A 57,671-nucleotide genomic window follows, 5' to 3' on the forward strand; every position below is an offset into this window, starting at 1 on the left:
GTGTTTGGCGACGTCCGCAACATGGGCGCCCGCGCCCGCGAAGAGCTGAGCCTGACGTCGCGGCTCCAGTTCATCGCCGGCATCGGCGCGGAGCGGTCGATCCTCGGCGTGACGCAGACCGGCTATGCCTATCCGCTCGGCGCGAACCCTGTGCTGAGCGTGATCCCCGCCGAGCGCCATTTCTGGAACGTCGCACCCGAGGCCTCGCTCGTCTGGCAGGCGATCGACGCGGTCCGCCTGCACGCGCGCGTCGGCACCGGCTATGGCATTCCGCAGGCAGGCGCATTGTTCGTGACCGCGGCGGGGGTGCCGGGCAACAACGTGACGCTGAAGACCCAGCGCAACACCGGGATCGACCTCGGCGCCGAAGTCGCGCTCGGGACCAATCTGAAGGCGGAGGTGACGGGCTATTACGAATGGTTCCGCAATGAACAGGTCAGCCAGTCGGCGGGCGTCAACCTGCTCGCCTATACGACCAACGCGCCGCGCTCGGTGCACCGCGGCGTCGAGCTCGGGCTCAGCTGGACGCCGCTGCCCGCGGTCCTGCCGGGCGCGCGGATCGATGCGAGCTACAGCTATAACGACCACCACTATACCGAATTCGTCGAGCGGCTGACCTCGGGCGCGGCGTCGGCGACGTTCGACCGCGCGGGCAACCGCATCCCCGGGGTCATCCCGACCTTCGTCAACGTGCGGCTCGGCTATGACCAGCCGGGCGGCGCGGTGGCGGGGCTGGGCGGGTTCGTCGAGCTGACCCACCGTGATCGCTATGCGATCGACAATGGCAATCTGCTCAGCGTGGCGGGCTATACGCTCGCCAATCTCAACCTCCATTATGATCCGCCAAAGGGGGAGGGGGTGTGGTCGCGGCTGCGGCTGTTCGCCTCGGTGCAGAACCTGTTCGACACGACCTATGTCGGCTCGGCGTCGGTGATCGCGAACAGCCTGAACGCAGCGACCGGTCAGCAGAATCCGGCGGCCGTGCTGAGCGCCGCAACCGGGTCGATCTATGCCGGTGTCCCGCGCACCGTCTATGCCGGCGTGAAGGCGCGGTTCTGATGCGCGCGACCGCTCCCGCCGCCGCCGCCGCACGCTCAGGCGGACCCGGTCCCGGCCGCGGCTGGCCGGGCTATCCGACGATCTGGCGCTGGCATTTCTATGCCGGGCTCTTCTGTCTTCCGTTCGTGCTGTGGCTCTCCATCACCGGCTCGATCTACCTGTTCCGCCCGCAGATCGAGGCGCTGATCGATCGCCCCTATACGCATCTCCCGCTCGACGGCACGCGCGCATCGGCGGCGCGACAGGCCGAGGCGGCGGTGCGCGCGGTGCCGGGATCGGTGCTCCACCGCTATCAACTGCCCGAGCGTCCCGACGAGGCAGTGCAGGTGATCGTCGGCGCCGGCACCACCGAGACGCGCGTCTATGTCCATCCGAACACATTGGCGATCCTCCACAGCGTCGACGAGGACAGCCGGCTGATGCGGATCATCTTCCGCCTCCACGGCGAATTGCTGATCGGCACGCCCGGCTCCTATCTGGTTGAGCTCGCCGCCTCCTGGGCGATCGTCATGATCCTGTCGGGGCTCGTGCTGTGGTGGCCGCGCGACAGCGGGCTGGCGGGGGTGGTCTATCCACGGCTGCGTGCCGGCGGGCGGCGGTTCTGGCGCGACCTGCACGGCGTCACCGGGCTCTGGGTATCGGTCTTCGCACTCGCATTGCTCATATCGGGGCTGCCCTGGGCCGCGAGCTGGGGGAGTTACCTGAAGGCGATCCGGACGGTCGCCGAGGGGCGGGTGGTCAGGCAGGACTGGTCGGCGGGGCAGGCCGCGGAGCTGCGCGCGCGCGGTGCCGCCGATGCCGGTACCCGCGCGATGGTGGGCGCGCATGCCGAACATGGCGGGATGACGATGGCGCACCCCGCGGTCTCGGACGTGCCGCTCGACCAGCTGATCGCGACCGTCCGCCCGCTCGCGCTGGCGCCGCCGGTCCTGATCGCGCCGCCGACGGGCATGGGCCAGCCCTGGACCGCCAAGTCCGATGCCGCGAACCGGCCGCTGCGCACCGATCTGACGCTCGACGGCGCTACGGGCGCGATCCTGACGCGCAAGGATTTCGCGCACCGCCGGCTGATCGACCGGATCGTCGGTTACGGCGTCGCCGCGCATGAGGGACAGCTGTTCGGTTGGGCGAACCAGCTGCTCGGGCTGCTGACCGCGATCGGGCTGGCGCTGGTGTCGGTCAGCAGCGTCGTGCTGTGGTGGCGGCGTCGGCCCGCCGACACGCTCGGCGCACCGCCCACGCGGCCGCGACCGCGCGTCGCGGCGGGGTTCGTGGCGCTGCTGATCCTGCTGGGTCTCGCACTGCCGCTGTTCGGCGTGTCGATGCTGCTGGTGCTGCTCGTCGAGCGGCTGGTGCTGCGCGACTGGACGTCGGCGCGACGCTGGCTCGGTCTTCGGTGATCCGGCAAGCTCAGCCCGCGGGCACGTTCCGCGACAGCACCGCGCCGACTTCCGCCGCGAACCCCGCTAGCGCCGCGGCGGTCTCGCGCCCGCTCAACTGGCGCGGGCGCGGATCGATCGCGCACAGCGTACCGTAGAACGACCCGTCGGCGAGCGTGATCGGGAAGGAGACATAGCTTTTGAACCCATAGAGCGACGGCGCGGGATGCGTCAGCCAGCGGTCGTTGGTCGAGACGTCGTCGATGACGACGGCCTTGCCCGACTGGCGGATGTCGTCGCAGATCGTCGTCGAGATCCGCAGCTCGTCGCCCGGCGACATGCCGAAATCGATCTGGTCGAGCACCTGGCAGGCGATCCAGCGCGTGTCGGTGACGCGCGCGACCGCGACGAACCCCATGCCGGTCAGCGCCGCGACCTTTTCGAGGATCGCCCGCACGTCGCCATCGTCGCTTTCGAGCATGACGCTCTCGGCCAGTTGATCGTACATCCGCCCCATTCCCCGTTCGGCGCACGATCCCCCCGGAGATCGCGCTGCTTACGCTACGGCAGATGTGGGCGCGGCGTGAGAATGCAAGGGCAGGGGTCAGTCGCCCCGCTCGACCAGATGCGTCAGGAAATTGGTGAGTTCGAGCCGCCGACCCGCCTCCTGCGCGAAATCCTCGCCGACGCCGAGCAGCCAGAGCAGCGACCGGCGGTCGGGATCGTCGTGCAGCGCATCGAGCTGCGCCGCGCGCTGTTCGACATCGTCCTCGCGCTCGGCGAGCCCCGCCTCGATCAGGCTGCCGGCCTGGCGGCGGAGCGCGATCGCGATCTCGCGCGGGGCCAGTTCGGGGTGATATTGCACGCCCCAGAAAATCCCGCCGTCATGCCGGATCTCGGCCGCCTGGATCGCGGTGACCGCGTTGCTCGCGAGCAATGTCGCATCGTCGGGCAGTCGCTCGACCTCGTCGCCGTGGATTGCGGGCGCATCCCAGCTGTCGGTGCGGCCGGCGAGCAGCGGGTGATCGCGACCCGCCTGCGTGCGCGTGATCCGGCGCGCGATCCCGGCCTCCATCGTCCGTGGCATCTTGCGGACCTTGCCCCCCGCCGCGGCGACCGCGAGCTGCAGCCCCGCGCACGAGCCGAAGGACGGCGTCCCCGATGCGAACACCGCGCGCATGAAGGCGAGCTGGCGCTGCACCTCGGGCGAGTCGTCATAGACGTGGAGCGGCGAGCCGGTGACGAACACCGCGTCGAAATCGCCGATCTCGGCCGTCGTAAGCACGCGCGCGTCGTCGTCCGCGGGTGCGACGATCGTGATCTGCGCATCGGGCCTGAGCTGTTCGAGCGTCGCCGCATAGGTCTCGCCCGAGCTCTTTCCCGCATGCTCGCGGCGGGCGTCGCGCTGTTCGGGTGTTTCGCTTTCGGCCACTAGAAACTTCAGCACTATCAGTCCTCTGACCGCAAATGGCCGACAGGATAACGCGCGCGCTGGCGGTTCGCCCAAGACCGTCGGCAGATAATCCGCGCGCTTCCGTAACGACCTTCCGCGCCGGCTCCGTCGCGCAGGGTGCAGTGCAACAAAACCCCATCGCGCGGAGTTGCCAGCCTCATTCCATCCTTCCTGAACCACGGAGACTGTCATGTTCGGACTTACCAAGAAGGTGCGCTACGCCGTCGTCGGCGGCGGGCAGATTTCGCAGCAGGCGTTCATGCCGGGGATCGCGCGGACCAATAATTCGGAAATGACCGCACTGGTCACCGGCGACCCGGTCAAGGCGGACAAGCTGGCCAAGCTCTACAAGCTCAAGGCCTATTCCTATGCGCAATATGGCGAGCTGCTGGCCTCGGGCGAGATCGACGCGGTCTATATCGCGACGCCCAATTTCCTGCACATGCAATATGCCGTCCCCGCGCTCGAGGCGGGCATCCATGTCCTGCTCGAAAAGCCGATGGCGTCGAGCGTCGCGGAGGCCGAGCAGATCATCGCCGCCGAGAAGAAGGGCGGCGCCAAGCTGATGATCGCCTATCGGCTGCACCACGAACCCGGCACGGTCGAGATGATCACGCGCGCCCGGGCGGGCGAATTCGGCGACCTGCGCGCCTTCTCGTCGACCTTCATGCAGAACGTCCGCGAGGAGAATTCGCGTGGGCATAACGGCTATTGGGGCGGGCCCGTCCCCGACATGGGCACCTATCCGCTGAACGCGGTGCGCAACCTGTTCGGGCAGGAGCCGATCGCGGTCCATGCGGTCGGGACGAAGACCCCGGGTCGCGGCTTCAACTTCCACGACACCGTCGCGGTGACGCTGAAGTTCGCCGACGACCGCATCGCGCAGTTCACCGTCAGCTATGCGACCGCCTCGTCCGAGGGGTTCGAGCTGGTCGGCACCAAGGCGAGCATCCACGCCGCGCCCGCCTTCATGTTCGGGCCGACGACCGGCATCACCTATGTCGAGCGCACCGCGGACGGCAAGGAGAAGACGCACGCCTTCGATCCGGTCGAGCAGTTCGGCAACGAGACTCAGTATTTCTCCGACTGCATCCTGAACGACCGTCATCCCGAAGCCGACGGGCAGGAGGGCCTGTACGACATGCGTGTGCTGGCAGCGGTCGAGCGGTCGCTCGAGACGGGCGAGACGGTGACGCTCGAACCCGCGACGCGCACGCGGCATGTGACCGCGGATCAGGCGCTCAAGCTCAAGCCCGCCAAGGAGCCGAGCGAGGACGCGATGATCAGCATCATTCCGCAGTCCGCCTGACCACCGGCCGCGCCGCCCTTCGGGGCGGCGCGCGCCGTCTCAGGCGCCGACCCCGCGTTCATGCGCCCAGACCACCGCGGCGCTGCGCCGGTTGACGCCGATCTTGGCATAAAGCCGCGCGACATGGTTGCGCACCGTGTTGCGTGACAGTTCGAGCCGCTCGGCGATCGCGGCATCGTCGAGATCCTGGCAGATCAGCTCGAGCACCTCGCGCTCGCGCTTGCTGAGATCGAGCAGCGGTGCGTCCGAGGCGGCGCCGGGGCGCGGGTTCCGCAGCGTCGCCAGCTTGTCCATGATCGACCGGCCGAGCCAGTTGGCGTCCTTCATCACCGCCTCGATCGCCTCGACCAGCTCGAGCTCGCCGCGCCGCCGCGTGGTAATATCCTGATAGAGCCAGAGCACGCAGGCATCGCCGTCGATCCGCATGTTTTCGGCGGAGGCGAGACAGTCGAGCGCCTCGCCATTCTTGTGGAGCAGGCGGACGTCCTGTCCGCGGAACCCGCCCTGCGCGCGGATCTCGGTTTCCAGCTGTTCGCGCTGGCCCGCATCGTTCCACAATTGCAAATCGTCGGCGACCCGGCCGATCACCGCGCGATCGTCATAGCCGGTCAGCGTCTTGAACGCCGCGTTCACCTGCAGGATGCGATTGTCGTCGGTCTGGGTCACGACCATCGCCACCGGCGCCATCTCGAAGACCGCGGCGAAATGCCGCTCGCTCGCCTTCAGCGCATGTTCCGCGCGCCGTCGCGGCTCGAGGTCGGCGAAGGTGAACAACAGGCAGTCGCGGTTGCCGACCTCGATCGGCTGCCCCGCCAGGATGACCAGCGTGGTGTCGCCGCCCGCGAGCGGCAGTTCCGCCTCGAGCTGTGGCACGACCTCGCCGCGCGCGACACACGCCTTGACGAACGCCTTGCGCTCGACATCGGCGAGAAAGTCGAAATCGAACAGCGTCTTGCCGATGATCGCGTCGCGGTCATAGCCCGACAGGTCGAGAAACCCCTGATTGACCAGGACGAACCGCTGGTCGGCGATGCGGATGATCAGCGCGGGGGCGGGATTGGCATGGAACATTGCCTCGAACCGGTCCTCCGCGTCGAACCGCTCGGACACGTCGCTGATCACCAGCGCGAGGCAGTCGGGCTCGCCACCATCCTCGTCCATGACGATGTCGCGGACCTGATGGACCCAGCATGGTTCGTCCGCGTCGCGCGGCGTGACCTCGACGATCAGGTCGGGAAAGCTCTCGCCCGCGAGCAGCCGGAGCAGCGGATATTCGCGCCGCGGTACCTTGCGCCCGTCGCGGTAGCGCAGGGCGAACCGCGCGGCATAATCGTCCGCGGTCGCACCCAGCTCGCCGACGCCGCGGACGCCGTGCATCTTGAGCGCAGCGGGGTTGGCGCTCAGGATCACGCCGGTCGGGTCGATCAGGATCACTCCTTCGAGCAATCCGGCCATGAGCTGTTCGAGATGGTGCAGGGTGGGCGCATGCAGCGGCTTGCCGGGGGTACTGGTCATGCCTCCTCAGCGCTGGAGCGCACGACCGGTTCCGTCACGGTCAGACCCGACCTACCAACCGGACTAGTATCCCTGCACCAATGTCGCAAAGCACTATACGCGGCGGAACTGAACGTTCGCCGCACCCGGTCCGTTGAGCAGCCTGTACCAGTATCAACAGGAGCCTCATCATGAACCTCATCATCCTTCTCGTCGTCGGCGGACTCATCGGCTGGGTCGCCAGCATGATCATGCGGACCGACGCACAGCAGGGCGTTTTCCTCAACATCGTCGTCGGCATCGTCGGCGCGTTGCTCGCAGGCTTCCTGATCACGCCGCTCATCGGTGGCGCGTCGATCATGGACGGCGCGCTCAACATCCAGTCGATCCTGATCTCGCTGGTCGGCGCGGTGATCCTGCTCGCGATCGTCAACATGGTGCGCCGCGGTTCGGTGCGCTGATGAGGGGAGGGGCGGCCGCACCACGCGGCCGCCCTTCGTCGCATATTGATCTCGATTATTCGTCACGCCAGCCCAACATTGCGGTGTCTTTGCGCGTAGCCTAGATATCAGCGACTTAGTGTAAAGGGCGAGTAGACGGTCTTGAGCGATACACCCGACCGCGCCGACCCCGGCGCTCGTCCGTTGACGGCCGACGCCGAGCGGATCGCCGCCGAGCTGATCGGGCAGGACCTCGGCACCGACCCGTTCGTCGCGGCGGTGCGGGCGACGCGGATGCCGATGATCATCACCGATCCGCGCCTGCCCGACAATCCGATCGTATTTACCAACGACGCGTTCTGCCGGCTCACCGGCTATCCGCGCGAGGACATACTCGGGCGCAACTGCCGGTTCCTCCAGGGGCCGGAAACCGATCCCGCGACGATCGACCGGATCCGCGACGCGGTCCGCCGGGTCGAATCGATCGAGATCGAGATCCAGAACCACCGCAGGGACGGTGAGACGTTCTGGAACCGGCTGCTGATGGCGCCGGTCTTCGACACGCACGGCGTGCTCGCCTATTTCTTCGCCAGCCAGGTCGACGTGACGCTCGAGCGTGAGCGGCTGAAGGGGCTCGAGAGCAGCAACGCCTCGTTGATGGCGGAACTGACCGACCGGTTGCGGCAGCAGCAGGAGCATGAGCGCGAGCTCGCCTTCACGCTCAAGGCGGCGCGGTTCGGGACCTGGAGCCTGGAGATCGCAACGAAGCGGCTGACCGCATCGGATACCTGCAAGGAGATCTTCGGCCGGCCTACGGACGCGCCGTTTTCCTATGACGACCGGCTGGCCGCGATCCATCCCGACGATCGCGCGCTGAGCGTCGCCGAGGTCCGGCGCTGCGTCGAGGAGGGGACCGATTACGAGGTCGTCTACCGCATCTACCGCCAGGACGGCGAACTGCGGTGGATCGGATCGCGCGGACAGCCCTTTTATTCCGCCACCGGCGAGGCGCTGCGGATCGCGGGCGTGTCGACCGACATCACCGACCAGCGCCGCGGCGAGATGATGCGCGCGGCGCTGGTCGAGCTTGGCGACATGTTCCGCGACACCGACTGCCCCGACGACATCTCCTACCAGGCCGTCCAGATCATCGGCCGGACGATCGACCTCAGCCGCACCGGCTATGGCGAGATCGATCCGGACGCCGAAACCGTGACGGTGCACAGCGACTGGACCGCGCCGGGGGTCGACCAGCTTTCGGGCACGTTCAGGCTGCGCGACTTCGGCACCTATATCGACGACCTCAAGCGCGGCGAGGAGGTCTGTGTGACCGATGCGCGCGCCGACCCGCGGACCTACGCGACCAGCGCCGCGCTCGAGGCGGTGCAGGCCCGCGCGATCATCAACATGCCGATCACCGAAAACGGCCGGATCGTGGCGATGCTGTATCTCGCCAGCGGCTGGGCGCGGCATTGGCGCGCGGACGAGGTCGCGTTCGCGCGCGAGGTCGCGGATCGGACCCGCATCGCTACCGAGCGCCGTCGCACCGAACAGGCGCTCGCCGCCCTTGCTGCCTCGCTCGAGCAGCAGGTCATCGCGCGGACGAGCGAGCTGCAGACCGCCGAGGATGCGCTGCGCCAGTCGCAGAAGATGGAGGCGGTGGGCCAGCTGACCGGTGGTGTCGCGCACGACTTCAACAACCTGCTCACCGTGATCCGGTCGGCGACCGACCTGCTCAAGCGCCCCGACCTCCCGCCCGAACGTCGCGAGCGTTATATCGACGCGATCTCGGACACCGCCGATCGCGCCGCCAAGCTAACCGGGCAGTTGCTCGCTTTCGCACGACGGCAGGCGCTCCAGCCCGAGGTCATCGATGTCGGCCAGAGTCTGGGCAGCATCGCCGACATGCTCGGCACGCTGACCGGATCGCGGATCACGATCGCGATCGACGTGCCCGACACGCCCTGCTTCACCAATGTCGACCCGAGCCAGCTCGACACCGCTTTGGTCAACATGGCGGTCAACGCACGCGATGCGATGGACGGCGCCGGGCGGATCGACATCGCGCTGCGGACCGCCACGATGATCCCCGCGGTGCGCTCGCATCCGGCGGTCGAGGGGCAGTTCGTCGCGATCTCGATGCGCGACACCGGGTCGGGCATCCCGCCCGAAAAGCTCGAGCGGATCTTCGAGCCGTTCTTCACGACCAAGGGGGTCGGGCAGGGCACCGGCCTTGGGCTCAGCCAGGTGTTCGGCTTTGCCAAACAGTCCGATGGCGACATCATCGTCGAGAGCGAAGTCGGCTGCGGCACGGTCTTCACGCTCTATCTGCCGCGCGCGGAGGAGCGCACCGCGAATTTGCCGGGGGCGGTCCCGGAGGGGCTGGCGGACGGCCATGGCACCTGCGTGCTGGTGGTCGAGGACAATAAGGATGTCGGCACGTTCACGACCCAGTCGCTTGCCGAGCTCGGTTATGTGACGGTCTGGGCGGCGGATGCGCAGGAGGCGCTGGCGGTGCTGGGCGAGGACGCGGCGCGCTTCGACATCGTGTTTTCGGATGTCGTGATGCCGGGCATGAACGGCATCGATCTGGCCAAGGCGGTCCGTGCATCGCATCCCGGGCTGCCGGTGGTGCTGACGTCGGGTTACAGCAACGTGCTGGCGCAGGACGGTACCGACGGGTTCGAGCTGCTGCACAAACCCTATTCGGTCGAGGACCTGTCGCGCATCCTGCGCAAGGCGGCAGGATAGCGCGCAGGCAAAAGGCCGACCGGTCGAAACCGGTCGCCCCTTCGGATCAGGTGAGGCTGTGCTTGAGCGCGCTCATCTTGTCATGGCCTTCGCGGACCGAGGCATAGCCCTTGGTGACCGCGTCGAGCGATGCGGGCGACAGCTGGCCGTCCTTCATCGCGTCCTCATACTTGGCCTTGATGTGGTCCTCGCCGCGCTCGACCTCGAGGATGATCGCCTTGTCGTCCTTGCCGGTCAGCGCCTGCTTCAGGTCCATGAAGGTGCGATGCGCTGCGGCGAGCATGCTCGAATCCATCTCGGGCTCGCTGCCGAGTGCGCGGACCTGCGCCTGCAGGTTCGTCGCGACCTGGGCGCGATCGCGTGCGAAGTCGGCGAACATCGTCGCATACTGCGTGCTCTCGGCGTCCTTGGCCGCGTCCTCATAGCCCTTCATGCTGTCGAGGGTCGTCTTGATCAGGCCGTTCAGGACGGACACGTCGGTGTCGTTGCTCATCATTCGTCTCCTTTGGGAATGGCGGCTCAACGATCGTCACGCGATTAAGTCGCACCCGGATTTTGCCGTCTGCGCGGACAAGTATCGAGCATTGCGGCCGAATTCGGCGGTGAAACGGCTTTTGCGCCTGTACGGCTTGATCTATGTGATGGTCTGGCCACGGGGCCGGACCGCCGGTCCGCCACCGACGCGCCCGACAGTCTGGAGTGCCCATGGTCGCCGTTCCGTCCGCCGCATCGCCGCTTTCCGCCACCGACCGACGCGACGGCCCGGTCGAAGCGCTCGCGCGCGCGGAGTCCGCGGCGCAGGTCCGTGAGCAGATCCTGTGCTATCCCGGCGCCGTTCGCATTCCGGCACCCGGGATCGAGCTGTACGTCGTCCGCGATTTCCTGCCACTCGACGTGTGCGCGGCGCTGATCGCACTGATCGATGCGGATCGCGTGCCGTCGCCGGTCGTCGCCGACGATCCGCGTCCCGCCTACCGGACCAGCGAGACCTGTTACCTCTATGCGGGCCCCGACGCGGTGACGGCGGTCGAGACCCGGCTGGACGCGCTGACCGGGCTGGAACCGCGCTTCGGCGAAGCGCTGCAGGGCCAGCGTTATGCGGTCGGGCAGGAGTTCAAGCCGCACCACGACTTCTTCGATACCGGCCAGCTTTACTGGCAGGATCAGGTCGCGGTCGGCGGCCAGCGGACCTGGTCGGCGATGACCTTCCTCAACGAGCCCGTGGCGGGAGGCCGGACCAATTTCCCGACAGCGGACGTGATCATCGCGCCCAAGGCGGGCAATCTGGTGATCTGGAACAACATGGACGACTATGGCGCGCCGAACCCGGGGTCGGTGCATCAGGGCATGCCGGTCGAGCAGGGGGTCAAGTACGTGCTGACCAAATGGTATCGCGAGCGCCCCTGGGGTCAGTGAGGCACGGCGTCCGGCGCTGAGGCGGTCACCGCAAAGACGCTGCGCAGCGGCCGGGTCTCGGGCAGGATATAGACGATCCCGACCGTGCCCGTGAACAACGGCTTGATCACCCCGTCGTAGAATCTCGCGGGGACGTTGACGCAGCCATAGGAGATCCGGTTGTCGTCCGGCGTCGCCGAGGCCAGCCGTCCGGCGCGGTCGTCGATCCGGCGGCCGGCGATGACGCGGTGCAGCGACAGCGCGGCGGCATAGTCGATCCACAGGATGTCCTGCTCGAAATCGGCGCCGATCGACGCCTGGAACCGTCCGGCGGGCGTGGTCCGCTCGGCCGGCGTGATCGTCGCGAGCTTGCGCTGGCCTATCCCCGGCACGCTGTCGTCACCGCGGGCGAGCCCGAGCAGCGCGGGCGCCGTGCCGCGCAGCACACCCGTACCATCGAACGCGAAGACTACCGCGTTCACCTTGTCGATCACGACGAACGGCAACGTCTGGTTGTCGCGCGACTGCATCACCCAGTCGACCGTGTCGCGGGCATCGCTGGAGACCGCGGCAGTTCCGAAGCGCGCCGTCGCAGCTGTGCTGGCCGCGACCGGCCGCGCGCCGGCGGCGGACGCGACCCCGGCCGCCAGGGCGACCGCGACCAGCACGCCGCGCCGCGCTGCTCGCGACCCGAAGCCTGCCATATCAGTGGCGCGCCTGCTTGCGCGGATAGACCGGGACGACGGGCGTCCGCGGCACGGGTTGCGTCAGCTCCCCCAGCGACGATTGCGTCGGCGGCGTCACGGGGACCGGCGTCACGGGAGCCGGGGGGATCGGGAACGGTCCCGGACCCTCCGGCGGCACGCTCACGCCGCCATCGACCACCGTCCCGACCGGCACGTTCGGCCGTCGGACCTGGACCGGTGGCACCTCGAGGAACGGCCGCGTCGCGGTCGGCAGGACGGTGACGATCACCGGCGTCGGTGTCGGTGTCGGCGTCAATATCGGCGTTGGCGATGGCGAGGGTGCTGGCGACGGCGCGGGTGCGGGTGCTGGCGACGGGGCTGGCGCTGGAGCCGGTGCTGGAGCCGGTGCTGGTGCTGGTGCTGGTGCTGGTGCTGGTGCTGGTGCGGGAGCCGGAGCAGGGGCCGGTGCAGGAGCCGGCGCTGGGGATGGAGCTGGAGCTGGAGCTGGAGCTGGAGCCGGAGATGGAGCTGGAGCTGGAGCTGGAGCTGGAGCTGGAGCTGGGGAAGGAGAAGGTGCGGGTGCGGGTGCCGGTGCGGGTGCCGGTGCCGGTGCCGGTGCGGGTGCTGGCGAAGGTGCGGGAGCGGGTGCAGGAGCAGGTGCTGGCGAAGGAGCAGGCGCTGGGGCCGGTGCAGGCGCCGGCGCCGGCGCCGGAGCAGCCGTGATCGTCCCGGTGGTCCGGAAGCCCGCCGTGCAGCACGATCCCGCCAGCGCATATTGGTCCGCATTCGCGCCGGTCAGCGTATAGCCGCTATAGCTGACGCCGATCCCCGCCCCGGCGTCCGCGCTGTCGAACGTCGCGGTTGCGTCCGTCCCCGCGACCAGGGCGACGCCGCTCGGCAGACCTGACGTGTCCGACGCGTTGAACCCGCTCAGCACCGCTGCATTGGTGCCGTCCGCGACCTTCTGCGCGGACGGGAAGACCAGCATCCGCTGCGCGATCGCCGCACCCTCGGTCAGCACGAACTCGCTCGAGAAGTCGGTCGGTGTCGTATAGGAAACCGGGTTGTAGGTGATCGACACCGGCGCTGCGGTCACCGTCGTCGGCGGCGACAGCGCGGAGAACACGATCGTGCCGCCGTTGACGCCCGGCCCGGTGCCGTCCGCGCCTGCGATCAGCGTCAGCCCGACCGGCAGGCCCAGGCTCTGCGCCGGGATCGTCGTGCCGCGCGTCAGCGTGACCGCGGCGTCGATCATCACGTCATGCCCCGCGCACAGCGCGATGTTGCCGTCGGTCGTCGTGATCGCATGATAGACGTTCACGTTGCGCCCGGCGTTGAGCAGGATGCTGCCATTGACCGTCGTCAGGTCGGCGTTGACGTTCACGTCGCGGCCGCAGCAGGCGACGATATTGCCGTTGGTCGCGCTGATCGGCGCGTTGATGACGACGTCGCGAAACGCGTTCAACCTCAGCGTCGTCGGCACGCCCGACGCGGTCCACGCGACCGCGTCGTTGACGAAGATGTCGCCATTGCCCGTCGTCGTGTCGCCCGCCGCGGGCAGCGTGCTGATCGTGATGCTGGTCGTCACGAGCTGCGCCGACAGCGTCGAGCCCGAAATATTGCCGCCCGCGCCGATCACATAATCCTGCGGATCGATCAGCCAGGTGCCGGTCGTGCCGGTCCGCGCCAGCGTCGAGACCTTGGCCCCATCGGCGATGTTGACGGTCGCCGCCGACGTCTCGATGAAGCCGCCATTGCCGCCGACCGGCGCGCTCGCGTCGAGCTTGCCGCTGAGATTGGTGGTGCCGGTCTGCATGTCGCCGAGCAGCAGGATGGTGCCGCTGCGGTTCTGCAGCGTCCGCGCCTCGATGATGCCGGTGTTGTTGACCGCGGTGTGGAGCAGGTCGCCTGCGCCCTGCGCGGTCATCACGACCTTGCCGCCATCCGCGCGGATCAGCCCGCCATTACGGACCAGCGCGCCCACCGCGCCCTTGTCGACCGCGACGTTGAGCAGCCCGTCGCCCGCGACGTCGAGCGTGATCGCCTCGCCCGCCGCCAGCACGACCGTGCCGAAATTGGCCCGAATTACACCGCTGTTGCCGACCTGCGCGCCGAGCAGCGCGACATAGCCGCCCTTGGCGATGATCGTGCCGTCATTCTGGACGCCCGCGGTGCTGGTCCCGGCAAAGCGCGACTGGCCGGCCATGAAATCCGCATCGCTGATGTTCAGTGTCGATGCGACCAACCCGCCGACGTTCACGCTCGCGGTCTTGCCGAACACGATGCCGTTGCCGTTGACCAGGAAGACTTTGCCGTTGGACGACAGGTTGCCGAGGATCGACGACGGATCCGACCCGACGACGCGGTTGAGCGCGACCGAGCTCGTGCCCGGCTGGTCGAAGGTCACGCTGGCGCCTTTGCCGATCGAGAAGGACTGCCAGTTCAGCACCGCGCGATCGCTGGTCTGGGTGACCGTCATCGCCGGCCCGCGCGTCGCGATGCTCGCCTGGCCCGCGGCCACCTCGCCCCCGGTCGGCAGCGTCTGCGCCGTGGCGGGGCGCGCGGCGACCGTGCCGGCAAGGCTGATGCCGATCAGCCACGCGAACCGCGCGAGCCCGGTCGTGCCGAACAGCCCGCCGCGGCGCTGACGCGTCGGTGCGGTGGAGGGAGCGGCGGCGGCGGGGCGATGGCGGATCGATGCGGGGATCGGGGTCATGGGCGGTATCCTCGGGTGGCGGCGGATGGCCGCGAAATGTCGGTGCTGGTCGCGGTCGTGCGCGCGGGCGTCAGAAGCTCTTGGCGATCTGGAACCAGGCGCGGCCGGACCGGTCGGGGGCGGCGGTCGCGTCGGCGCTGCCCAGCTTGCGCGCATAGGTCGCGCGCAGCACGATGTCGTACGGTGCAGTCCAGGTCGCGCCCGCGCCATAGGCGCTGCGGACAGCATGGTTCGATCCGTCGAAATAGCGCCGCTTCACATAATCGACCTCGCCGACATCGACGAACGCGAACAGCTGCAGCGCGCCCGGGATGACCCGCGGCAGCGCGAGCCGCGCCTCGGCGGTCGCGACATAGCCCTGGTCGCCATAGGCCTCGCCCTCGGGATAGGCGCGCACCGCATAGGCGCCGCCCAGCTCCATCTTCTCGGAGATGTCGAGATTGTTGAACGCGACCTGCCCGCGGACCGAGCCGAACACCGAGACCGGCCCGCTGATCGTCTGCAGCCGCGCCAGGCTCAACTGCATCTTGCCATAGCGCCCATCGGTGCGCGCGGTCAGTGCGTCGACCGACCGCTCATAGGCGCCGCGAATATCGAGCGTGCCGACCGAGACGCTCAGCGAATAGGCGTTCCAGCCGCCGCCGAGCAGCGTGTCGTGCGAGTCGCCGCTCAGCCCGCCCGTGACGACCTGCGCACGGCGATAGGTGACCGTGTCGACGATCCCGAACCGGTCGTCGAACCATTTCGCATCGCCCGCCACCGTCACGTACAGGTTGCTGTCGCGCGACCGGATCAGCGGGTAGCTGGCATAGACGCTGGCGATCTCGGCATTGCCGCTGCCGTCGAGGCTGTCGAATTCCTTGCCGAGTTCATAGTCGAGATGCGCATAGGCGACGCCGAGCGTGACCTTGCCGATCGGTGCCTGATAGGAGGCGCGGCCGTAAGCGAGCCCCGAGAAGGACGTCAGTGCGCGCAAGCCGAGCACGTCGCCCGAGCCGGTCGGGTTGTTCCAGTTGACCGACCCGCCGACGCGGTAGGCGCCGGTATAGCGGTTGCCCGCATTGTCGGCCCCGACACTGCCCGTGATGCTGCGGCCCGGGGTGATGTCGACCAGCAGGTCCGACGTGCCGACTGCGGCGCCGGGGCTCAGCGTCGAGCGGACGCGCACGCCGGGCAGGTCGGACAGCATCAGCAGCCGGCGTTCGATCGGCGCGACCGCGACCGGGTCACCGACCTCGAGCCCGTCGAGCATGCCGTTCGCGACGCTGTCGGCGAGGCGGGATTCGTTGCGCAGCCCGACCGCGCCGAGGCGACCCTCGACGACCGCGATCGTCACCGTCCCGCTCTGCACGTCCTGCGCGGGCAGATAGGCCTGCGCGACGAAATAGCCGCGGCTGGTATAATAGTCGGTGATCCGCGCCGCGAGCGTCTTCAGGCCCGCGAGATCGAGGTTCGCACCGGGCGCGAACCCCGTTGCGGCGACCAGCGTCGCTTCGGGGAACAACGTCGCGCCGGTGACGCGGATCGCATCCACGCGCGCCGAGGGTCCGCCCGCGGCCGGGATCGCGACCGGCGTCTTGCGCGTCAGGCCGAGCTCGGGATCGGGCGTATCGGTCAGCGGCAGGGGCGGGATCTGCTGCAGCTGGCCACCGGCGCCGACCGGCACCTGTGCCTGCGCGGCCCCGCCGCCTGCCACGAGCGCAGCCATACTCACCGCCGCACACGCGGCTGCCCGAAGGATCGACGTCATTGGATATACCTCGAAAGTCACCGCGGATGGACGCTACGAACCTCCCATCCGCAGCAGCGGGAGTCGTAGTAGCAAGGCGTCGGAAGGGCCGCTGATGCGGCAATGTCGGTGGCGAAGGTCTTGATGAGAGGAAGGTCGGTCGTTGTATAAAACGAACGGCCGCGGTGGCTTAGTCCTTCGAATACAACTAAAATATACCCCGATTCCGTTACCGTTCTCTTAACGTTGATCTCTGTTCTTGATTTGAATCAAAAAAGAGGCCCGCGCGCAGGCTGATGCTGGGCGCGCGACCTGCCTTACCGGACGGCCGCAAACCCGATCACATGCCAAGCCGCGACAGCCTTATTGTCCTGACACGCAGAGGGCCGGGCGCGTTGGAGAGGTGGCACCGTGCAACCCGACCTTCCAAAAACCGTCCAAAACCCAAGCCGAACTCAAAAATTAACTGGTCAGGCCAATTGTCAGGAATTAAGCTGCCAAAAAAAGATCAGGGAGAGGGTTATGCAGACCAGATATGTCGCGGCGGCCGTCATCGCCGTCATGGCCGCGCCCGCTGCCGCACAGAGCGAGCGATCGGTCGTCCCCCTGGCGCAGGGCTGGGAGTTCCAGCGCGGCGGCGACGTCGATCCGGCGCAGGAGGCGCAGGCCCCCGGATCCTGGGAGCGGGTCAGCGTACCGCACACCTGGAACCGCGTCGGCTATTACATGCCCGACCCCCAGACCCATCTGAACCGTGCCGAGTCGGTCGACAAATATCAGGGCGTCGGCTGGTACCGCATGACCTTCACCCCGCCCGCGATGGACGCGGGCCAGCGCGCCTGGCTCCAGTTCGACGCGGCGAGCCGCACCGCCGAGGTCTGGCTCAACGGCCAGCGGATCGGCGGGCACAAGGGCGGGTTTTCACGCTTCCGGCTCGATGCCACGCGCGCGCTCCGCGCCGGGCAGGCGAACACGCTGCTGGTCAAGGTCGACAATACGCAACCGGCGCAGGGATCCTCGACCGCCGACATCCTGCCGCTCGCGGGCAATTTCTTCGTGCATGGCGGGCTGTATCGTCCCGTCAGCTTGATCGTCACGAACGCGGTCCATGTCGACATGCTTGATGCCGGCGGCAGCGGGATCTTCGCGACGACGAGGTCGATCGACGCGGCGATGGCGAAGGTCGACGTCCGCGTGCGGATCCGGAACGACGGCACGAAGACCCAGGCGGTCAACGCGGTGGTCAGGCTGATCGACGCGGGCGGCAAGACGGTCGCGACCGGGACCCGCCGCATCTCCCTGAGGGCCGACAGCGCGTCCGAGAGCGTGGAGACGCTGTCGGTCGCGACGCCGCATCTTTGGAACGGGGTCGCCGATCCGTATCTGCACCGTCTGGTGGTCGAGATCGCGACGCCGTCCGGCGCGGTGCTCGACCGGGTCGAGCAGGCGTTCGGCATCCGCGAGATGCGCGCCGACCCGGCCCGCGGCTTCATGCTCAACGGCAAGCCGCTGCGGCTCCACGGCGTCGGCTATCACCAGGATCGCGAGGGCAAGGGCTGGGCGACCGCGCCTGCGGATATCGAGCAGGATTTCGCGATCATGCGCGAAATGGGCGTGAACAGCATCCGGCTGACGCACTATCAGCACGGCCAGGTGATCCACGACCTCGCCGACCGCTACGGCATGGTACTGTGGGACGAGATCCCGCTGGTGTCGCGCTGGACCTGGGGCGACGATGCGGTCGCGACTGCCGGGCTGCGCGACGATGCGCGCCAGCAGCTGCGCGAGCTGATCCGGCAGAACGGCAACCACGCGTCGGTGTTCAACTGGGGCATCGCGAACGAGGTCGATTTCGGCAAGTCGCTGCCGGCGTTCATCACCACCAGCAAGGATACGCCCGCGCCCGATCCGCTGCCGCTGCTGCGCGAACTGAACGCGCTGGCGAAGAGCGAGGATCCGTCCCGCGCGACCGCGCTGGCGACCTGTTGCGAAGGCCGGCTGCTCGGCTCCGCGGACATTCCGATCACCGCGGTGGCCGCGGATCTCGGCGGGGCCAACCGCTATTTCGGCTGGTATTACGGACAGCCCGGCGATCTCGGCAAGCATCTCGACTCGCTCCGCGCGCTGCGCCCGAACCAGCCCGTGTCGGTGACCGAATATGGCGCGGGCGGCGCGACGACGATCCACACCGACAACCCGCTCGGCGGCAAGGTCGACCAGCGCGGTCGCAACCAGCCCGAGGAATATGAGAGCTACATCCACGAAACCGCCTGGGCGACGCTGTCCGCCAAACCCTATCTCTGGGGGACATGGCTGTGGAATTCGTTCGACTTCGCGACGACCGTCCGGCGCGAGGGCGATGCGATCGACATCAACACCAAGGGGCTGGTCACCTACGACCGGAAGATCCGCAAGGACGCCTATTATTTCTACAAGGCGAACTGGACCGCGACACCGACCGTGCACGTCGCCGGGCGGCGCTATGTCGACCGCGCCTATCCGGTCGCCGACGTCCGGGTGTACAGCAACGCGCCGCGTACCGACCTGCTGGTCAACGACCGCGTCGTCGGCACGCTGAGCGCCTGTCCGCAGATGATCTGCGCCTGGTCGAACGTCGCGCTGGCGGTGGGGGCGAACCGGGTCGTCGCGCGCGGCGTCTTCCCGACCGGCGCGGTCGACGACGCGATCGAATGGCGGGTGGCGGCGGATGCCGCGCGGTCGGTCCGGATCGACAGCGGCGCGTTGGTCGCACCGGAGATCGCGGGCAAGCGTTATGGCTCGGACGCGTTCTTCGACGGTGGCCGTTTCGGCGATATCAACGCCTATTCGGGCTATGGTCCGCGTCCCGAGAAGAAGGTCGTCGCGGGGACGACCGAAGGCGCGGTCGCCGAAACCTACCGCGAAGGCCGGTTCGGCTACCGCGTACCGCTCGCCAACGGGCGCTACACGGTCGAGCTGAGCTTCGTCGAACCCGCGCTCGCGGCGGGCGCACGGCAGTTCGACGTCGTCGCCAACGGCAAGCGCGCGATCGCCGCGCTGGACATCGCCGCGGTCGCGGGCGCGCCGCTCACGCGCGTCACGCGGCGGATCGTCGTGGGCGTCACAGACGGCATGCTCGACCTGAAATTCGTGCCGATCAAGGGCGACGCGATCGTGTCCGGTATCGAGATCACGCGATGAGCGCGCCGGGCAACCCGCGGCGCGGCTGGCGCAGCGTGCCGCTGCGCTGGCGGCTGATCGCGCTGGTGACGCTGGGGACGATCCTCAACTATCTCGCGCGCTCGACTCTGTCGGTCGCCGCACCGCAGCTCAAGACCGAATTCGGCATGTCGACCGAGGATTACAGCTGGGTCGTGCTGGCGTTCCAGGCCAGCTACACGGTGATGCAGACCGTCGCGGGCAGTGTGCTCGACCTGCTCGGCACGCGGCTCGGCTTCTTCCTGTTCGCGGTCGGCTGGGCGCTCGCCAACATGGCGCACGCGCTGGCGACCGGCTGGCCGAGCCTCGCGCTGTTCCGCGCGCTGCTCGGCGCGAGCGAGGCGGCAGCGATCCCCGCGGGCGCCAAGACGGTGTCCGAATGGTTCCCCCCGCGCGAGCGGTCGCTGGCGACCAGCGTGTTCCAGATGGGCACCAGCGTCGGCAACATGATCGCGCCGCCGCTCGTCGCCTTCTGTATCCTCGCCTGGAACTGGCAGGCGGCGTTCATCGTCACCGGCGGGCTCAGCCTCGTCTGGGCGTTCCTGTGGTATTGGGGCTATCGCAGCCCCGCCGACCATCCCGCGCTGAGCGAGGACGAGCGCGCCGCGATCATCGAGACCCGCGGCGAGGACGTCACCGCCAAGCCCGCGACGCGCGGCGACCTGTTGCGCAGCCGCAGCTTCTGGGGGATCGCGGTCCCGAAATTCCTGGCCGAACCGGCGTGGCAGACGTTCAACTTCTTCATCCCGCTCTATCTGGTGTCGGTGTGGAAGCTCGATCTGAAGAGTATCGCCTTATGGGCGTGGATGCCGTTCCTCGCCGCCGATTTCGGCAGCCTGGCCGCGGGCGTGCTGCCGAGCTGGCTGATGAAGCGCGGCGTGCCGCTGGTCGCGTCGCGCAAGATCACGATGACGATCGGCGCGCTGTGCATGATCGGGCCGGCGTGCATCGGTCTTGCGGACTCGCCCGGTGTCGCGATCATCCTGTTCTGCATCGGTGGCTTCGCGCACCAGATGCTGAGCGGCGCGCTGGTGACGCTCTGTTCGGACATGTTCGACAGCCGGACGGTCGGCACCGCGACCGGGATGGCGGGGACGTCGGCCTGGGTCGGCGGGATGCTGTTCACGCTGCTGATCGGGCAGAGCGCGGATGCGTGGGGATATGACCCGCTGTTCGCGGCGTTGGCGGCGCTCGATCTGCTCGCGGCGGTCGTCTTGTGGAGTTTGCTGCGCGCTACGCCGCGCACGGGGTTGAGGGTTTAAGAGGATGACTAGTGTGTTGATGACGCAGACGATGCGCTGGTTCGGGCCGAACGATCCGGTGCGGCTGGACAGCATCCGGCAATCCGGCGCGACCGAGGTGGTGACCGCGCTGCACGAGGTCCCGAACGGCGAGGTCTGGACGCGCGAGGCGATCGCCGCGCGCAAGCAGATGGTGCGCGACGCCGGGCTCGACTGGACGGTGGTCGAGAGCCTGCCGGTCGACGAGGGCATCAAGACCCGCTCGGGCGAATGGGACCGGCTGATCCATGCTTACCGCGAGAGCCTGCGCAATCTCGCGGCATGCGGCATTCGCGTCGTCACCTATAATTTCATGCCGTTGCTCGACTGGACGCGGACCGACCTCGCCTGGGAACTGCCCGACGGATCGCGCGCGCTGCGGTTCGAGGCGATCGTGGTCGCCGCCTATGACCTGTTCATGCTGCAGCGGCCGGGCGCCGAGCAGAGCTATGCGCCAGCGGTCCGCGACGCGGCGGCGGCGCGTTTTGCCGGCATGGACACGGCGGCGCGCGCGGATCTCGAACGGACGATCCTCGCGGGCCTGCCGGGCAGCGAGGAGGGCTTCACCTCGGCCGCGTTCCTTGAGGCGATCGGCCGCTATGACGCGATCGACGCCGCGCGGCTGCGCGACAACCATGTCGCGTTTCTCGAGACGGTGTGCCCGCTGGCGGACGAGCTCGGTATCGCACTGGTCGTCCATCCCGACGATCCGCCGTTTCCGATCTTCGGCCTGCCGCGCGTCGTCAGCACCGAGGCCGACGTGACCGATCTCTTCACGCGCGTGCCCAACGTCTCGAACGGGCTGTGCCTGTGTACCGGGTCGTTCGGCGTGCGCGCCGACAACGACTTGCCCGGCATGGTCGACCGACTCGGCTCGCGGATCGGCTTCCTGCACCTGCGCTCGGTCCAGCGCGAGGCCGATGGCGCGTTCCACGAAGCCGATCATCTGGAGGGCGATGCGGGCATGGCCGCGGTGATGGCGGCGGTCCACCGGCTGTCGGTCCGCGAAGGCCGCAGCATCCCGATGCGCCCCGACCATGGTCATCAGATGCTCGACGACCTGACGCGCACGACCAATCCGGGCTATTCACTGCTCGGCCGGATGCGCGGGCTCGCCGAACTGCGCGGACTTGAACGCGGTATCGCCTTTGCGGCAGGAGCCCTTGCATGACCCGTCCTTTAGAGCTTCACCCCGACCGGCTGTTTCCCGCCGATCCGACCACCCGCGCGATCGCCCGCACGCTCTATGCGGAGATCGCCGACCTGCCGATCGTCAGCCCGCACGGCCATACCGATCCGACCTGGTTCGCCGACAACGCCAACTGGACCGACGCGACGTCGCTGCTGCTCGCGCCCGACCATTATCTGTTCCGCATGCTCTACAGCCAGGGCGTCGATCTGGACGCGCTGACGATCCCGCGCCGCGATGGCACGCGGAGCGCCGATCCGCGCGCGGCGTGGCGGCTGCTCGCCGACCATTATGCGCTGTTCCGCGGCACGCCGTCGCGGATGTGGCTCGACCATGTGTTCGCCGAGGTGTTCGGGTTCGACGTCGCGTTCGAGCCGGCGACCGCGGACCTGTATTTCGACACGATCGGCGAAAAGCTCGCGACCGCGGCGTTCCGCCCGCGCGCGCTGTTCGACCGGTTCCGGATCGATTTCCTCGCCACCACCGAAGGCGCGCACGACAGCCTCGACGCGCATCACCGGATCCGCGAGAGCGGCTGGAACGGCCGTGTCGTCACCACCTATCGCCCCGACGGCGTGATCGATGTCGAGCACGAGCAATTCGCCGGCGCGCTGCGCCGCTTCGGCGAACTGACCGGCGAGGACGTTTATGGCTGGCAGGGCTATCTCGCCGCGCACCGCAAGCGCCGCGCCGATTTCCGCGCGGCGGGCGCCACCGCGACCGATCACGGCCACCCGACCGCCGCGACCGCGAACCTGTCGACCGCCGAATGCGAGGCGCTGTTCGCGCGTATCACCGGCGACGACTGGACCGCGGCCGACGCCGAGCTCTTCCGCGCGCAGATGCTGACCGAGATGGCGGCGATGAGCGTCGAGGACGGCATGGTCATGCAGATCCATCCCGGCTCGGTGCGCAACCACAATGCCGGGCTGTTCGCCAGCCATGGCCGCGACAAGGGCGCGGACATTCCCGGACGCACCGACTATGTCCACGCGCTCAAGCCGCTGCTCGACCGGTTCGGGACCTCGACCGCGTTGTCGATCATCCTCTTCACGCTCGACGAGACGGTCTACACGCGCGAGCTGGCACCGCTGGCGGGGCATTATCCGTGCCTGAAGCTCGGCCCCGCCTGGTGGTTCCACGACAGTCCGGAGGGGATGTGGCGGTTCCGCGAGATGACCACCGAGACCGCGGGCTTCTACAACACCGTCGGCTTCAACGACGATACCCGCGCCTTCCTGTCGATCCCGGCGCGGCACGACGTCGCGCGCCGGATCGACTGCGGCTATCTCGCGCGGCTGGTCGCCGAGCACCGGCTGGAGGATTGGGAGGCAGCTGAGCTCGCGCGCGAACTGACGAGTGATCTGGTCCGCAAGGCATACCGGCTGTGAGGCTGTCCAGGGCAACGCGATCCGCGCTCGCCGCCGACGTGGCGCAGCCGGCATCCTCCACCGCGACCGGCGGGCGGATCGTCCATCTCGGGATCGGAGCGTTCCACCGCGCGCATCAGGCGGTCTATACGCAGGATGCGTCGACGCCGGACGAGGGCTGGCGGATCACCGGCGTGTCGCTGCGCTCGCCGCAGGTGCGCGATACGCTCGCCCCGCAGGACGGCCTCTACACCGTGACCGAACGGTCGAACGGCGCCAGCGCGACCCGGCTGATCGACGTGATCGACACGCTGCTGGTCGCCGCGGAGGATCCCGGCGCGGTGATCGCCGCGCTCGCCGACCCTGAGACTCGGGTCGTGACGCTGACCGTCACCGAAAAGGGCTATTACCGGCATCCGGCGACCGGCGCGCTGCTCGTCGACGATCCGGCGATCGCGCACGATTTGAGCGGCGGCGTGCCGCGGACGATCTTCGGCTTTCTGGCAGCGGCGCTCGATCGGCGGCGCGGCGCGGGGGCAGGGGGACTGACGCTGGTGTCGTGCGACAATCTGTCGGGCAATGGCGCGCTGTTGATGCGTCTGCTGCTCGCGTTCGTCGAGCGTCGCGATGCGGATCTGGCCGGCTGGGTGCGCACGCACGTCACCGCGCCCGACACGATGGTCGACCGGATCGTGCCCGCCTCGACCGAGGCCGACCGTGCGGGCGTCGCGACCGCGATCGGGGTCGACGACGCCGCCGCCCTTGTCACAGAACCGTTCCGGCAATGGGTGATCGAGGACCGCTTCGCCGGCCCGCGCCCGCGCTGGGAGGCGGCGGGGGCGCAGATCGTCGACGACGTCGCGCCGTTCGAACTCGCCAAGCTGCGGCTGTTGAACGCGAGCCATTCGACGCTCGCCTATGTCGGGCTGCAACGGGGCCACGCCTTCGTCCATGAGGCGATCGCCGACCCGGCGCTGCGCGCGTTCGTGATCGCGCAGATGCAGGAGGAGGCGGTGCCGAGCCTGACCGCGGCGGCGGGGCTCGACCCGGCGGCGTATATCGACGCGATCCTCGACCGCTTCGCCAATGCCGATCTGCACCACCGGCTCGATCAGATCGCGATGGACGGATCGCAGAAGCTCCCACAGCGCTGGATCGCGACCGTCGCCGGACGGCAGGCGCAGGGGCTCGACAGCCCGAAGCATCGCCTCAGCCTCGCCGCGTGGATCGCCTATACCGCCGACGCGCCCGCGATCGCCGACGATCCGCTGCGCGATCGCTACGCCGCGATCTGGGCGGACACGGCGGGCGACGCGCGCCGGGTCGTCGCGCGGTTCGTCGGTGAGCTCGGCATATTCCCCGCCGATTTCGACCACGCGGCGCTGGGCGATGCGGTGGTAACGTGGCAGGCGCAGGGGCCAGAGGCCGCGCTGCGCGGCGCCATCGGAGAGCCCGTCGCATGACCGGTACGATAGTGTGTTTCGGCGAAATGCTGTTGCGGCTCGCCGCGCCCGATCGCGGGCATCTGTTCCAGGACGCCCGGCTCGACGCGCATTTCGGCGGCGCGGAGGCGAACGTCGCGGTCGCGCTCGCGCGGATCGACGTGCCCGCCGCGGTCGTTACGACGCTGCCGCATGGCCTGATCGGCAATGCGGCGCTCGACTCGGTCCGCGCCGCCGGCGTCGACGTCTCGCGGGTGATGCGCGCGGACGGTCGGCTCGGCCTGTATTTCCTGTCGCCGCCGAGCGGGGCGCGCGGCGCGCAGATCGTCTACGACCGCCTCGACAGCAGCTTCGCCGCCACCCCGTCGAGCGCCTATGACTGGCCCGCGATGCTGGACGGCATCGACTGGCTGCATCTGTCGGGGATCATTCCCGCAATCGGTCCGGGTGCCGCGCAACTGTCGCTCGATGCGATCGCGGCGGCGCGGGCGGCGGGGGTCAGGGTCTCGTTCGACGGCAATTTCCGCGCGAGCATGTGGGCGCGCTGGTGCGCCGATCCGCAAGCCGTGCTGGTCGATCACGTCGACGGTGCGGACCTGCTGTTCGGCAGTCACCGCGACATCTCGCTGCTGCTCGGCGAGGACCATGCCGGTGACACGCCGGACGCGCGGCGTCGCGCGTGCGAGGCCGCTTTCGCACGGTTTCCGACGCTTACCTGCATCGCCTCGACCGCGCGTCGCGTGATCGATGCCGATACGCACGCCCTGTCCGCGCGCGTCGATCGCCGCGACGACTCGTTCGAGACCGAGACGATCCTCGTCACGCAGATCGTCGACCGGATCGGCACCGGTGACGCGTTCGCCGCGGGCGTGCTCTCCTGCCTCGACGACGGGTGCGAGGCGGCCGCGCGCCGCGGGCTCGCGCTCGCCGCGCTCAAGCACGGCACCGCGGGCGATCACAGCCGGACGACGCTGACCGATCTGGCCGACTTCACCGGGGCACCCGCCGACGTGCGGCGGTGACAGGGCTCAGCCGGGGTTGGGCGTTTCCGCGACGGGGGTGAGCGCGCGGCCGGTCTCGAACCACGCGCGCAGATTGTCGACGACCAGCCCGCCCATCGCCGCGCGCGTCCGCTTCGACGCCGAACCGATATGCGGCAGCAGCACCGTGTTCGGCAGCGCGCGCAGGCTGGCGGGGACATTGGGCTCGTCGTCATAGACGTCGAGCCCGGCGGCGAGGATCGTGCCCTGCTGCAACGCCGCGATCAGCGCGTCCTGATCGACGACGCTGCCGCGCGCGACGTTGATGAACACGCCCTGCGCGCCCAGCGCCCCGAGGACCGCGGTGTCGACCAGATGCTGCGTCCCCTGACCGCCGGGCACGATCGCGATCAGCACGTCGCACGCCGCCGCCAGCGCAACCGGCGTGTCGTGATAGTCATAGCCGACATCGGCCTGCCGCGACCGGCCGTGATAGGCGATCGGCACGTCGAACGCCTCGAGCCGCCGCGCCACCGCCTTGCCGATCGCGCCAAGCCCCAGGATCCCGATCCGCCGTCCGCGCAGGCTCGGCGACAGCGGAAACGACTTTTCCGCCCAGGCGCCGTCGCGGACATGGCGATCGGCCTGCGGGATTCCGCGCAGCGTCGCCAGCAGCAGCCCGATGGTCAGATCGGCGACCTCCTCGTCGAGCACGCCGGGGGTATTGGTCACGACGATCCCGCGCGCCGCGGCGGCGTCCGCGTCGATCCCGTCATAGCCCACGCCGAAATTGGCGACGATTTCGAGCGCGGGCAGCCGGTCATACCAGGACGCGTCGATCCGCCCCGCGAGCGAACTCGCCGCAAGCCCGCGGATGCGCGGCGCCACCGTCGCAAGGAACGCGTCGGGGTCTTCCTGCTCCCATAGCTGGTGCACGACGAACCGCTCGCCCAGCGCGTCGACGACGCTCGGCAGCATGGGGGCGGGGATCAGGATTTCGGGTCGGTTCATGCCGGGGGTGTACGCACAAACGCCGCGGGCAGACACCCCTTTCCGGGGCCCCCGCGGCGGCCGCCGCATGTGAGAAAACTGCCCAACCCTATGTCGCCGCTACGCAAAAGGCCGGGATCGCTCTCGAATTGCTATGCGGCGGCCGATAGCTGGAGGGCCACGACAAGGAGTGTGGCATGGCAGCGTGGCATCGTTCGCGGCGCGCGGATCTTGGTCTGCGCGCGGTGGGACTTCTCCTCTGCGCAATGGCGTACATCGCCGTGTGGTGGCTGTCCGCCCTCGCGCTTTCCCCTCACGGCTCGGGTGCGTTGGCCTTCGCGCTCGCCGCGATCGGCTTTCTGGGGGCGAGCGCGGGCAGTGTCATGGTGCTACTCGGGCATCACCTCTTCGACGGTATCGCGGTCAGCGAGCGCTGGCGGCCCCGCGTCCGCGCCACGCCAGCGACCACGCGCTGAAATGCGACGAGCCGTTGCGGCCACACTGGCGCCACTATGGGGTTTCGGGAAATCGCTCTCGAATCCCTATGCCGCGGTTCGTAATTCGGGTTTGCGGGCGCCTGGACGCCCGATCACACAGGCAAAAGCGCGAACATGTCGTCTGAACCCACGCCGGAGCCCCGCGCACGCGGGCGCGTCATTCCTCTCGGCCAGAACAAGGCGGGCCACGGGCGTGTGACCCCGGCACGCGGCGCCACGGTTGAAGCGAAGACGGACATGCCCGCCACCATGACCCGAGCCTGCGCACGCCGCGCGACGCGCGATCCGCGCTGGCCGCATATCGCGGCGGCGCTCGCCGATCTGCGCGAACGGCATCGCCACGCGGTCCGAATCGTCGATGCCGACTGCGCATGCGGGACGCTGCTGATCGAGATCGTGCGTTACGCCCGCGCGCTCGGCTTCACCGCGATCGAGGGGCAGGGCGTCGACGATGCGCCGGCGCTGATCGGCCGCGCCCGCGCCGCTGCAGCGCGGCTGCACGATCCCGCGATCGGGCTCGACTTCGAAGGTGGCGGTCTGGCGCAGGCGCTCGCCCGCGAAGCCGATTTCCCCGCCGACATCGTGCTGTGCCACGACCAGGACGGCGGCATCGCGCGGCTGCTGGCGGCCGCGGGCACCCTCGTGATCGCCGATCCCGTCGCGACGCGCGTGCGGAGTGAGGCGGCATGACGCGGCGCGACCTGCAATGGAAGGCGGGCGGCTTCGCGCTGATGGCCGTCTCCTGTGCGCTGTGCATGGCGGTCGACGGATCGCCGCTGATGCTCCTCTTCTTCCCGCTCGCGCTGCTCGGGTTGCCGCTGATGATCCACGGCAAACGCGTCGGGCAGATGGTCCGGGCGGAACGCCGCGGGCACAGCCACACGGTCGACGCCGTCCATGCCGCGCGCAGACGTCGGCGCGGACAGGGCAGCGATGGCTTCGGCCGCTGACCAGCAGAGGACCTGTTACGGACATCGTCGACGATCGCATGTCACGCTCGTGCAACCTGTCGGCTTTAGCGATCCTGGATGAACACGCCGTCGCCGCTGTCGCTCGACGTCTGATCTGAACCGGGCATGGTCCGCGGGCGTTTGCGGACCATGCGCTCCTCCTGTGGGTTGCCACGATGACCGATGTTTCCCGTCGTACACTGCTCGGTGCAGGGCTGACCGGTGCCGCGCTATCCGCGATCGCGCGCGCTGCGGCGATTGCGCCCGATGTGCAGACCGGCTCGATCATGGATGTCGAGCATGTCGTCATCCTGATGCAGGAAAATCGCGGTTTCGATCATTATTTCGGCACGTTGCGCGGCGTCCGCGGCTTTGCCGACCGATTGCCGATACCCGTGCCCGCACCGTCTGCGGGAGGGGCCGCGGCGCCGGTCTGGTATCAGCGCGACCGGACGGCACCGGGCGGCGCGCGGACCGTGCTGCCCTTCCATCTCTCCACCCGCACCAATTTCGACCTGATGCGGATGGAGGGGACGCCGCACAGCTGGCCCGATGCGCAGCGCGGCTGGGACGAGGGGCGGATGGCGCACTGGCCCGAGGCGAAGAGCCAGCGCGCGATGGGCCATTACCGGCGCGAGGATCTGCCGTTCCAGTTCGCGCTCGCCGAGGCGTTCACGCTGTGCGACGCCTATCATTGCTCGGTGCAGACGGGGACCAACACGAACCGGCTGTTCCTGTGGAGCGGCACCAACGATCCCGGCGGCACGCAGGGCGGTCCGGCGATCGGCAATTCGCATGACAGTTTCCCGGCGGATGGCGGCGATCCCGACCCCTATCGCTGGACCACGGTCGTCGAGCGGTTGCAGGCCAAGGGGGTCGACTGGCGCATCTATCAGGACATGGCCGACAATTTCACCGACAACCCGCTGGTCGGGTTCGCCACCTTCCGCGCGGCGCATCATGCGGGTGGCGATGCGGCGCTGCGCGACCGGGCGCTGACGACGCACGGGCTCGACGCGCTGCGCGCCGACGTGCTGGCCGGGCGGTTGCCGCAGGTGTCGTATGTCATCGCCACCGCCAAGGGATCCGAGCATCCCGGTCCGTCGAGCCCGGCACAGGGTGCGGCCTATACCGCCGAGCTGCTCGACGCGCTCACCGCGGACCCGAAAATCTGGGCGCGGACCGCCTTGTTCGTCATGTTCGACGAGAATGACGGCTTTTTCGATCATGTCCCGCCGCCCGCGCCGCCGTCGCACGCTGCCGACGGCACGGTGCTGGGCGGATCGACTGTCGATCTGACCGGCAGCTATCACCTCAACCCGAGCAAGGGCGACGCGGCGCTCGACCTCCCCGCCTATCGCGGCCGCGCCTATGGCCTGGGGCCGCGCGTGCCGATGTACGTCGTCTCGCCGTGGAGCCGGGGCGGGTGGGTCAATTCGCAGGTGTTCGACCACAGCTCGGTGATCCGCTTCCTCGAACGGCGGTTCGATGTCCACGAGCCCAACATCGCGCCGTGGCGCCGCGCGGTCTGCGGCGACCTGACCTCGGCGTTCGACTTCACCGCCGCCGACGTCGCGCCCTTCGCCGCGATGCCCGATCCGCGCGCCGATGCCGCGCGCGCCGCGGCGATCCCGCGGCAGGTCAGCCCGCAGGCACCACTGGGTGAGTCCCTCCCGTGGCAGGAACCCGGCATCCGCCGGTCCCGCCCGCTGCCCTATGCGCTGCGCGTCGGCGAGACGATCACCGGTGACGCGATCCGGCTGCACTTCACCACCGACGGCACGCAGGCCGCGGTGTTCCACGTCTATGACCGCCGGGGCCTGGACCAGCCGCCCCGCCGCTTCACGGTCGAGCCCGGGCGCACGCTGGACGGGCAATGGGGATTCGACGCGGAGGGCCGCTATGATCTCTGGGTGCTCGGCCCGAACGGCTTCCACCGCCATTATGCGGGACACCGTGACGACCCGGCACTGGCGTCGCAGCTCGTCTGGCGCACGACACCAACCGAACTGGCGTTAGTGCTCCCCGCCGGACACCGCGCGCACGGACTGGTCGCGCACGTCGAACGCGTCGGGGCGGCGGCGCAGGTGACCGGGCTGGTCGACGCGCGCTACCGCTGGCCGCTCCGCAACAGCCATGGCTGGTACGACGTCACGATCACGGCGGCGACCGCGCCAACCTATCGGCGCCGCGTCTCGGGGCGGGTCGATGCGCCCGGGCGGATGACGTGCAGCGATCCGTTCGTCACCGGGGCTCAGAACGCCGGCAGCACCGCGCCCGCATAACGATCCGCGATGAAGCGCCGCGTCTCGGGGCTTCGCAGCGCGGCGATCAGCTTGACGACGCGCGGATCCTTGTCGCCACCGGGCAGGCCGACGACGAAATTGACATAGGGGCTGTTCTTGTCCTCGATCGCGAGCGCGTCGCGCACCGGGTTGAGCTTCGCATCGAGCGCATAGTTGGTGTTGATCAGCGCCAGATCGACCTCGCCGAGCGTGCGGGGCAGGGTGGCGCCCTCCAGCTCCTTGAACTTGAGGGTCTTCGGGTTGGTCGCGATGTCGTTGAGGCTCGACAGCGGATTGGTCGGGTTCTTCAGCGTGATCAGCCCGGCCTTTTGCAGCAGCAGCAGCGCGCGGCCGCCATTGCTCGGCTCGTTCGGGATCGCGACGGTCGCGCCGTTCGGCACCTGCGCGATCGTCTTCCACTTACGCGAATAGGCGCCCAGCGGCTCGACATGGACGCCCGCATAGGGAACCAGATGCGTCCCGCGCGCCGCGTTGAACTCGTCGAGATAGGGCTTGGTCTCGAAATAGCTGACGTCGATCTGCTTCTGCTCGACCTGCAGATTGGGCTGCACATAATCGTTGAAGACGCGGATCTTGAGATCGACGCCCTGCTTGGCGAGCGCCGGCTTGATCGATTCAAGGATCTCGGCATGCGGCACCGCAGTCGCGGCGACGGTCAGCGCGGTGCCGTCATCCGTCTTGGCGCCACCGCATGCGGCGAGCGCGAGCAGCGAGAGCGAGAGCGAGGCGAGAAGCGTGCGGCGGTTCATGGCATTTCCTAGAATCGTTGGATCAGCGGCGGGTAAAGTGGCGGGCGAGCGCGTCGCCGGCATATTGGATGATCTGGACGAGGACGACCAGCAGGACGACGGTGACGACCATCACGTCGGTCTGGAAGCGCTGATAGCCGAACCGGATCGCGAGATCGCCGAGCCCGCCCGCGCCGACCACGCCGGCCATCGCGGTGAACGAGACGAGCGCGACCGCGGTGACGGTGGCGCCCGAGATCAGCCCCGGCATCGCCTCGGGGATCAGCGCGCGGGTGACGATCTGGCGGGTCGTCGCGCCCATCGCCTGCACCGCCTCGATCGTCGTCCGGTCGATCTCCTTCAGCGATCCCTCGACGAGGCGTGCGTAGAAGGGCGCGGCCCCCACCACCAGCGGCGGGATCGCGCCGGCGACGCCCAGCGACGTGCCGACCAGCAGCACGGTCAGCGGGATCATCACGATCAGCAGGATGATGAACGGCACCGAGCGCAGGATGTTGACGGCGATCCCGAGCGCACCATTGGCAAGCCGGTTCTCGATCAGCCGCCCCTTGCCGGTCAGATACAGCAGCACGCCGAGCGGCAGGCCGAGCAGGATCGTCAGCACCAGCGACCCGCCGAGCATGACGAGCGTGTCGAGGCACGCCTGGCCGATATCGGACCAGTCGACATTTTCGAAGAAGGTCATCAGCCGTTACCTGCTGGGGAGATCGGCAAGCCAGTGAGCGGCAGGCGCGCGACACGGCGCATCCTGGCCGTCATTCCCGCGGAGGCGGGAAACCAGACTGGCAGACGCTTCGATCGGATCGCCGAGGTTGCGGGTCTGGATCCCCGCCTGCGCGGGGATGACGGGCTTGGGGTGGATCTCAGGACCTTCAGGCCGGGGCTGGTTGTGATCATCGCACCCGCTCTTCGTCCGCAAAAGACGCGGCGCCGTCCCGTTCCCGATGAGAGAGGGATTGGAGCATGCGCCGGGTCGCCGGATGCGCGGCGTTGGCGAAGATGTCGGTGACGGTGCCGGTCTCGACGACCTGGCCGCGTTCCAGCACCGCGACGCGGTCGCAGACGTAGCGGACGACGTCCATCTCGTGCGTGATCAGGACGATCGTCAGCCCGAGGTCGCGGTTGAGGTCGCGGAGCAGCGTGAGCACCGAGCGCGTGGTTTCGGGGTCGAGCGCGCTGGTCGCCTCGTCGCACAGCAGGATGTCGGGGTCGGTGGCGAGCGCGCGGGCGATGCCGACGCGCTGCTTCTGGCCGCCGGACAATTGGGCGGGGTATTTGGCGGCGTGATCGGACAGGCCGACCCGGTCGAGCAAGGCCGCAACCTTGCTCTCGCGCGTCGCTTTCGCGACGCCGGCGAGCACCAGCGGGAAGGCGACGTTCGCCGCGACCGTCCGCGAGGAGAGCAGCCCGAAATTCTGGAAGATCATGCCGATCCGCCGCCGGAGCGCGCGCAGCTCCGCCGCCGACAGGTCTGCGACGTCGATCCCGTCGACCTCGACGCGCCCGGACGTCGGCCGTTCGAGCGCATTGATCAGCCGGATCAGCGTCGACTTGCCCGCGCCCGACTGACCGATCACCCCGAACACGCCGCCCGCCGGGATCTCCAGCGACACGCCGTCGAGCGCGGCTGCATCGCTCGCCGGGTAGGTTTTGGAAACGTCGCGCAGGCGGATCATGCGGACCCCATGACCTGCACCGCGAACCGCTCCATTTCCTCAGCCTGCGGGCTCATCTGGAGCAAGAGCAGGTCGAGCCCGGCGGCCTCATATTCCGCGATCCGCTCCTTCAGCTGTTCGGGCGTCCCGACCAGACTGGGGCGCAGCCCGCGGTTCGAGACCGAATATTCCTGGATCTTCAACTCGCGTTCGAGCTGCGTGCCCGATAGCCACTGGTCGAAATTGGCATAGCCCGCGGGCAGTTCGGTGACGCTGGTGATGCGCTCGAGTTCGCGCTTTGCCTCGGCCTCGCTGTCGCGGACGATCGCATAGGCGGCCATGCCGTACTGCATCGGTGCGCCGCCCGCGGCTTCGCGTCGCGCCGCCATGTCGGCGATCTTCGGCGCGATCGCGTCGGCCGGGTCGCCATGCATGACATAGGCGTCGCACTTGGCCGCGATCATCGCCTTCGCCTTCTCGCTCTCGCCGCCGGCATAGACGGTGGGGCGCTTGACGGGCTTGGGCGAACAGATCGCCTGCTCGGTGGTGTAGAATTGCCCGGCAAAGTCGAACCGCTCCTCGGTCCACAGCCCGTCGACGACGGTCAGCCATTCGTCGGTCCGCGCATAGCGATCGTCATGCTGGTCGAACTGGAGGCCATATTGCTTCGCCTCGTCCGCCCACCACGACGACACGACATTGAGCGCGAGCCGCCCGCCCGAGATGCGGTCGATATTGGCCGCCGCCTTGGCGAACAGCGCCGGGTGGTGGAAATTGGGGCGCACCGCGACCATCAGCTCGATGCTGTCGGTCACCGCCGCCAGCGCCGCCGCGGTCGACCACGCATCGAGCGCGGGCTGTTCGACACCCTTGATGTCGTTCAAATTCAGCTCGGCGATCAGCGTCAGGTCATAGCCCCAGCGCTCCGCATTCTGCGTCAGCGCCTTGGTATAGGCCCAGCTCGCCTCCATCCCCTCGTCGGGGACGTTGCGAAGCCAGCCGCCGAAAACCGGAGTCCAATAGCCATAGCGCATCAACGAGTCTTCCCAATCTGTTCGATCAGGTAATCGACGAGCCGGTCATGCGGATCCCAGCCGAGGACGTCGAGCGGCTTGGCGACGAAATTGGACAGCGCGTTGATGTCGTAGAAGCGCGCGACGCCGTCGCGGTCGTCGATCATCACCTCGACCCCGCCGACATCGAGATCGACCGCGCGCGCGATCGCCTCGGCGGCATCCTTCAGCACCTGCGACGGCTCGACCGCGGCCATCTTGATGCCCGAGCCGGGTACGACGCACGCATCCGCGGGGCAGAGATCGAACGCGCCGCCGCCCGCGACGTCGATTGCATAGAGGAACTTGCGGTCGAGCGTCTCGATCCGGGTGATCGCGCCACCCCGGACGGGGACATATTCCTGCACCAGCAACACGCCGTCGACGCTGCTCGGCAGGCCATAGTCGGTGACCGCGGCGCGGAGTTCGTCGAGACTGTCGAAGCGGATGATCCCCGCGCCCGAACCGCCGATATTGGCCTTCACGACCAGCGGGAAGCGCAGCGTCTGCGCCGCGGCGACGACGTCGGCGGCGCGGTGGACGATACGCGTCTCGGGGATTGCGAGGCCGAGCGACGCGATCAGCGACAATTGCCGCGCCTTGGAGGCGTCGATCGCGAGCACGTCGGCGCCGTTGATCACGCGCGCGCCGGTGCGGCGCCAGTGATCGAGCATCGCCATCGTGTCGAAGATCGGATGCTCGTCGCTGCGCAGGAAGCTCGACATCGCGATGCGGTTGAACACGACGCGCGCCGGCGCGGTCTGGTCCGCGGGGTTCCAGAACCCGTCCGGCGTGGCGCGCGAGAACTCGACGCCGCGCGCATCGAGCGTCGCGAACAGCGGCACGAACCAGGCGGGATGTTCGTAAAGGACGGCGAGATCGGTCATGAAGCCTCGGATGAATTGAGCGCGCCCTCTGCCACGCCGACGCGCGCACCGCCATCGATAGCGGCTTTGGCCCGATCAAGCCTGGGTTTAGCGGACGGCGCCGGCGCCAGCGGTCGCTCCAATCGATCCGCGCGATCGACCTGCGCGATCTCGACGAGGCACGCTTGCGGCGCGCTCGTCAGCGTGGCGACGATTCCGACCGGGGGGTGGGGAGGGGCGGGCCTCGCGGCGCAGCGCCGACGGCAGGCGCGCTCAGTCGATCGCGGCGGGCCGGCGGAGGCGCCGTGCGGGGCTGGGGCCTGGCGTGAACGCATCGCCCGGCACCCGGTGCTGGAGCAGCGGAAGCAGCGCGATCAGCCGGGCCTCGTCCTCGGTCGGGGTGGCGGTGCGCGTCGTCGGCGCCGGAGCGGCGATCGATCCGCGCTCGACGAAATGACTGCCCCAGCGATCGGCCAGCGCCAGCACCCGGTCGATGAACGGGCCCGGGGCACAGGCGACGACCGACGGGAAGGGTAGGCGCGTCGTCGGCCCTGGCCGCGCCGCCGCCGCGATCGCCTCCTGACCGAAACCGACCGACAGCGGCGACAGCAGGACCGCGCCCTCGATCGCCTGCAGATAGCTGCGCGGCGACAATTGCGCCCACCACGCGACCGCCAGACAGGCGACCCCCTGCGCCAGGATCACCGCCGGCTCCTCGCGCCGGGCAAATGCCGCATCGAGCTGCAGTGCCCAGCGACCGCTCTGAAATTTCGCGAGATCCAGTTCGATCGTCGGCACCGCGGCGTCGGGGACCGGATCGCCCCGGATCACGACGATCACGGCATGCTGGGTATCGATCGAAGCCTTGTCCCTGACGGCCATAGCGGATCACCTCGGATAGACCTGCAGCAGCGCGCGACCATCGATCTCCGACTCGCAGTCTCGCGCCACGATTACGAAGCGTAATCCGGCCCGGACGATAGGCAATAGTCTTGCGTCATCTTATGCCGGCGATGCGCCGGATGGCGTCCCGACGCCCCGCTCCGCGGCGTGGCCGTGCTGCCTTCAGGCATTCTGCCCTGCCTGCTTTCACAAGCCGCCCTATTCCCGACATATAATACCGCTCCACTCGATGTCGCCCGCTGCGTGAGAGTGTGACGATGATCGATCCCCCCGCCATCCCGATCCGCCGTTCGTGAGGGTTCACGCGCAGGTCCGCCTGTACCCGTCGATGCTCGTCTGCCTCGGGGGCGGCGTGGTCTGTCCCGCGGCCGGATCGACTCAGGCGATCCCCGTGCCGGCATCTGCGTCGGGCGACGACATCATCATCACGGGCCAGCGGAGCGCGGGCAGCGCGGTCGGGGCGATCGATCCGACCGCGACCCTCGATCAGGCCGGGATCCAGTCGCTGGGTGCGACCGATCTCAAGACGCTGCTCGAACGCCTGAAACCACTGACGACGTCGGCGAGCGGCGGCGATCCGGTCTATCTGCTCAACGGTCGACGCATGTCGAGCATGAACGAACTCTACAGCCTGCCGCAGGAGGCGATGGAGAAGATCGAGGTCCTGCCCGAGTCCGAGGCCGCACGCTTCGGGTTTCCGGCCACCGTCCGGGTGATGAACTTCATCACCAAGAAGCGGTTTCGCGCGGTCACCTACCAGCAGGCCACGGGGGTCACGACCGAAGGCGGGGGCGAGACAAGCTATGCCGAGGTGACCGCCGCGCGGATCGACGGGCCGCGCCGCGCGACGCTGACGCTGTCGCATCTTCGGCTCAACCCGATCCTGCAGAGCGAACGCGCGATCCTGCCCGATCCGGACACGCTCTATGCGCTTGGCGGCACCGTCACGGGAATAGGCGGGGCCAGTATCGATCCCGCGCTCGATGCGCTCGTCGGGGCCCCGGTCACGATCGCCGCCGTGCCGGACGACCCGGCGGGGCGCGACACTCTGGCGGGCTATGCCGCCGGCGCCGGCGCGCCCGCGGTCACTGATATCGGGCGTTATCGCTCGCTCCAGCAGCGCAGCGACAGGATTTCGGTCGACGGAACGCTCGCGGCGCCGATCGGGCGGACGATGAGCGGATCGCTCAACCTGTCGATGGAGGCGCAGCGTAACGTCGGCGTGAACGGCCTGGCGCCCGCGCTGCTGAGTGTGCCGGGAGGACGCGGCGCGCTGCCCTTTGCGAATGATGTCCTGCTCTATCGCTACCTGCCCGATGCGGTGCTCCGGCAGCGGAGCACCAGCCTGACACTGCATGGATCGGGCATGGTCCAGGGCAGTATCCGGCGCTGGGGGTGGAACGTCACGACCAGCTATGACCGGGTGCAGGGGGTGGCGCGGTCCGAACGCGGCGTGCCGATCGACGATCTGCAGGCCACGATCGATGCGGGGGGCGATCCGTTGGCGCGCGTAAGTTCCGAGGCGGCGGCGCTTCGGCTGGCCGATCGCAGCCGGACCGTTACCGGCACATTGCTGACAAAGGCGGTCGCAAACGGCCCGCTGGTCCGGTTGCCGGCCGGCGACGCGCAGATCACGCTCTCGGGGGATTATGCCCGGTCGACCAGTTCGGGCAGCCTGCCGGGCTTGCGCGACACGACGCTCGATTTGACGCGCACCACCGGGGGCGCCAGCGTCAACGCGGATCTGCCGATCGCCTCTGCCAATCAGGACGTTCTCGCGTTTCTCGGACAGCTGTCGGTCAACGGCATGATCGGCGTCTCGGACGTGTCCGATTACGGCCGGCTGCTCAGTTCCAACTACGGCCTGACATGGTCGCCGGTGCGGCCGGTCCAGCTGATCGCCTCGGTCAATGCCGCGCAGACCCCGCCGGCGATCGCGCTGCTGACCAACCCGACGGTGACCACCCCGAACACGCCGTTTTTCGATTTCACCACCGGCACCAGCGTGCTCGTCACGACGATCGCCGGCGGCAATCCCGCGCTCGACCCGGAACGCCGGCGGCTCGTCACGCTGGGTGTCGCCGTGTCGCCGATCAAGGCCCGCGATCTGCGGCTCACGCTCAATTATCTCCAGACGCGCATCGACAATCAGACCGCGACGCTGGGAAGTGCCACCCCGGCCTTCCAGACCGCATTTGCCGGGGCGTTCCAGCGTGATGCGGCAGGACAGCTCGTCAGCGCCGATCTGCGGCCGGTCAACATCGCCCGCGAACGCGAAACGAAGATGCAGGCGACGATCAGCCTGTCGACGCCGATCGGGCGTGCGCCTGCGCCGCTGACGCCGCCCGTCGGCATCGCCGCGAAGGATGTGCCACCGCCGGCGCCACCCCGGCCCCGGCCGCACCTCAACATGTCGATGACTACGACGTGGCGGCTCGACGATCGCCTGTCGTTGCGGAGCGGGGGGCCGGCACTCGATCTCCTCGATGGCGACACGCTGACCGGCACCGGCGGACGACCGCGCTGGGAAACCGAGCTGAACCTCAGCGGATCGCTCGGGGCTGCGAGCATCGGCGTGTACGGCCGTCTTCAGGGGCCGACCCGGATCCGCAGCGACCTGGCGGCGTCGGATCTGCGCTTTTCAGGCCGTACCTGGCTGGTGCCCTATAGCTCGCTCAAGGTCGACCAGATCGTCAAACGTCCCTGGGCGAGCAACATGACGCTGCAGCTGACGGTCGAAAACCTGCTCAACGACCGTATCGCGGTTCGCGATCGGCTCGGGCGGACGCCGAACCGGTTCCAGGCGGCGTATATCGATCCGGTCGGCCGGTCCGTCAGGCTGGGCCTGCGCAAGCTCTTCTGACACCGCCCGGTACGGCGGAGGATATCGATCCCCGGAGCGCCCCGATCAGGCCGCGAGCGCGCTGATCGTCGCGCGGTTGCGGCCGTCGCGTTTGGATTGATACAGCGCCATGTCCGCCGCCTGGATCAGTGTCGCGCCCTCCCGGTCCATGATGTCCGTCCAGGTCGCGATGCCGAACGACATGCTGGTCGATCCCAGCGCGCGGTTGCCGTGGCGGACGGCGATCTCGGCGATCGCCTGCCGGACGATATCGACGCGCTTGGCCAGCGCCTCGGCGGTCGTGCCCGGCGCGATGATGGTGAACTCCTCGCCGCCGAAGCGACAGACGACATCGCCGTCGCGGAACCGGCTGCGCATCTCGGCGGCGACCTGCTGGAGCACCGCGTCCCCCGCGTCGTGACCGAACTCGTCGTTGAACCGCTTGAAATGATCGACGTCGCACATGACCAGGCTGAGCGGATTGCCCGACCGCGAGGCGCGGGCGATCTCCAGCTTGAGCGCCTCCTCCATGTAGCGGCGATTGAACAGGCTGGTCAGCGGATCGCGGATCGTCTGTTCGCGCAGCGACCGCTGCAGGCGATGGTTGACCAGCGCCGAGGCAATGTTCTCGGTCAGCACGTTCATCCGAAAGCGGTTCTCGGCCTCGATCCGGCCGCGCAGATAGAGCACGCCGATGACCTCGCCGCCCGCGAGCAGCGGTTCGCAGTGATAGACCTCGCCCTCGGCGACATGCGCGCAGACGATGTCGCGGCGCGGATCCACGACCGAATGGCTCTGGCCGCGGCGCAGTGCCCAGCACCGCTCCGGCGCGAAGCCGTCGTCCGGCACGACGATGTCTCCCCAGCTGGCGACCGGGACCAGGCAATTGCGCGAGTTGTTGTGCGCGTACAGCGCGCCGGGAATGTCGGGCAGGACCTGCGGTACGAACACCCGGATGATCTGGGCCAGCTCGTCGTCGGTGCGCGCGGCCTGCATGCGATGCGCCATGCCGCCGAGCAGCTCGATCACGTCGCCGCGTTCGCGCAGCGTCTTGGTATTGCGCTCGAGCTCGGCGTTGACGACCTGCAGCTGGCGCTCGCTCGTGCCCCGATCGGAAACCGCGCCCTCCAGCCGGTCGGCCATCGCATTATAGCCGATCGCGAGGCGGTTGAATTCGCGCGATCCCATCGCGGTATCGATCCGTGTCTGCTCGTCCCCGCTGCCGAGCGCGGTCATCGCGCGCAACATGGTTTCCAGCGGGCGGCGGATACCTTGCACCAGCAAGGTAAAGCCGCCGATGACGATCAGTGCGACGGCGATCGCGCCGAAGATGGCAAGCCGCTTGCCGCGGCGCAGGCGCTGCGCCGCCGCATCCTGCCGCGTGGTCTGCAACGCGCGTTCCTCTTCGAGAAAGGCCTCCCCGCGCACGCTGATCGCATCCATCAGGTCGCGCCCACGGCCGCTGGCGATGATCGTGACCGCTCCCGCAAAATTGCCCCGGCGGGCAAGGTCGAGCGGCTGGCGCAGAAAGGCGGACCGCTCCTTCATCAGCAATGCCATTTCCCGCGCACGGGCATGCTGGCGCGGGTTGTCGCGGGTCTGGCCCGCAACCCGCGCGATGGTCCGGGCGGCGCTGTCCAGGCGTTTGGCGAAGGACCGCGCATAGGCCGGATCCCGCGTGATGACGAACCCGCGCTGGCCCGATTCGGCCTCGCGCAGATCGTTCAGCGCCGCCTCGGTCGTCTCGATGACCTGCGCGGAATGGGCGGCCCATTGGAAGCTCTGGCTGGCCTGGTACGAGGCGTCGGCGAGCAGCCCGGCCAGCGACCCCAGTGCCAGGACCACGATGAGGCCGATCGCGACGATCCGCGCAGTAAGCGATATGAACATTGCGCTATGTTAAACAACAAAGACTTAGCTTTTGGTTACTCGCCATCACACGCCGCGCCGCGCCCGGTCTACTGCGTCAGCACCCCGAGCTCCGCGATGGCCAGCCGCGTCTCGCCCTTGGCGGTCCGCGTGAAGGCGATCTCGATGTAGCGGCCACGGTGCGGCCGCGCGAAGGCGAGGCGTTGCGGCGCCTGGTTGGCGGCGATGTTCGAGAACTCGCCCTGCTCCTGCGGCGCGTCGGCCAGCCCCGGGTCGTCACCGATGCGCACGCGCCAGGCGGCGGGGTCGCCGGCCCCCTGCGGCGCGTGCCAGCCGGGCTTCAGCACGAACCCGCGCAGTTCGACGCTACGCCCAAGATCGATCGTCACCGAACACGGCTTGCCGTCCGCACCGGTCAGCGGCGCGACCCAGTCGGTGCGGTTCTTCTCGTCGATCAGCAGCTCGGCCAGCGGCGCGCTGGCCCGCAAGATCTTCCAGTCGCTCTTGCGGATGTCGAAGTTGCGACGCCCCACGCTGCTGACCGCACCCTTGGCCGCGTGGATGCTGATCGCCTGGACGATCCCCGCATCGCGCATCGTAAACGGCGCCGTGTAGCGCGGCGATGCGATCGTCGGCACGCTGCCGTCGGTGGTGTAGGCGATCGCCAGCCCGGGGGAATCGCTGGTCAGCGTGACCACGCCCTCGCGGTCGCGGACGATGTGCGGCGGATCGAGCAGCACGGGCGCGAGATACACGCCGAATTCGGTGATCGCCGGCGCCGCGGCGGCTGCGGTGATCCGCAGCCTGACCCGCCGCGCGGTGATCGGCGCGTCGAGCCGGATCAGCCGCTGCGATCCGATGCCCTGCTTGCTGGCGATTTCGGTCCAGCCGGTCGGGCCCTGCGCGTCGATCGCGAACCGGTCGACGCGCAGCCCGAGCGGCAGATGCTCCGCCAGCCTGACGACATCGAACAGCCTTGGCTGTTTAAGGTCGAGCGTCAGCGTCGGGACCGGCGCCCGATCGGCGCTGACCCAGAAGCTTTCGGGATTGCCGTCGAGCACCAGCGCCGCGTCATGCCCGGCGCGCACGCTGCTCGCAGAGGCGATCGCACCCTTGCTCAGGTCGGTGGCGTACATCGCGCGCATCGCCGTGCCGAACGCGGTCAGGTTCGCGACATCCTCGTCGGTCACCAGCCCGCGCGTATCCGGGGCCAGGTTCAGCAACAGCCCGGCACTGCGCCCGACCGTCTCGAAATAGATCTTCATCAGATTGGCGGGGCTGCGGCTCTGCCCGTCCTCATAGGCGTGCCAGAACCAGCCATAGCGGGTCGAGACATCCGCCTCGGCCGGCCACCAGATCGCGCCGCCGCGAACGCCGGCATTGCCCTTTTCCTCGGTGAAGCCCTTGTCGTCCATCGTCGCCCAGCACGGATCGCCGGCCTCGCCCTCCTCGTTGCCGACCCAGCGCAGGTCCGCGCCGACCGGATCGAAGGTGCAGGCCATCGGCTGCAGCGCGTGGACGAAGGCGATGATCGACGGCCAGTCATAATAGGGGACCGCGTCGATCTTCCGCACTTCGCGCGCACCGCCATAATAGCCGTCGCCGCCGTTCGCGCCGTCGAAGAATACCTCGTAGATCGGTCCGTATTGCGTCAGCAGCTCGCGCAGCTGGTTGCGGAAGAAGGTGATGTATTCGGGCCGGCCATAGTCCGGATGGTTGCGATCCCAGGGCGACAGGTAGATCCCGAACTTCAGCCCCTGCCGCCGGCATGCGGCGGCCAGTTCGCCGACGATATCGCCCTTGCCGTTCTTGTAGGGGCTGCTCGCGATGCTGTGTTTCGTGAACTTGCTCGGCCACAGGCAGAAGCCGTCGTGGTGCTTGGCGGTGACGATCAGGCCGCGCAGGTTCGCCGCCTTTGCCGCGGCGACGATCTGGTCGGCATCGAACTGCTTGGGGTCGAAGATCGCGGGATCCTCGTCGCCATAGCCCCATTCGCGGTCGGTGAAGGTATTGATCGTGAAGTGGACGAACGCGGTCTGTTCCAGCCGGTGCCACGCCAGTTGCCGCTTCGACGGCGTGGCACCGTAAGGCACCAGCGCCGCACCGGTGGTCGCCGCGCCAATGGTCGCCGCGAACGTGCCGCCGGGAAAGGCCATCGCTGCGCCAAGCGTTCCGGCCGTGAAGGCGATTGCGTCGCGCCGCGATGGGCGCAGGGGATCGGTCATCGAATGTCCTTCAGCGTAAAGCGTACCGTGTCGACGCCGTAGAGCGGTCCACCGACCGGCGGCGCGACGATCAGGCACAGGTCCGTGTCGGTCGTCCCACCCGCCAGCGGCGCGGTCAGCGTGAACCGGTTCGGCGTGGTCGCCGGATCGGGCAGCGGCACCATCGCCAGCGCGGGCCCGTCGCAGGTCCGCGCATGCACCATCAGCGTCCCGAAATGCGTCGGGTTGTAGCGCCACGCGACCATCTGGCGCTGCGGCTGGCGCAGCGCGAAGTTGCGCGGCAGCCGGCCGAGCGAGACCGTGATGCCCCGGATCTGTCCGAGCGGCGCGGCGCGGTACAGCCAGCAGCCGTCATAGATGTTCATGCTGTACGCCGGCCCGCCGCCCGTCGCATCCGGCGTCAGCGGCAGGCGCAGCCGGATCCCCGCGCCGGCACAGGTTTCGAGGCTCGCACTCGCCCGCGTCAACAGCGCGGCGGGTGCGGTATCGAAGCTGCGCACGGCGGCGAGCGCGCGGCCGTCAGGCGCGAACGTCACTGCGCGGACGACCGTGTCCGGCGCCACGCTCAGCGGTCGGGCATAGGCGCGCGAGGCCGATGACGGCGCCGCGCCATCGGTCGTGTAGCGGATCGTGCCATAGCCGGCCTGGTTCGCCATGCCGATCGTGACCGTCTTGCCGCGCACCGCCGGACCGACCCCGCCGACCACGGTGTAATCGACCGCGTAGGCGCTGTCCGCGGCGGCGATCCCCTGCCGCTGATAGCGGTTGAGCTGGGGATCGAGCCGCGCGAGGAAGCCCGGCCAGTCGCGCGCGGCGCGGGGCGACCAGGCCATCTCCGCCAGTGCCGCGATGCGCGGAAACAGCGCATGTTCGCGCTGCGCGGGGGTGACCATATATTCGGCCCACAGATTGGCCTGCGGCCCCAGCACGTGATGCGCCTTTGCCGCGGCGATCGCAGCGGGCAGGGGGTCATAGGCATAGACGTCGGCCAGCGTCTGCACCGCCATGCGTCCCGGCGGCTCGTCATCGCGCCCGCTTTGCAGATTATCGAGATACAGGACCGGGCCCGGCGACAGCACGACGTCGTGTCCCATGTTCGCCGCCTCGATCGCGCCCGCCTCGCCGCGCCATGACATCACCGACGCGGTCGGTGGCAGCCCACCCTCGAGGATTTCGTCCCAGCCGATCAGGCGGCGCCCGCGCTTGGCGAGGTGCGCGCCGAGCTGACCGACGAACCAGCTCTGCAGGCCCTTTTCATCTGCGATGCCGAGCGTGCGCATCTTCGCCTGGACCGCGGCCGATGCCTGCCACTGCTCCTTCAGCGCCTCGTCACCACCGATATGGATATAGGTCGACGGGAAGATCGCCATGACCTCGTCGAGAACCTGCTTGACGAACGTGATGCTGCGATCGTCGACGTTGAACAGATAGGGGTTGATGCCCCAGTCGCCCGACACCGGCGGCCGGTCTCCCGTCACGCCGATCTGCGGATAGGCGGCGACCGCTGCCTGTGCGTGGCCGGGCAGGTCGATTTCCGGCACGATCGTCACCGCGCGTGCTGCGGCATAGGCGACCAGCGCGCGCAGCTGGTCCTGCGTGTAGAAGCCGCCATAGCGGCCCGCCGGCGCACCCGCGTTGGGCGTGGACGAGGCGCGCCAGGCGCCCATCCGCGTCAGCTCGGGATGACGCTTGATCTCGATCCGCCAGCCCTGGTCATCGGTCAGATGCAGTTGCAGGCGGTTCAGCTTGTGCTGCGCCATCATGTCGATGACGCGCTCGATCGATGCGATCGGCTGCATGTGGCGCGCGACGTCCAGCATCACCCCGCGCCACGCAAAGCGCGGGGCATCGTCGATCGCCACGACGGGGACCGCGACGCCCGTCCCGAACCGCGCATCGGGGGACAGCATCTGCGCCAGCGTCATCGCGCCATAGAACAGCCCGGCATCGGTGGCCGCGGCGATGCGGATCCCCGCGGGCGTCACGTCGAGCCGGTATCGCTCGCTGCTCCCCCCATTTGCGGCGGGCAGCCGCATGAAACTGATCGCCCCCGGTCCGCGGTCGGCCACGCTCAGCGTGATGCCGCGCGTCCGGGCGACGATCTCGACCGCGCGCCGCGCCGCACTGGCAGCGCCCGTGTCGCCGGCAGGGACGACGATCCGCGCACCATCGTCGATGCGGACGCTACCCGTACCGGCTGTCGCATGCGCGGGCAGCGGCAGCAGCGGGGAGGGGCCGGCGACCGCGGGCTGGCAGACCGTAACCAGCGCCGCCGCAACGCACGGCGCGATGACGAGGGCCATGCGCCGCCGGCGGATCGCCCCTTGGTCCACGCGCATCAAAAGCGCGTCGTTGCCGAAATCGAGATCTGGCGTCCCAGCGTGTCGTAACGCTGGGGAATCGTGTTCCCGCGCGACAAGGCGTAATCATAGGTGTTCGTCAGGATCGGCTGCTGGCGGTCGAAGATGTTGTTGACCGCCGCGGTCAGCGTCATCCGCTTGGCGATGTTCACGCCCAGCGACAGATCGAAATAATGATAGGCGGGGATCCGCGTGAAGTCGGAGACCTCGGTCGCCGGCGTCGAGTTCGGGCCGCCATTCTGACCCGCGGTCGTGCCACCGATATAGCGCCACGCGACCGACGCGCTGAAGATCCCGTCGTCGCTCGAATAGGTGGTGCGGACATTGTGGATCCAGCGCGGCGTCGGCTGCGGGCAGGATCCGCCGAAATAGCCGACGCAATTGGTCCGCGGCTGATCGGGTGCGGCCTGGCCGCCCTGGTCGGTGGTCAGCGTGCCGTTCATCAGGAAGTCGAGCTTGCCCGCCGTCCCGCCCAGCCGCGCCGAATATTGCGCCTGGAAGTCATAGCCGCTCGCATAGAGCCGGTACGCATTCAGATTGCCGCCTTGGATATAGCCCGCCGTCGTGCCCGTGCCGTTCAGCTGATAGGTCGTCGGATCGCGCACCAGCCGGCTGCAATAATAGGGGTCGCCGGTGATCACGCAGCCATCGACTGCGAAGCTCGCACCCAGATAGCTGATCACGTTGTCGACGCGGATCTTGTACCGGTCGACCGAGAAGCTGAACCGCGGCAGGAACCGGGGCGTCAGCACCAGGCCATAGGTCAGCGTCTGCGCGTCCTCGGGATCGATCGGCGTGCCGTTGTTGCGCTGGCGGCAGACATCGTCGACGCAGCGCAGGCTGCCCGGAATACCCGCGGCCAGACCATTGCCATATTGCGCGTCGGGCAATCCGGTCAGGCGACACGCCTCGATGCTGGCCCTTGGTGCGACGCCGTTGACGCTGGCACAGGGGTCGACGATCGTTGCATTCTGATAGCCGACGACCTGATCGGCCTCCCTCAGGCCGGGCGCGCGCGCGGCGCGGTTCCGGCCGACGCGGAACGTGACGTCCTCGCTCGGCGAATAGACCGCCTCGATCTTCCAGGTGTTGAAGGTCTGGGGATTGGTGCTGTATTTCGACAGGCGATAGCCGCCATTGACCTGCAGCAGTTTGAAGAACGGCACGTTCTGCACCAGCGGCAGCTGGGCTTCGGCATTGCCCTCGACGACGTCCTGCGTGGTCAGGCTGTCGGGCACGCCGCCATAGACTTCGATGAAGCGCGTGTTGCGCGTCGTCCGCTCCTCCTGCCGGCGATATTCCCCGCCGACCGCCACCGCCAGGCCCTGTTCGGCGAATGGCGACCGGATGCCGTAGCGCGTGAAATCCGCCGTCAGATTGGCGGTCACGTCATAGAATTTGGCGCGCAGGTCCTGCACGCCGAGCCCCTCGTCGAACAGATAGTCGCTGAGCGCGGCGCTGCCGGGATTGTTGGCGGTGAACACGTTGAGCGGTACGCAGGACGGGTCTGTGCCGTCGACCACCGACCGGCACGTCGGCACGCCGTTCACGTTGACGACGTCGAGCGCGCGGCTGACCTTGGCGGCGACCGGGTTGCCGCCGGGCTCCCATAATTGCCGGCTCGTGCTGTAGACGCCGCCGACGTCATACCGCCAGCCCTCGGCGATCTCGCCGCGAACCGACGCGTTGATGCGCGTCTGCGTGTTCTTGAAGCTTTCCTTGTCGCGGTCGCCGGCCAGCCCCGGAAAACCATATTGGACGCCGAGCGGTGCCGACGCGCCGGTCCCGGCATTCGCGCCGCAGATCGTCTGCGCCTGCGATGCGGACATCAGCGGATTGTCGCAGTTCACCCGGTAGCTGCCCTGGACATAGGGGCCGTAGAGCAGGTTCTCCGATGTATCGCGAAGGTACATCACGCCCGCCGAAAACTCGGCCGCGGGCGACGCCTTGAAGTTGATGAAGCCGCCGCCGTTGAAGCGCTCATAACCACGCGCAGCGAGCCGGTCCGCCTGGTTCGCATAGCCCGGAATCGTCGATGCGGGCGCGAAGACGCCGGGGCTGCCGGTGACGTTCGAATAATTCACGCCGTTCGCCGTCAAGGTCCCGTTGGGCGACGCCGCGGTCACGCCGCAGATCAGGTTGTTGACCCTGAGCGGGTTGCCCGTGTCGCGGCGCAGCTGACAGCCCGACGCGTCGCGGTCACGGAAGAAGATGCCGTCCGCGGTCCGGTAGGTGCCGTAGACCGAGACATTCAGCCGATCGTCGAGGAAGTTGTGACCGTAGGTCGCGCTCAGATCCGCGCGGCCGCCATCGTTGGTCATCCCCGTCGGCGTGGCGATCCCGTAGCGCTGGGCGACCGGTGTCGAGGCGTTGGCGCGGTTGTCGTGATTGTAGAAGCTGTAATTGCCCGACAGCTGCAACCCTTCGAAATCGCGACGGATCACATAGTTCACGACGCCCGCGATCGCGTCCGACCCATAGACCGAGGATGCGCCGCCGGTCAGCAGGTCGATGCGCTCGACCAGCGAGACCGGGATCAAATTGGTGTCGACGGATTCGGTCCCGGCGATCCGCTGGCCGTCGATCAGTGACAGCGTGCGGTTGAAGTCCAGCCCGCGCAGCTTGACGCCGCGCTGCTGGCCGTTGCTCTGCTGATAATTCTGCTGCGCATCGGGCTGCACCTGACCCAGCCGGTTCGTCACCTCCTCGAGATTGACCGCGCCCTGCGCCTTGATCTCCGCGGCACCGATGCTGGTGATCGGGCTCGCCGACTTCAGATTGGGCCGGGTGATGCGCGTGCCAGTGACCATGATGTCCGCCGGTGCCGGCGCTGGCGTTTCGGACGTGGGGTCGAGCGTGACGGGGGCGGACCCGGTGGGCGGGGCGGGGGCTGCGCTATCCTGCNACCGCAAGGCCAGTGTCGCGCAACAGGCGCTGAAACGCGTCGGCAGCGGTCATCGACCCGGCCAGCGCGGTCGACCGGCGGGTGCCGACCCGCGCCTGATCGAACACGATCTGGACCCGGGCCTGCTGCGCCAGCGTCTGCAGTGCCTGGGCCAGCGGTTGCGGCGCGACGTCGACACGGACCATCGCCGACTGTGCAGCGAGCGGCGTCGCTGCCACCGCGGCGATTGCGACGACGCTGGTCCGCACCAACATCGATCCGAAAGAATGCCCAACCATGATCTCGCCCCCCTGTTATTACGCTAATATGACGGGCGACATTGCGAAACGCTCACCGACATTGATATTTTTATAATCTTTTTATCCAGATGAGTCGATCTGGTATTGTTTATGTCTGTTGTTGGTCTTTTTGGGTGCGCTTGGCGGAAGATGCATTCGCGCTCATGAGGATGGGGTTCACCCTCCCGATACTGTCACGTCTGGCACATCGGTTGATCGTTAGCGTGCCACCCGATTTTCCGAACCTTCGAGGCGCGCCCAGCGCCCTTGAAAGGCCAATCGCGCGCCGCAGCGGACTGAACATATCTGATCCATGTTATGTATCGACAACATGCTGCAAGCCGCTCACAAATAAGGTTAATTCCCGGAAACCATCGGGGGAACGGCACCAATATGTTACCAAAAAAGCCTCAAAAGACGGATATAAATATAAAAAGACATTTTATGAAACTTATGTTGCGCAGGGAGATTGATCGACTTAAGCCGACCCCCGAAACGACATTGGGCCAGCAAGCGCCCCGGTTTCTGTGGGGAGTATGTGATGCGCCAAGTGATCAATTTTGCAGTGCTGCGCTCGGTTCTGGCGGCATCGACGATGCTGGCGACACCGGCCTTTGCGCAGGACGTGCTGCAGGACGCGACGAAGCCGGTGCCCGCCGAGAGCCAGACCCCCGCAGCGCAGGCGGCCCCGACACCGGACGCCGCGCCCGCAACCGAAGCGGCGCCCGCGCCCGCCACCCCGCAGTCCGACATCGTCGTCACCGGCTCGCGGATCATCTCGTCGGGCTTCACCGCACCAACCCCGACCCAGGTACTGAGCGCCGAGTCGATCGCCAAGAACGCGCAGCCCAACGTCTTCACGACCGTCGCGCAATTGCCCTCGCTCCAGGGCAGCACGGGCGCCACCGTCGGCGCCAACGGCACCTCGACCGGCGTGCAGGGGCTGAGCGCGCTCAGTCTTCGCGGCCTTCAGCCGATCCGCACGCTCACCCTGATCGATGGCCAGCGGGTCGTCGGCGCGAACGTCACCGGCGTCGCCGATGTCAGCCTGTTCCCGCAATTGCTGATCGAACGGGTCGACGTCGTGACCGGGGGCGCCTCCGCCTCCTACGGCTCCGACGCGGTCGGCGGCGTGGTCAATTTCGTGACCAATACCCGCTTCACAGGCTTCAAGGCCAATCTCCAGTCGGGCATCAGCACCTACGGCGATGACGGCAACTACACGGTCCAGGCCGCGGTCGGGAAATTGCTGTTCAACGACCGGCTGCATCTCATCGGCAGCGGCGAATACAGCCACGAGGACGGGATCGGATCGGCCGGCTTCGGTGTCGGATCGAACCCCGACGGCAGCGGCCCGGGCGGGCGCAACTGGCTGGTCTCGCGCAACCTGATCAACCGCGGCATCACCAATGACGGCGGCCCGCAATATCTCGATCGCAGCTTTACCCAGGCGAACAATACCGCGCTCTACGGCCTGATCACCGCCGGTCCGCTCTAGGGCACCGCGTTCGACGTGAACGGCAATCCGCGCCAGTTCGAATATGGCTCGAACGGCGTGCCGCTGAAGGATGCGAACGGCAACGTGCTCGGCTGCTACAATGGCGTCTGCGAAGGCGGCGACCGGTCGGGCAACGTGACCAATGCCAATTCGCTCAAGTCGACGATCACGCGGCTCAGCGGCTATGGCCGGATCGGCTTCGACATCGATCCCGACAATGAACTCTACACCACCGTCAACGTCGCCCGGGTGACGACGGGCAATATTCCCAATGTCGGATCCGCGCAGTTCGGCAACCTGACGCTGCAATGCGCCAACCCCTATGTCCCTACCTCGGTCCAGGAGGCCTGCGCGGCGAACGGGATCACCCAGTTCCGCTACGGCGTCGACAACGCGATCTTCCCCAACTCGATCAGCGTCCGTACCGAGCGCGAGCAATATCGCTTCGTCGCCGGCGCGAAGGGCAAGATCCAGGCGTTCGGCGGCGACTGGCGCTATGATGCCTATTATCAGCACGGCACGGGCATCACCGACATCACCGTCCGCGATATCCCGCTGATGCCGCGCTACAATGCCGCGATCCAGGCGGTCCGCGCGCCCGATGGCAGCATCACCTGCGCCAATCCCGCCGCGGTCGCCAGCGGCTGCGTCCCGCTCAACATCATCGGCGGCCAGACGCCCAGCGCCGCGGCGCTCGCCTATATCCTTCCGGGCAACGGACCATATCAGCATACGCGCCAGACCCAGGACGTCGCGAGCTTCTCGGTCAGCGGCGAGCCGCTGCAACTGCCCGCCGGCGCGCTGTCGGTCGCGTTCGGCAGCGAATATCGGCATGAATTCTATCAGGTGAACGCCGATCCCTACGGCAATGGCGTCGTGACCAGCGGCGCGTACGATGCGCAATATCCCAGCGACCCGCTGCTGAACCCGCAGGGCGGCAACTGGTATGCGGGCAATTACCGCGACGGCCGCGGCGCCTATAGCGTGTATGAATCCTTCCTCGAGGTGAACGCCCCGCTGTTCAACTCGGACGGGGTCGGCAAGGCGAACCTCAATGCCGCCGGGCGCGCGACCAACTACAGCACGTCGGGGACGGTCTATACGTGGAAGGTCGGCGCGACCTGGGACACGCCGGTCGACGGCATCCGCTTCCGCGGCGTGACCTCGCGCGATATCCGCGCGCCCAATCTGAGCGAGCTGTTCGCCGCGCCGGTTACGAGCAATCGCACCGGCACGACCGATCCGTTCAATCCGGGTCGCACGCTCACCGTGCTCCAGACGACCACGGGGAACACCGCGCTGCGCCCCGAAGTCGCGCGCAATACCGAATTCGGCGTGATCCTGTCGCGTCCGTCCTGGGCGCCGCGGCTGAACATCTCGGTCGATTACTACCGCATCAAGATCAAGAGCGCGATCGCGGCGCTCGATGCGCAGACCCAGATCAACCTCTGCTTCGCCGGCGTGACCTTCACCTGCAACAGCTTCGACATCAGCGATCCGAATAACGCGTCGGTGACCGTCCAGCCGTTCAACTTCGCGTCGATCTTCACCGACGGCTTCGACATCGAGGCGAGCTACCAGGTCCCGTTGTCGGGCATCGGCCTGCCGGGCCAGGCGTCGCTGCGCGGTCTGGCGACGCATGTGAAGAACTTCATTTCGGATCGCGGTCTGCCCAACACGATCCCCATTCAGGGTGCGGGCGTGAATCTGGGGCAGGGTGCGACGCCGAGCTGGAAGGTCCTCGCGGTCCAGGACTGGACGACCGACCTCTTCAGCATGACGCTGCAGGAGCGGTGGATCAGCGCGGGCGTGATCAGCAACGAATATATCGTCTGCCAGACCAACTGCCCGGTCTCGACGATCGATCACCCGACGATCGATCGCAATCACCTCGATAGCGCCTTCTACGTCGACATCAGCGCCTCGTACAAATTCACCGACGCGGTGCAGGGCTATGTCAAGGTGGACAACATGTTCAACAAGGACGCCGCTACCGTCCCCAGCGATATCACCAACCCCGGTCTCTACGACGTCGTCGGACGCGCGTTTCGGGTCGGCATGCGCGCGAACTTCTGATGACCCCGGCCCGGTATGCCGTTGAGCATGACCGGGTCGGTCATCGGATCCGATTAACTGGGGAAAGCCGATGCTGCCGTTCCTGCTGATGGCCGCCGATATCCAGGCGCCTGATCTTCAAGCGACGCCACCCGCCGTCGAGACGGCGATCGCGGCGATGACGCTCGAGGAGAAGGCCGCGCAGCTCGGCAGCAGCGCGCCGGCGCTGCCCAGGCTCGATCTGCCCGCATATGATTACTGGAGCGAGGGGCTGCACGGCCTCGCGCGCAACGGGATCGCGACCGTCTTTCCACAGGCGATCGGTCTGGCGGCGAGCTGGGATACCGCGCTGCTCGATCAGGTCGGCACGGTCGTCTCGACCGAAGCGCGGGCGAAATACAACGCCGTGCGCTCGACGCGCGACCGGCGGCGTTTCGCGGGGCTGCACATCTGGTCGCCCAACCTGAACATCTTCCGCGATCCGCGCTGGGGGCGGGGGCAGGAGACCTATGGCGAGGATCCCTATCTGACGGGCAAGCTGGGCGTCGCGTTCGTTCGCGGCATCCAGGGGCCCGATGCCGCGCATCCCAGGGCGATCGCGACGCCGAAGCATTTCGCGGCGCATTCGGGGCCGGAGGCGGGGCGCAACAGCTTCGACGCGGATATCTCCCCGCGCGACATGGCCGGGACCTATACGCCGGCCTTCCGCATGGCGGTGACCGAAGGCCGCGCGCTGTCGATCATGTGCGCCTATAATTCGCTTCACGGCGTACCCGCCTGCGCGTCGTCCGTGTTGCTGACCGACCGCGCGCGCGGCGACTGGGGGTTCGACGGCATGGTCGTGTCGGACTGCGATGCGGTCGGCTATATCTCCGTTTTCCATTATTACCGCCCCGATCTGCCCTCGGCGGCCGCGGCGGCGCTGCAGGCGGGCACCGATCTCGATTGCGGGCCGAGCTATGATGCGCTGCCCGCCGCGGTTCGGAAGGGTCTGGTACCCGAAGCCGCAATCGACACGTCGCTGCGTCGTGTGCTCGCGTCGCGCGCGGCGCTCGGCATCGCCTTTGGCCAGCGCAGCCCCTGGACGCGCATCGCGCCGTCGCAGGTCGACACGCCCGCGCACCGCGCACTCGCGCAGACCGCGGCGGAAAAGTCGCTGGTGCTGCTCACCAACAAGGACCGGCTGCCGCTCAAGCCCGGGACCCGGATCGCGGTGATCGGGCCCAATGCCGACTCGCTCGACGTGCTCGAGGCGAATTACCACGGCACCGCCAGCGCGCCGGTCACGCCGTTGCAGGGCATTCGCGCGCGTTTCGGCGCCGATCGCGTCACTTATGCGCAGGGCAGCGGGCTGGCGGCGGGCGTCGCCTTGCCCGTGCCCGAAACCGCCCTGTCCGCGAACGGCAGGCCGGGGCTGACAGGCGAGTATTTCAGCGACGGCGCGATGACCCGGCGGATCGCGACCCGGCAGGACCGCACGATCGACTTCGACTGGGATCGCGCACCGCCCGTTCCAGGATTGTCGGGCAAAGGCTACGGCGTCCGCTGGACCGGGCAACTGACGCCGCCGGGCCCCGGCCGCTACCGGCTGCGGCTCGACGTCCCCCGCTGCTTCGACTGCGAAGGCCATGATCCGGTTAAGCTCTGGCTCGACGGCAAGCCGCTGATCACCGACGACGGCAGCGATAGCGCAGTCGAGGCGGAGGTCACCGTCACCGACGCCAAACCGCACGACCTCCGCATCGACTATGTGCACGCAAGCGAGGATGGCGGGATCGGCCTGCGCTGGGTCGCGCCGATCGACGCGCAGCGCGGCGAGGCGCTCGCCGCCGCCGGTGCAGCGGATGTGGTCGTGGTGTTCACCGGCCTGTCGCCAACGCTCGAGGGCGAGGCGCTGCGGCTCGACGTGCCGGGCTTCCTCGGCGGCGACCGCACCGCGATCGAACTGCCCGAGCCGCAGCGCGCGCTTCTGGAAACGCTCGCCACCGCCGGGAAGCCGATCGTGGTCGTGCAGCTGACCGGCTCCGCGATCGCCGATCCGTGGAGCAGGGACCATGCCGACGCGGTCGTCGCCGCCTGGTATCCGGGCCAGTCCGGCGGGACCGCGATTGCGCGGATGCTGGCGGGCGATATCAATCCGGGCGGGCGTCTGCCGGTGACGGTCTATGCCACGACGCGCGATCTACCGGCCTATATCGATTACAGCATGAAGAACCGGACCTACCGCTTCTTCAGCGGTACGCCGCTCTACCCGTTCGGCCACGGCCTCAGCTACACGCGCTTCGCCTATGCCCCCAAGACGGCGCCGATCGCGACGGTGACCGCGGGACAGCCGCTGGCGGTCAGCGTCACCGTGACCAACACCGGCAAGCTCGCCGGGGACGAAGTGGTCCAGGCCTATCTCGCACCCGTCGACCCGCAGGAACAGGGGCGGACGATTCCCGTGCTGCAACGCCAGCTCGTCGGGTTCCGCCGGATCCCGCTGCGCGCCGGCGAAGCCCGCACCGTCGACTTCGCCATCGACCCGCGCAGCCTCAGCATGGTCGAGCATGACGGCACGCATGCCGTCGTGCCGGGCCGCTACCGGCTGTTCGTCGGCGGCGGGCAGCCCGGGGACGCGGCGGGGATCTGGACGGACGTGACGATCACCGGGACGCGGACCGTGCTGCCGAAATAACGCGAACGACACCCAAGGGGAGCCTGCGAGATGAGTGCCATCAGGATCTATACGGCGTCGCTGTGCGCCGGCGTCGCCGCCATGCAGGGGCCGGCGCAGGCGGCGGCACAGCAGGTCGACTGGCCGTCGTCGCGGATCGCGCACCCGAAGCGGGCGGCGATCGGGCCGTATAACGCGGTGTTCCTCGCCGGGTCTGACGGTCTCGAACGTCCGGTACAGGGCTATGCCGCCGACGAGGCGCTGCCGCCGATGCCGCAATGGACGATGCGCGCATGGATCAACCCGACGCTGCTGCCCAAGGGACGCGTGCCGGTCGCGGCGATCGGCAACCCCGCCGGCGCGGCCGCACGGATGTTCGCGCTCGACGATGGCAAGCCCGTTTTCCAGATGGGCGCGACGACGCTCCGCGCCGCTGCGCCGATCACCCGCGAGTCCTGGCACCTGCTGACCGCGACCGCGGATGCGGGCCGGGTGCGCTTCTTCGTCGACGGGCGGCTCGTCGGCACCGCCACCGACGCGGCGATGCCACCGGCCACCGGCGTCGTCGCGCTCGGACCGCGCCTTCCCGGTCAGCCCGGGTTTGCGGGGCGGATCGCCGCGTTCGCGCTCGACCCCGTGCTGCTCGCCGCACCCGCGATCGCGTCGCTCGCCCGGCGCCAGCCCGACGCGGCGCTGATCCGGTTCGAGGATGCCAGCCCCTCCTGGCCGCTGCAGGTGAAGACGCAATATGGCCTGACCGCCCCGCAACCGGCCTGGGAATTCCCGACCGGCAAGGCGCCCTTTTCGAAACCCGTCGCAAGCCCCGTATCGACCGCCCCCGCACTCGCACCGACGCGCGAGGGGCATTATGCCGTCAATGCCTGGCGCCTGGTCGCGGCGCCGACCGTCGAAGTGAACGGGGCCGCGATCTCGCAGCCGGGGTTCGATGCCCGCTCGTGGCATGCCGCGACCGTGCCGGGCACGGTGCTGACGACGCTCGTCGATCGCGGCGTCTATCCCGATCCGACGATCGGCCTGAACAACATGGCGATCCCCGAAAGCCTGTCGCGGCAATCCTGGTGGTATCGCAGCGAATTCACGCTGCCCGCGACCCCGGCCAAGCGGCTGACGCTGACGTTCGACGGCGTCAACTATGCGGCGCAGGTGTGGGTCAACGGCACCGCGGTCGGCGACGTGAAGGGCGCCTTTATCCGCGGGCGGTTCGACGTGACCGACCGGCTCCGGTCCGGGCAGCGCAACAGCATCGCGGTGCTGGTCGCGCCGCCGCCGCATCCCGGCATCGCGCACGAACAGTCGCTCGCCGGCGGGCGCGGCGACAATGGCGGCGCATTGATGAGCGACGGTCCGACCTTCGGCGCGAGCGAGGGGTGGGACTGGATCCCCGGCGTGCGCGATCGCAACACCGGGCTGTGGCAGGGTGTAGATCTCGCCGCGACCGGGTTCATGACGATTGGCGATCCGGCGGTCTCGACCCGCCTCCCGCGGCCCGACAATGCGGTCGCAGAGGTCTCGATCGAGGTCCCGGTGACGAACCACGGCACCGCGCCGGCCTCGGCGACCGTGCGCGCGGCGTTCGACGATGTCGCGGTCGAACAGCGTGTGACGCTTCCGGCCGGTGCCAGCCAGGTCGTGCGCTTCACCCCGAGCAGCTTCCCGCAGCTCGCGGTGCAGAAGCCGAAACTCTGGTGGCCCAACGGCTATGGCGACCCGGCGCTGCACCGGCTCGATCTGACGGTGGCGAGCGACCGGGTCGTGTCCGACCGCCGCAGTCTCGATTTCGGCATGCGCAGCGTGACGTATGAACTGTCGTCGCTCGACACCGCGGGGGCGTTGCGGCGTGTGCTGGTCGATACCGCGCTCGCGCATGATCTCGGCACGCCGGTGATCGACGAACGCCACCCGGCGCTGCGCAAGGTCCGCGGCGGCTGGGCGAATTCGCTGATGCCGGGGGCGGAGACATCGCCTGCGGTCACTGCATTGCCCGACGATCCGCTGTCGCCGCAGATGGTGCTGCGCGTCAACGGCGTCCGCATCGCCGCGCGCGGCGGCAACTGGGGCATGGACGACATGATGAAGCGGGTCGGCACCGACCGGCTGACCCCCTATTTTCGGCTTCACCGCGAGGCGGGGATGAACATCATCCGCAACTGGATGGGGCAGAGCACCGAAGAGGCGTTCTACGCGCTCGCCGACCGCCATGGGCTGATGGTGCTCAACGACTTCTGGGAGTCGACACAGGACAATGACGCGGAGGCGCAGGACGTGCCACTGTTCGTCGCCAATGCGCGCGACGTGGTGCGGCGCTATCGCACCCATCCGTCGATCATCCTCTGGTTCGGCCGCAACGAAGGCGTACCGCAGCCGATCCTGCAGACCGCGCTGCAGGACATGGTCTGGCAGGAGGACGGCACCCGGCTCTACAAGGGCAATTCGCGGGTCATCAATCTCGGCGGATCGGGGCCCTATGAATGGCACCCGCCCGAGGATTATTTCAGCGGCTATCCGCACGGCTTTGCGATCGAGGTCGGTACGGCGAGCTTTCCGACGCTGGAATCGTGGCAGCGCACCGTCCCCGTCGAGGATCGCTGGCCGATCAGCGACACCTGGGTCTATCACGACTGGCATCAGGAACGCGGCGTCTCGATGGCGAGCTTCGTGCGCGCGATGGACACCGAATTCGGTCCGGCCCGCGATCTCGCCGATTTCGAGCGCAAGGCGCAGATGCTCAACTACGAATCGCACCGCGCGATCTTCGAAGGGTTCAATGCCGGGCTGTGGACCACCAACAGCGCCCGGATGCTGTGGATGACGCACCCTGCCTGGCCCTCGAGCGATTTCCAGATCTACTCGTCGGACTATGACACGCACGCCGCGTTCTACGGCACCAAGAAGGGGGCGGAGCCGGTTCATATCCAGATGAACCAGCCGGGCCGTCAGGTGGTGATGGTCAACACCACGCGCCAGCCGCTGACCGGCGTCAGGGCGACCGCGCGAGTCACCGATCTGACCGGCGCGACCGTCGCGACCTACGCGCAGACCGTCGACCTGCCCGCCAACGCCACCGTCGCGCTCTTCCCGCTGGCGCTCGATGCCGCTCTCGCGAAGGGGCCGGTGCTGGTCCGGC

39 protein-coding genes and 1 pseudogene (2 of these 40 only partly in view) are annotated in these 57,671 nt (G+C 68.3%); 21 read left to right on the forward strand and 19 right to left on the reverse strand.

All coding sequences use genetic code 11. The features are described from left to right. Together IFS44_RS10165 and IFS44_RS10170 are read left to right on the forward strand one after the other, a co-directional pair. Nucleotides 1–1,059: the 3' portion of a TonB-dependent receptor family protein gene (locus IFS44_RS10165; RefSeq protein WP_192098357.1), read on the forward strand. It extends 1,323 nt beyond the left edge of the window; only the last 1,059 of its 2,382 coding nucleotides appear in the window; its start codon lies off the left edge, out of view; its stop codon occupies nt 1,057–1,059. After that, nucleotides 1,059–2,459, forward strand: coding sequence for a PepSY-associated TM helix domain-containing protein (locus tag IFS44_RS10170; RefSeq protein WP_192098358.1), 1,401 nt, complete (start codon nt 1,059–1,061; stop codon nt 2,457–2,459). Before IFS44_RS10165 ends, IFS44_RS10170 begins: the two co-directional genes overlap by 1 nt. A 10-nt stretch (nt 2,460–2,469) precedes the next feature. Here IFS44_RS10170 and IFS44_RS10175 read toward each other — a convergent pair whose 3' ends face one another. Together IFS44_RS10175 and IFS44_RS10180 are read right to left on the reverse strand one after the other, a co-directional pair. Beyond that, nucleotides 2,470–2,946: a GAF domain-containing protein gene (locus IFS44_RS10175; RefSeq protein ID WP_192098359.1), complete on the reverse strand. Its 477-nt coding sequence runs from the start codon at nt 2,944–2,946 to the stop codon at nt 2,470–2,472. A gap of 96 nt (nt 2,947–3,042) precedes the next feature. After that, complete coding sequence (locus tag IFS44_RS10180; protein ID WP_192098360.1) at nt 3,043–3,885, reverse strand: glutamine amidotransferase-related protein; 843 nt, start codon at nt 3,883–3,885, stop codon at nt 3,043–3,045. 196 nt (nt 3,886–4,081) lie between these two features. Here IFS44_RS10180 and IFS44_RS10185 point away from each other — a divergent pair, with 196 nt between their 5' ends. Then, the gene (locus IFS44_RS10185; protein WP_192098361.1) at nt 4,082–5,200 is read left to right on the forward strand and encodes a Gfo/Idh/MocA family protein; all 1,119 of its coding nucleotides are present in this window, start codon (nt 4,082–4,084) and stop codon (nt 5,198–5,200) included. A gap of 39 nt (nt 5,201–5,239) precedes the next feature. On the opposite strand, the gene IFS44_RS10190 is transcribed toward IFS44_RS10185, so the two are convergent. Further along, nucleotides 5,240–6,715, reverse strand: coding sequence for a PAS domain S-box protein (locus IFS44_RS10190; RefSeq protein ID WP_192098362.1), 1,476 nt, complete (start codon nt 6,713–6,715; stop codon nt 5,240–5,242). A gap of 170 nt (nt 6,716–6,885) precedes the next feature. Between IFS44_RS10190 and IFS44_RS10195 the strand changes: the two genes are divergently transcribed. Continuing rightward, nucleotides 6,886–7,155, forward strand: a complete 270-nt coding sequence (locus tag IFS44_RS10195) for a GlsB/YeaQ/YmgE family stress response membrane protein (RefSeq protein ID WP_031393553.1) — start codon at nt 6,886–6,888, stop codon at nt 7,153–7,155. A 141-nt stretch (nt 7,156–7,296) separates the two neighbouring features. Next, nucleotides 7,297–9,885 carry a PAS domain-containing protein gene (locus tag IFS44_RS10200; protein WP_244650138.1) on the forward strand — a complete coding sequence of 863 codons (2,589 nt, stop codon included), beginning with the start codon at nt 7,297–7,299 and terminating at the stop codon, nt 9,883–9,885. A 46-nt stretch (nt 9,886–9,931) separates the two neighbouring features. Here the strand turns inward: IFS44_RS10200 and IFS44_RS10205 are convergent, their stop codons facing one another. Next, entirely contained in the window at nt 9,932–10,378 is a 447-nt protein-coding gene (locus IFS44_RS10205) for a PA2169 family four-helix-bundle protein (protein WP_234387285.1), read from the reverse strand. Between the two features lie 212 nt (nt 10,379–10,590). Here IFS44_RS10205 and IFS44_RS10210 point away from each other — a divergent pair, with 212 nt between their 5' ends. Then, entirely contained in the window at nt 10,591–11,301 is a 711-nt protein-coding gene (locus tag IFS44_RS10210; protein ID WP_192098363.1) for a prolyl hydroxylase family protein, read from the forward strand. On the opposite strand, the gene IFS44_RS10215 is transcribed toward IFS44_RS10210, so the two are convergent. From IFS44_RS10215 to IFS44_RS10225, 3 genes are all read right to left on the reverse strand, one after another. Then, complete coding sequence (locus tag IFS44_RS10215; RefSeq protein WP_192098364.1) at nt 11,295–11,984, reverse strand: L,D-transpeptidase; 690 nt, start codon at nt 11,982–11,984, stop codon at nt 11,295–11,297. The genes IFS44_RS10210 and IFS44_RS10215 overlap by 7 nt on opposite strands. Before the next feature lies 1 nt (nt 11,985). Continuing rightward, complete coding sequence (locus tag IFS44_RS10220; RefSeq protein ID WP_192098365.1) at nt 11,986–14,682, reverse strand: two-partner secretion domain-containing protein; 2,697 nt, start codon at nt 14,680–14,682, stop codon at nt 11,986–11,988. A 70-nt stretch (nt 14,683–14,752) separates the two neighbouring features. Further along, nucleotides 14,753–16,390 carry a ShlB/FhaC/HecB family hemolysin secretion/activation protein gene (locus IFS44_RS10225; protein WP_244650140.1) on the reverse strand — a complete coding sequence of 546 codons (1,638 nt, stop codon included), beginning with the start codon at nt 16,388–16,390 and terminating at the stop codon, nt 14,753–14,755. A 543-nt stretch (nt 16,391–16,933) separates the two neighbouring features. Between IFS44_RS10225 and IFS44_RS10230 the strand changes: the two genes are divergently transcribed. The 6 genes from IFS44_RS10230 to IFS44_RS10255 are packed head-to-tail and all read left to right on the forward strand — an operon-like array spanning nt 16,934 to nt 25,912. Beyond that, nucleotides 16,934–19,591 (forward strand): glycoside hydrolase family 2 TIM barrel-domain containing protein, encoded by a 2,658-nt coding sequence (locus tag IFS44_RS10230; RefSeq protein ID WP_192098367.1) that lies wholly within the window; start codon nt 16,934–16,936, stop codon nt 19,589–19,591. Next, nucleotides 19,588–20,871: an MFS transporter gene (locus IFS44_RS10235; RefSeq protein WP_192098368.1), complete on the forward strand. Its 1,284-nt coding sequence runs from the start codon at nt 19,588–19,590 to the stop codon at nt 20,869–20,871. Before IFS44_RS10230 ends, IFS44_RS10235 begins: the two co-directional genes overlap by 4 nt. A 19-nt stretch (nt 20,872–20,890) precedes the next feature. Next, nucleotides 20,891–22,060 (forward strand): mannonate dehydratase, encoded by a 1,170-nt coding sequence (gene uxuA / locus IFS44_RS10240; RefSeq protein ID WP_197977839.1) that lies wholly within the window; start codon nt 20,891–20,893, stop codon nt 22,058–22,060. Beyond that, entirely contained in the window at nt 22,057–23,469 is a 1,413-nt protein-coding gene (gene uxaC / locus IFS44_RS10245) for a glucuronate isomerase (RefSeq protein ID WP_192098370.1), read from the forward strand. The genes uxuA and uxaC overlap by 4 nt, the downstream gene beginning before the upstream one ends. Then, nucleotides 23,466–24,911, forward strand: coding sequence for a mannitol dehydrogenase family protein (locus IFS44_RS10250; protein ID WP_342366401.1), 1,446 nt, complete (start codon nt 23,466–23,468; stop codon nt 24,909–24,911). Before uxaC ends, IFS44_RS10250 begins: the two co-directional genes overlap by 4 nt. Next, entirely contained in the window at nt 24,908–25,912 is a 1,005-nt protein-coding gene (locus tag IFS44_RS10255; RefSeq protein ID WP_192098371.1) for a sugar kinase, read from the forward strand. The genes IFS44_RS10250 and IFS44_RS10255 overlap by 4 nt, the downstream gene beginning before the upstream one ends. A 6-nt stretch (nt 25,913–25,918) precedes the next feature. Here the strand turns inward: IFS44_RS10255 and IFS44_RS10260 are convergent, their stop codons facing one another. Further along, nucleotides 25,919–26,881: a 2-hydroxyacid dehydrogenase gene (locus tag IFS44_RS10260; protein WP_192098372.1), complete on the reverse strand. Its 963-nt coding sequence runs from the start codon at nt 26,879–26,881 to the stop codon at nt 25,919–25,921. A 176-nt stretch (nt 26,882–27,057) separates the two neighbouring features. Between IFS44_RS10260 and IFS44_RS10265 the strand changes: the two genes are divergently transcribed. The 4 genes from IFS44_RS10265 to IFS44_RS10280 all read left to right on the forward strand — a co-directional run bounded on the left by IFS44_RS10265 (nt 27,058) and on the right by IFS44_RS10280 (nt 30,592). Next, a complete protein-coding gene (locus IFS44_RS10265; protein ID WP_192098373.1) occupies nt 27,058–27,336 on the forward strand; it encodes a hypothetical protein in 279 nt (92 codons plus the stop codon). A gap of 135 nt (nt 27,337–27,471) precedes the next feature. Further along, on the forward strand, nt 27,472–28,047 hold the full coding sequence (locus tag IFS44_RS10270) for an SAM-dependent methyltransferase (RefSeq protein WP_244650142.1): 576 nt from the start codon (nt 27,472–27,474) through the stop codon (nt 28,045–28,047). Continuing rightward, nucleotides 28,044–28,307: a hypothetical protein gene (locus IFS44_RS10275; RefSeq protein WP_056405598.1), complete on the forward strand. Its 264-nt coding sequence runs from the start codon at nt 28,044–28,046 to the stop codon at nt 28,305–28,307. Before IFS44_RS10270 ends, IFS44_RS10275 begins: the two co-directional genes overlap by 4 nt. Before the next feature lie 176 nt (nt 28,308–28,483). Continuing rightward, nucleotides 28,484–30,592: a phosphocholine-specific phospholipase C gene (locus IFS44_RS10280; RefSeq protein ID WP_192098374.1), complete on the forward strand. Its 2,109-nt coding sequence runs from the start codon at nt 28,484–28,486 to the stop codon at nt 30,590–30,592. Here the strand turns inward: IFS44_RS10280 and IFS44_RS10285 are convergent. The 6 genes from IFS44_RS10285 to IFS44_RS10310 form a co-directional block, all read right to left on the reverse strand. Beyond that, a complete protein-coding gene (locus tag IFS44_RS10285; protein ID WP_192098375.1) occupies nt 30,562–31,362 on the reverse strand; it encodes a MetQ/NlpA family ABC transporter substrate-binding protein in 801 nt (266 codons plus the stop codon). The two genes, IFS44_RS10280 and IFS44_RS10285, sit on opposite strands and share 31 nt — an antisense overlap. Before the next feature lie 22 nt (nt 31,363–31,384). Continuing rightward, the gene (locus IFS44_RS10290) at nt 31,385–32,047 is read right to left on the reverse strand and encodes a methionine ABC transporter permease (RefSeq protein WP_192098376.1); all 663 of its coding nucleotides are present in this window, start codon (nt 32,045–32,047) and stop codon (nt 31,385–31,387) included. Between the two features lie 208 nt (nt 32,048–32,255). Continuing rightward, complete coding sequence (locus IFS44_RS10295; RefSeq protein WP_192098377.1) at nt 32,256–33,038, reverse strand: methionine ABC transporter ATP-binding protein; 783 nt, start codon at nt 33,036–33,038, stop codon at nt 32,256–32,258. Beyond that, entirely contained in the window at nt 33,035–34,051 is a 1,017-nt protein-coding gene (locus IFS44_RS10300; protein WP_192098378.1) for an LLM class flavin-dependent oxidoreductase, read from the reverse strand. The genes IFS44_RS10295 and IFS44_RS10300 overlap by 4 nt, the downstream gene beginning before the upstream one ends. After that, nucleotides 34,051–34,956: an ATP-grasp domain-containing protein gene (locus IFS44_RS10305; RefSeq protein WP_192098379.1), complete on the reverse strand. Its 906-nt coding sequence runs from the start codon at nt 34,954–34,956 to the stop codon at nt 34,051–34,053. Before IFS44_RS10305 ends, IFS44_RS10300 begins: the two co-directional genes overlap by 1 nt. Before the next feature lie 252 nt (nt 34,957–35,208). Then, on the reverse strand, nt 35,209–35,817 hold the full coding sequence (locus IFS44_RS10310; RefSeq protein WP_192098380.1) for an alpha/beta hydrolase: 609 nt from the start codon (nt 35,815–35,817) through the stop codon (nt 35,209–35,211). Nucleotides 35,818–36,130: 313 nt separating this feature from the next. Here IFS44_RS10310 and IFS44_RS10315 point away from each other — a divergent pair, with 313 nt between their 5' ends. Further along, nucleotides 36,131–38,701 (forward strand): TonB-dependent receptor domain-containing protein, encoded by a 2,571-nt coding sequence (locus IFS44_RS10315; protein ID WP_197977817.1) that lies wholly within the window; start codon nt 36,131–36,133, stop codon nt 38,699–38,701. A gap of 45 nt (nt 38,702–38,746) precedes the next feature. Here the strand turns inward: IFS44_RS10315 and IFS44_RS10320 are convergent, their stop codons facing one another. The 5 genes and pseudogenes from IFS44_RS10320 to IFS44_RS22905 all read right to left on the reverse strand — a co-directional run. Beyond that, nucleotides 38,747–40,570 (reverse strand): diguanylate cyclase, encoded by a 1,824-nt coding sequence (locus tag IFS44_RS10320; RefSeq protein WP_192098381.1) that lies wholly within the window; start codon nt 40,568–40,570, stop codon nt 38,747–38,749. 68 nt (nt 40,571–40,638) lie between these two features. After that, nucleotides 40,639–42,774, reverse strand: a complete 2,136-nt coding sequence (locus IFS44_RS10325; RefSeq protein WP_244650144.1) for an alpha-L-fucosidase — start codon at nt 42,772–42,774, stop codon at nt 40,639–40,641. Further along, nucleotides 42,771–45,077, reverse strand: coding sequence for a beta-N-acetylhexosaminidase (locus tag IFS44_RS10330; RefSeq protein WP_192098445.1), 2,307 nt, complete (start codon nt 45,075–45,077; stop codon nt 42,771–42,773). The genes IFS44_RS10325 and IFS44_RS10330 overlap by 4 nt, the downstream gene beginning before the upstream one ends. A 35-nt stretch (nt 45,078–45,112) precedes the next feature. Beyond that, the gene (locus tag IFS44_RS22900) at nt 45,113–47,944 is read right to left on the reverse strand and encodes a TonB-dependent receptor domain-containing protein (RefSeq protein WP_192098382.1); all 2,832 of its coding nucleotides are present in this window, start codon (nt 47,942–47,944) and stop codon (nt 45,113–45,115) included. A gap of 95 nt (nt 47,945–48,039) precedes the next feature. Next, a pseudogene (locus IFS44_RS22905) lies at nt 48,040–48,317 on the reverse strand (STN domain-containing protein); the annotation flags it as partial. 541 nt (nt 48,318–48,858) lie between these two features. Here IFS44_RS22905 and IFS44_RS22235 point away from each other — a divergent pair. The 4 genes from IFS44_RS22235 to IFS44_RS10355 all read left to right on the forward strand — a co-directional run. After that, entirely contained in the window at nt 48,859–49,815 is a 957-nt protein-coding gene (locus tag IFS44_RS22235; RefSeq protein WP_244650146.1) for a TonB-dependent receptor plug domain-containing protein, read from the forward strand. Between the two features lie 15 nt (nt 49,816–49,830). Next, nucleotides 49,831–51,891: a TonB-dependent receptor domain-containing protein gene (locus tag IFS44_RS22240; RefSeq protein WP_342366402.1), complete on the forward strand. Its 2,061-nt coding sequence runs from the start codon at nt 49,831–49,833 to the stop codon at nt 51,889–51,891. A gap of 70 nt (nt 51,892–51,961) precedes the next feature. Further along, a complete protein-coding gene (locus IFS44_RS10350; protein ID WP_192098384.1) occupies nt 51,962–54,547 on the forward strand; it encodes a glycoside hydrolase family 3 protein in 2,586 nt (861 codons plus the stop codon). A gap of 30 nt (nt 54,548–54,577) precedes the next feature. Then, on the forward strand, nt 54,578–57,671 hold the 5' portion of the coding sequence (locus IFS44_RS10355; RefSeq protein WP_192098385.1) for a glycosyl hydrolase 2 galactose-binding domain-containing protein. 383 nt of this gene lie beyond the right edge of the window; 3,094 of the gene's 3,477 nt are visible here — the first part of the coding sequence; it begins with the start codon at nt 54,578–54,580; the stop codon falls past the right edge of the window.

The sequence above is a fragment of the Sphingomonas sp. CFBP 13706 genome (assembly GCF_014842355.1).
Lineage (GTDB): Bacteria > Pseudomonadota > Alphaproteobacteria > Sphingomonadales > Sphingomonadaceae > Sphingomonas > Sphingomonas aerolata.

What these genes read in the sequence shown, in the direction of transcription:
- IFS44_RS10300 (WP_192098378.1), bottom strand. Translation starts at nt 34,051, where the DNA reads ATGCGCTATGGCTATTGGACTCCGGTTTTCGGCGGCTGGCTTCGCAAC.
- IFS44_RS10310 (WP_192098380.1), bottom strand. Translation starts at nt 35,817, where the DNA reads ATGGCCGTCAGGGACAAGGCTTCGATCGATACCCAGCATGCCGTGATC.
- IFS44_RS10225 (WP_244650140.1), bottom strand. Translation starts at nt 16,390, where the DNA reads ATGGCTGCGCTCGTGGCAGGCGGCGGGGCCGCGCAGGCACAGGTGCCG.
- IFS44_RS10255 (WP_192098371.1), top strand. Translation starts at nt 24,908, where the DNA reads ATGACCGGTACGATAGTGTGTTTCGGCGAAATGCTGTTGCGGCTCGCC.
- IFS44_RS10260 (WP_192098372.1), bottom strand. Translation starts at nt 26,881, where the DNA reads ATGAACCGACCCGAAATCCTGATCCCCGCCCCCATGCTGCCGAGCGTC.
- IFS44_RS10230 (WP_192098367.1), top strand. Translation starts at nt 16,934, where the DNA reads ATGCAGACCAGATATGTCGCGGCGGCCGTCATCGCCGTCATGGCCGCG.
- IFS44_RS10195 (WP_031393553.1), top strand. Translation starts at nt 6,886, where the DNA reads ATGAACCTCATCATCCTTCTCGTCGTCGGCGGACTCATCGGCTGGGTC.
- IFS44_RS10330 (WP_192098445.1), bottom strand. Translation starts at nt 45,077, where the DNA reads ATGGCCCTCGTCATCGCGCCGTGCGTTGCGGCGGCGCTGGTTACGGTC.
- IFS44_RS10280 (WP_192098374.1), top strand. Translation starts at nt 28,484, where the DNA reads ATGACCGATGTTTCCCGTCGTACACTGCTCGGTGCAGGGCTGACCGGT.
- IFS44_RS10235 (WP_192098368.1), top strand. Translation starts at nt 19,588, where the DNA reads ATGAGCGCGCCGGGCAACCCGCGGCGCGGCTGGCGCAGCGTGCCGCTG.
- IFS44_RS10325 (WP_244650144.1), bottom strand. Translation starts at nt 42,774, where the DNA reads ATGACCGATCCCCTGCGCCCATCGCGGCGCGACGCAATCGCCTTCACG.
- uxuA (WP_197977839.1), top strand. Translation starts at nt 20,891, where the DNA reads ATGACGCAGACGATGCGCTGGTTCGGGCCGAACGATCCGGTGCGGCTG.
- IFS44_RS10175 (WP_192098359.1), bottom strand. Translation starts at nt 2,946, where the DNA reads ATGTACGATCAACTGGCCGAGAGCGTCATGCTCGAAAGCGACGATGGC.
- IFS44_RS10270 (WP_244650142.1), top strand. Translation starts at nt 27,472, where the DNA reads ATGTCGTCTGAACCCACGCCGGAGCCCCGCGCACGCGGGCGCGTCATT.
- IFS44_RS10350 (WP_192098384.1), top strand. Translation starts at nt 51,962, where the DNA reads ATGCTGCCGTTCCTGCTGATGGCCGCCGATATCCAGGCGCCTGATCTT.
- IFS44_RS10205 (WP_234387285.1), bottom strand. Translation starts at nt 10,378, where the DNA reads ATGAGCAACGACACCGACGTGTCCGTCCTGAACGGCCTGATCAAGACG.
- IFS44_RS10305 (WP_192098379.1), bottom strand. Translation starts at nt 34,956, where the DNA reads ATGACCGATCTCGCCGTCCTTTACGAACATCCCGCCTGGTTCGTGCCG.
- IFS44_RS10275 (WP_056405598.1), top strand. Translation starts at nt 28,044, where the DNA reads ATGACGCGGCGCGACCTGCAATGGAAGGCGGGCGGCTTCGCGCTGATG.
- IFS44_RS10320 (WP_192098381.1), bottom strand. Translation starts at nt 40,570, where the DNA reads ATGTTCATATCGCTTACTGCGCGGATCGTCGCGATCGGCCTCATCGTG.
- IFS44_RS10295 (WP_192098377.1), bottom strand. Translation starts at nt 33,038, where the DNA reads ATGATCCGCCTGCGCGACGTTTCCAAAACCTACCCGGCGAGCGATGCA.
- IFS44_RS10170 (WP_192098358.1), top strand. Translation starts at nt 1,059, where the DNA reads ATGCGCGCGACCGCTCCCGCCGCCGCCGCCGCACGCTCAGGCGGACCC.
- uxaC (WP_192098370.1), top strand. Translation starts at nt 22,057, where the DNA reads ATGACCCGTCCTTTAGAGCTTCACCCCGACCGGCTGTTTCCCGCCGAT.
- IFS44_RS10210 (WP_192098363.1), top strand. Translation starts at nt 10,591, where the DNA reads ATGGTCGCCGTTCCGTCCGCCGCATCGCCGCTTTCCGCCACCGACCGA.
- IFS44_RS10215 (WP_192098364.1), bottom strand. Translation starts at nt 11,984, where the DNA reads ATGGCAGGCTTCGGGTCGCGAGCAGCGCGGCGCGGCGTGCTGGTCGCG.
- IFS44_RS22900 (WP_192098382.1), bottom strand. Translation starts at nt 47,944, where the DNA reads ATGGTCACTGGCACGCGCATCACCCGGCCCAATCTGAAGTCGGCGAGC.
- IFS44_RS22235 (WP_244650146.1), top strand. Translation starts at nt 48,859, where the DNA reads ATGCGCCAAGTGATCAATTTTGCAGTGCTGCGCTCGGTTCTGGCGGCA.
- IFS44_RS10185 (WP_192098361.1), top strand. Translation starts at nt 4,082, where the DNA reads ATGTTCGGACTTACCAAGAAGGTGCGCTACGCCGTCGTCGGCGGCGGG.
- IFS44_RS10285 (WP_192098375.1), bottom strand. Translation starts at nt 31,362, where the DNA reads ATGAACCGCCGCACGCTTCTCGCCTCGCTCTCGCTCTCGCTGCTCGCG.
- IFS44_RS10265 (WP_192098373.1), top strand. Translation starts at nt 27,058, where the DNA reads ATGGCAGCGTGGCATCGTTCGCGGCGCGCGGATCTTGGTCTGCGCGCG.
- IFS44_RS10190 (WP_192098362.1), bottom strand. Translation starts at nt 6,715, where the DNA reads ATGACCAGTACCCCCGGCAAGCCGCTGCATGCGCCCACCCTGCACCAT.
- IFS44_RS10290 (WP_192098376.1), bottom strand. Translation starts at nt 32,047, where the DNA reads ATGACCTTCTTCGAAAATGTCGACTGGTCCGATATCGGCCAGGCGTGC.
- IFS44_RS10220 (WP_192098365.1), bottom strand. Translation starts at nt 14,682, where the DNA reads ATGACCCCGATCCCCGCATCGATCCGCCATCGCCCCGCCGCCGCCGCT.